The sequence below is a fragment of the Aquimarina sp. AD10 genome, from assembly GCF_003443715.1.
GTDB lineage: Bacteria > Bacteroidota > Bacteroidia > Flavobacteriales > Flavobacteriaceae > Aquimarina > Aquimarina aggregata.
The window spans coordinates 173,014-230,684 of the sequence record NZ_CP031965.1; the positions used below are offsets into that span (position 1 = coordinate 173,014).

The following is a 57,671-nucleotide window of genomic DNA, read 5'->3' on the forward strand; positions in this document are numbered from 1 at the left end:
TTTTTTTTCATCTCTTTATGGAGAACCTGGATTAACAGAAGTGGGTACAGAAACATATCAGTATGCACAGGACTTTATGACAAAATATGGAGATAATTATAGAACTTTTAAACATGGGGCCTTGCATGGTACGTTAGCAGGGATATTTTTTGTGCTTCCTGTATTAGGAACAAATGCAATGTTTGAAAGAAAAGGATTTAAGTATATAGCAGTAAATGTTGGGTATTGGACTGTTTGTCTTGCTTTGATGGGAGGTGTTATTTGTCAATTTGCTTAAATCATTATCAGATATAACATAAAAGAATGCCTGAGTATATTTAGGCATTCTTTTACGATTTGTTACCCAACATGCGAGCAAACAGTTTTTTTAATAGTGGGGAAGCCTCATCTGTATTTCGACCTCTTTCTTTTGCCTGTAAAATTCCCTCTTGGTCATAAAACAATTCATAGCTAAATACAAAACGTTTGGCAGTATCACCCATCCCCAATTGTCCAAATCGAAGATCATTAAAATATACCTTATTATCTTTTTTTTCTATAGTATACCAACCCTCAGATAAGTTAATCAATCTTGGTAGTAATGGGTCATTTTTCATTTTACCCAACAAGTGGTGGTTTTTAGGGAACTCAGAAAAAGTGATATTGTCATCTTTATCTAGTAATGAATAATAACCAATTAGAAATGAATCTTTAGTCTCTATATTCGCTGTCCATAAAATACTATTTAGCGGTGTTGGTTTAGTCTGAATCTCTTTGTATTCAATATTTTGATTCTTCAGACTAGCCTGGAACTTATAATAAGTATTCCATTTTAAACCTAAAGTAACCAGCATATAGATAGAGCTCATATATAATCCTATTACATTAAATTTTCTTCTTTTAGGGTCTGAACGTTTGTAACGCATTGCTAATATTAGAAAAACTAAGAAAGGAATTGTATACAAAGGGTCGACAACAAAAATATTTTTAAAAGAAACTTTATATGCAAATGGCCAAAATAGTTGGGTTCCCCATGTAGTAAATGCATCCAGTAGTGGATGCGTAAATAGACCAAGAAACATTAATTTGGTCCAATCTTTCCAATTTGCTTCTTTATTCTTATATATTTTACTTATTAACCAACCAAATAATGGAGCGGCAAGTAAACTAAACACTATAGAGTGTGAAAAACCTCGGTGAACCTCATTTGCAGTAACATTATCTACAAAAAACTTTGATAAAACGTCTAAATCCGGTATTGTTCCGGCAATAGCTCCCCAAAGTATCGCTTTATTGCCTACTTTTTTTCCAAGAGTAGCTTCAGCAATAGCAGCGCCTAATACGATCTGGGTTAATGAATCCATATAAAATTAGTCTATCTGAAGTTTGAAAGGGTTTCTTATTTCATATTCACTAGGAGAAATAAGTTCTACAAGAGGTTTTAAAATGGTATTTGAAATAGAATTTCCGTGTCTCACATACAATTTCATTTCTACAGGTTTGGCACCAACACAACTCTTTATAATCTCGGCAGTTCTGCCTAATCTAAGCTCATTAGTGTTTTCTTTTATAGCCAAATCGACATAATCATATAACATTCTTTGATAAATATCATATTTCTTATTGTACGTGTAGTCGATACCGATATGATTAGCTTCGATAGCATCACCAAGAATAAAGCTTGTAGTAAAACCGACTAATTTATGGTTTAAAAAATATCCTTTAAAAATAAACGAATTACCTAAATTTTGTTTTAGATTTTTAAAAGTAGTAGCCTTTAATTTTCCTATTTTAAAATCTGCTTTTTCAATTACAGATAAATATAATTTATCAATGTCTTGGCTATAGTTATCTATATCTTCAAAAGAAAAATCTTGAACAACAATTTCTTCAGAATTCTTAAACACTTTTTTTACACGAGTTCTAAACTTAGTACGCATACTAGCAAGGTAATTCTCGAAAGTTTTCCAGTTTTGATCTATTGGTAAAACCATGTTAACATCAATATTAAATTCTCTAAAGTCATGCTCTTTGATATAATCACTAGAGTTAAAGGATTTCGGCCAAAACTCTTTTAAAAGAATAAAAGATGGTTTATCAGAATTTTCAGATTTACGTATATCTCGTAAAGCTATAGATAAACTCTCAAAAGCTTCATTCGCTTTTACATAACTCGGATTGTACATAAAACCATGTTCACCACAAGAAAATAAATTACCACAGATCAATACTCCTACATCAAGGTTTTTAAACAATGTATTTTTTATAGTATCGCTAATATTACAAGGAAATTCGTTAAAATTTAGTTGGGCAGAATTAAATTTAATAAGTTGTGTTACAGCCAGAGCAACAGGAACTTTGTTTTGATAAAATAATATATATTTAAACTTAATAGTCTCGGCAAGAGTTTCCTCTAAGGTCTTTAAGTAAATTAACGAAAAGAAAATAGTGTTTTTAGAGTTGACCAAATTCCATTTGCCAGTTGGCACATCAGTAGTATGATTATGGATATCATACGTTAAAGATGTGGTCTTACATATATTTTTTATTTTTCCAAGCATAAATCCCTTACGATTCTAATATCAGAGCGATAATCAAATCAAACTCAAAATTACATCTATTTTTTAGAGTCTTCATTAAAAGTTTGTGAAAACTACATATTCGTTAGACGATAAAAGTGTTTTTTTGTTTCATAAGTATTTGATTTTAAAGTTATTTATTTTTCCTCTTTACCGTTAATTTTGTGATTTTAGACGAAAACTTTTTAATTATACATAATTTAACACATAAATATCACTCAAATTTATTTTCTTTATAGTGTAATTGGAAAAACTTATGGGAGTAGTAGTTAATTGTGTCTTATTGATAGATGATGATAAGGCCACAAATTTCTTTAATGAAAGAGTTGTAACAAAACATGATGGTTTTCAGCAGGTTAATACTGTTCAAAGCGGTATTGCAGCTTTAGAATATCTCAATGATGTAGAAAAAAACAAAAAAACAAAGCCCGATCTTATTTTTTTAGACATTAATATGCCCGCTATGAATGGTTGGGAATTTTTGATTGAATTTTCTAAGTTGAAAAAAGAACTTACAGAAGGAATCAAAGTAATTTTATTATCAACTTCATCCAATCCTGATGATGTTCGAGAATCTTCAAAAAATCATACAGTAAATGATTTTATAAATAAACCACTATCTCTAAATATACTAGATAGTGTATTGCAGAATCATTTTTCACAATAAGACAATATCTAATATGAATTTCTTTAAAAATAAATGTTGTTTTTAATTATATGTTTATTCAATAGTTAAATTGTTTTATATAATTGATTTGAGGTATTCAAATAATTGTTTTTTAATTATTTTTTGATGAATGTTTTCCAAGGAAAACAGAATCTTTTAAACTGATTTTTGTGCAAATAGTCGAATAGTTACTATAAAAAACAGTATTTTTAACAAATGATTATTAATTGTTTATCTTATTTCGTAAGTGAGAATTAACGTACTTAAAATGTACATTATTCTTTAGGTAGAGATTGGCTTTTTCAGATAAACAATTTGTTATAAAATTGGTAAACACAAATCGATGAAAAATAAACTAAAAAAAGTTTTGTTAGTTGATGATAGTCAGTCAACAAATTTTTTCAATAAGGTGATCATTGAAAAATCAGATGTTGCTGAGGAAATTAGTATTGCCAAAAATGGAATTGAAGCATTAGAATATCTACACTCAGGAAATATTCCAGAAATTATTTTTTTAGACCTTAATATGCCCGTAATGAATGGGTGGGAGTTTCTTATCGAGTATCAGAAACTTGATAAAGGGATGAAGGGTTCAATAATTATAGTAATGCTAGGAGCTTCTTTGAATAAAAAAGAAGAAAACTTTATCAAAAGCATCCCAGAGGTAAAAGAGTCTAGAGAAAAAATGCTTAATAAAGAAATCGTAAATGATATCATGAATACTTATTTTATAGAATCTATATCAGTTACCCCTTCTAATTAATTTTAAACAGAATGTATTAGTACTTTGAAATAGTTAAAAATAATATATTTTCCCCCTAGAGATTTTTTTTAAAAGCTAAATATATAAACACATCAAAACACTGATAGAAAACACACGAAGTATTTTTATAATTCAAGACAAATTATTTTTTACGATTATATTTTTTTCTTGTTTTATAACTGGGATTTATTCACAATCCAGAGCTGTTATTTTAGGTAATGTTTCTGATCAATTTGGAAATCTTCCTGGAGCGCGAATTGCGATAGAAGGAACAGATTATAAAACCACTACAGATGTAAATGGAAATTACACCTTTAATGTTAATGAAGGAGAATATATAGTTAATGCAGCCTTTGTAATGTATACTACAATTTCTAAAACTGTAGAGGTTAAAGTAGGCGATACGATCAAAGTAGATTTTATATTACAAGCTGGTTTTTCTATGGATCAACCAGTTTCTTTAGGATCTAGGGCTAAACCAAAATCATTACTTAAAAATACAGCTGCCGTTGATATTGTGTCTCCACAACAAATTACCAGTTCATCTCAGGTAGAGCTAAGCCAGATTTTACATTATTTAATACCTTCTTTTCATTCTACACATCAAACTATTGCAGATGGTACCGATCATATAGATCCAGCTACACTTCGAGGGTTAGGTCCTGATCAGGTATTAGTATTAATTAACGGTAAAAGAAGACATAATAGCTCTTTATTAAATGTTAATGGTACTGTTGGTAGAGGATCTGTTGGAACAGATTTTAACGCAATACCGGTTGCTTCTATAGAACGAATAGAAGTGCTAAGGGATGGAGCAACCTCTCAATACGGTTCTGATGCGATTGCAGGTGTTATCAATATTATTTTGAAAAAACAGACAGAAATTATTCAAATTGATAATCGAGTGGGTATAACAACTCAAGGAGATGGTTTTACGTTATATTCAGCAGCAAATTTTGGACTAAAAATTGGAAATGAAGGATTTGTAAATATTACAACAGAGTATAGAGAAAGAGAAGCGGTTAATAGAGCGGGAGATTATACAGGAACAGTTTATTCTGATGATCCTATAGAAGAGGAAAGGTTATTACAGGAAAACAATTTTTTTGGACAAACCGGATATTCTGGTCGACAAGTCATGGAAATTGGTAGTGCCGAAACTCAAAATCTTGGACTTTCATTTAATGCGGAAATGCCAATTTCTGACCACGCAACATTTTACTTAAGAGGAGGACGAAATTATAGAGAAGGTAAAGCAAAAGGTTTTTATAGATTTCCTAAAGATCAAGATAGAGTAGTATTAGAATTATATCCAAATGGTTTTTCTCCAGAGATATTAACGGGAATACAAGATGATGGTATTTCTGGTGGAGTAAGAGGAGTTAAGAATGAATGGAATATTGATTTTAGTCATACGATAGGAATAAATCAATTAAATTATACGGTTAATAATTCTAATAATGCATCTCTCGGAGTGGCGTCACCTAGAACCTTTTATGCTGGTGGTTTTTTGTACAATCAAAATACAACTAATCTTGATATTTCAAGAAGTTTTGATTGGGCTAGTGGTTTAAATATCGCATTTGGAACAGAGTTACGAGTAGAAAATTATCAAATCATAGCCGGAGAAGAAGCCTCATATGTTAACGGCGGATCAACATTTATAAATGAATTAGGAGATGAACTGCCAAGATCTGTAGGAGCTCAAGTATTTCCTGGGATTCGACCAGAGAACGAATTGGATCGATTTAGAACAAATAGTTCGGGTTATCTTGATATTGAAGCAAACATAACCGAAAAACTATTAGTAAGAGGAGCAGCTAGATATGAAGCATATAATGATTTTAAAGGTCAAGCTATATGGAAATTATCTGGACGGTATAGAATTCAAGATGAATTAAGTGTGAGAGCCGGTTTTACTACTGGTTTTAGGGCGCCTTCTTTACATCAAGTGTTTTTCCAAAATATTAGTACTCAATTTATCAATGGAGAAAGTATTCAAGTAGGTACCTTTAATAACGAAAGTGCTGTTGCTGCAGAAGCTTTTAAAATAGGAAAGTTAAAGCCAGAATTATCTAAACACTTTAGTGCTGGTTTTAGTGGAAAGTTTAATGAAAATATTACTTTTTCTTTAGATTATTATCTAATAAATATAGATGATAGAATAGTGCTTTCTGGACAATTTGCAGAAGGATATGAAGCTATTTTAGAACCATTTGGAGTAGGAGCTGCACAGTTTTTTACAAATGCTATCGATTCTAAAACAACAGGTTTAGATGCTGTTTTGTTTTTTAAAACTCCTTTAGCCCAAGGTGAATTTAGTGCATCTTTAGGGGCAAACATTACAAAAACTAGAGTAAAGAATGGTATTAAAGTATCCGAAGCCTTAATAGGGCAGGAAAATATTTTATTCAATAGAGAAGAAATAGCGAGAGTAGAATCGTCGCAACCAAACTTTAAAGTGAATTCTTTCTTTTCATATGATATAGATAAATTTAATTTTCAGATGACAAATACTGTTTTTGGAGAAGTTAAATTTATGCATCCTAACGATGGCAATCCTGACAATTGGGTATTAAATGAATTTAGTGGCGCTATAGAATCAAGAGATCAGCTTTTTTCTCCTAAATTAGTTACAGATATGGGTGTTTCTTACCAAGTTAATGATTATATTAAATGTACTATAGGTGGAAACAATGTCTTCAATGTTTTTCCTGATAAACATACGCACTCTGCTAATACAGATGAAGGTAATTTTACGTACAGTAGGAGAGTACAACAATTTGGCGTATATGGAAGCAATTATTTTGTAAGGCTATTACTTAGATTATGATTTTTAATTTTAAAATTATATCATTTATTAGGATTCATTTATCTTTTATGTGTTTGTGTTTTTTGACTGTGTTGTTTTGTTATAACAGTCAAGCTCAAGAAACTAATGAAGAGGTAAAAAGGCTGCAAAGAGGAATTTTTATCTTCAATTTTGCACAACAAGTTAGTTGGCCAAATTTAGATGAAGAATCTTCTTTTAAAATAGGAGTATTAGGCCCTGATCATACAGTTATTGATCTTCAGGCTATGGCGCAGAAAAGAAAAATTCATAACAAACCAGTTCAGGTAGTACGATTTAATTCTATTCGACAAATTAAAGATGTCCAACTACTATATGTAAATAACAAGTACAATTACACTATTGGTTATATACTTAACAAAATCTCAAAAAAGAACGTTTTATTAGTTACAGAAGATTATAATTACAATGCTTCTATGATTAATATGGTTGCAGTAGGAAACTCTTTTGAATATGAAATTAGTTTAGATCGTATTCAAGGAGAAGGGTTTGCGGTAGCTCCTTCCTTAAAAAGATATGCCATTAGTTCTTCACAAAAATGGAAGCGATTATATAAAAAGACCGAAAAATCGCTAAATGAAGTCCAAGAAAAAACAGAAGAACAAGAAAATATTATTAAAAATAAGGAAGAGGTAATTGAATATCAAAATAGAAAGATTACAAATCAAGAAAAGGAAATAGGAACAAAGGATCAAGAAATTACTGAACGTAAGAACAAAATAATTAATCTATATACAGAAAGTCAAATACAGCAAAAAAAATATAAAGAGAAAGAACAGATAGAACTAGAACTAGAGAAAAGCATTAAAGAGCAGATTACATTTATTAAAAATCAAGAAGCAAAAATTGAAAAAAGTAATCAAGAGATACAGAAACAACAGGACTTTCTTAAAGAGCAAAGTAAGCAGATTAAGCAACAAGACGAAATTTTAACACGACAGAATGTAAGGCTTAGCACACAAAAAAAGATTAACTCATTACTCATTGCCCTTATTAGTCTTATTCTTTTAGGAAGCTTTTTTATTTATAAAGGATATTTAGCAAAAAAGAAGTTTAATATCGAATTAGAAAAAAAGAATCAGGCTATTTATGAGCAATCGTTAGCATTAGAAGCTAAAAATAAAGAGTTAGAACAATTTGCATATATAGCTAGTCATGATTTGCAAGAACCACTTAACACAATTTCTAGTTTTATTGGTTTAATAGTCGAGGATTACGGAGATCGTATTGATAGCGTTGGGAAAGAAAGTTTAAACTTTATACAAGATGCTAGTTTACGAATGAAGAATTTGATAGACGCTCTGCTGGAATATTCTAGATTAGGAAGAGGAAAAGAATACGCAAAAGTAGATACAAACAATGTTCTTGCAGATTTAAAGGCAGATTTAAAAAGTGTTATCGATAAAGAAGAAGCAAAGATTACAATAGGAAAACTACCTACTGTAACCGGTTCTGAAATAGAACTTAGATTACTATTTCAAAACCTTATTAGTAATGCCATTAAGTTTAGAGCAGATGGTGTTGTACCTGAAATCAAAATTTCTTGTAGCAAGAAAAACAAATCTAAGAATCAACAAAATGACTTTTGGCAATTTGCTATAAAAGATAACGGTATCGGAATACCAGAAGAGCATAAAGAACGGATATTTGCTATTTTCCAACGATTACATTCTCGAGAACAATATCAAGGAACGGGTATAGGGTTGGCACATTGTAAAAAAATAGTAGAATCTCATGGCGGAGAAATTTGGTTGACCTCCAAAGTAGGAGAGGGAAGTACTTTTTATTTTACGATACCCCTTTCATCATCACAATAAATTCGTTATTTATTTATGTGTTTATATTTATAAATTTAAAGTAGAGATTTATAAATTTCAAGAATGAACTATTCAAGATTAGATTAATTCTGATTAATTTCCTTTTCAGTTAAATACATAAATTAAATTTCAAGTAATGAAAAAAAGAAAAGAAATTAAGACATTAAAACTTCAAAAAGAGGTTATTTCAAAACTAAAATTACAAACCATAAAAGGAGCAGGAGGAGGATTAAGTCGTATTGAAGTTTGTAACTCTGCGCAGGGAGAATGCCCTCATATACATTAAAGTATTATTAAGATAATAAACTTTTTGAGTAAAAAATGGGAGAAGTCATGACTTCTCCCATTTTTTTGTAGGATTAAATCTATCTTAAATAAAAAAGATATAGGTAGCTTTAATACTATAATTCTCGCACCCAAATATTTCGATATTGTACTAGATTACTATGATCTTGTAATTTAATAGGGCCCTTATTATGAGCTTCGTTTTTTGGAGGGCCGATATATTCTGTAGAACCTAAAATTTCAACATGATCTTGTACCAAAACACCATTATGAATTACAGTAAAAGTACCAGATTTGATCTTTTTTCCTGAACTATCAAATTCAGGTTCATGAAAGATAATATCATAAGTTTGCCATTGATCGGGAGCTTTGGTAGCATTTACTAAAGGAATGTGTTGTTTATATATAGAAGTGGCCTGACCATTCGAATATGTGCGATTTTGATAACTATCTAGTATCTGAACTTCATATTTATTCTGAAAAAAAACACCGCTATTACCACGTCCTTGTCCTTCGCTTTCAACACTATCGGGAGCGCTCCATTCTAGGTGTAACTGAATACTACCAAAGTCTTGTTTCGTTTGTATATCACCAGCTCCAGGTTTTACGGTCATAGTTTGATCAGCATTAATTGTCCAGCTAGCAGGAGTAGCATCTTTTGAAGATATCCAAGCCTCTAGATTTGTACCATCAAATAACACTAGTGCATCAGAAGGAACGTTATTTTGGTTGAAAGAAACAGTTTTTGGTTCTGGATCCCAGACTTCGGTTTCTTTAGGATCAGTAATTTCCTTTTCTTGTATTACTGGTTTTGATTCTTCTTTAGGATTCTCAATCACCGCTGTTTCTGTTTTTTCTTTACAAGAACAAATAACAATTGTAATGAGTAGGTAGTATGTTAATTTTTTCATGATATTTTTTTCGCTTTTTATAAACGTTCTAGATTCCCAATATTTTTTTTAGCATATCTTTATTGGTACTTGCTCCCGCAAAATCATCAAAAGTCTTTTCGGTAGCTTCAATAATATGATCTTGTATGAATTTAGCTCCTTCTCGTGCTCCCTGTTCAGGAGATTTTATACAACATTCCCATTCCATAACTGCCCATACATCGCAACCGTATTGTGTTAGTTTAGAGAAAATAGTTTTAAAGTCTATTTGTCCATCTCCTAAAGAGCGATATCTGCCAGCTCTATCAATCCATTCGCTATAACCTCCAAAAGCCCCTTTTTTTCCTGTAGGATTAAACTCAGAGTCTTTTACATGAAATGCTTTGATAAATTCATGATAGTGATCTATATATTCAAGATAGTCTAATTGTTGTAATACGAAATGACTTGGATCATAAAGGATATTTACACGTTTATGATTTCCGGTAGCTTCAAGAAATCGTTCAAATGTAACACCATCATGTAGATCTTCACCAGGATGAATTTCATAACATACATCTACACCATTTTCATCAAAATGGTTTAATATAGGAAGCCAACGTTTTGCTAATTCTTCAAATCCCATTTCTACTAATCCAGCAGGACGTTGTGGCCATGGGTGCATGGTATGCCATAATAATGCACCAGAAAAAGTAGCGTGTGCTTTAATTCCTAGGCGATTACTTGCTATAGCTGCATTTTTAACTTGTTGCACCGCCCATTCAGTACGTTTTTTAGGATTGTTTTTACAATCATCCGGAGCGAAGTTATCAAACATAAGATCATATGCTGGGTGCACAGCGACTAATTGCCCTTGTAGATGTGTTGATAATTCTGTTATTTCTAAGCCATAATCTGCGATCTTTCCTTTTAATTCGTCACAATAGGTTTGACTATTTGCAGCTGTGTCCAGATCAATCAATCTAGTTTCCCAGGTAGGTATTTGAATTCCTTTGTAACCTAAATCGGATGCCCATTTACAGAGTCCATCTAGAGAATTGAATGGAGGATTATCATCCATAAATTGTGCTAAAAAAACAGCAGGCCCTTTAATGGTTTTCATTGCTCAGTATTTTTTATGATTTTTTATTTCAACAGTATGTTCTAACTTTTTAATGTTACCCAACTGGCATTATTCGAACTACTTTCTACAGCTTTATAAATGAAATTCATACCTCGTACTCCATCTTGAACTGTTGGAAAATCAGGAAGAGAAGAAGGGGAGTTTCCTTGTTTTACATGGTTTAGCTCCTTAGCAAAACTTCGGTAAACAGTGGCAAAACCTTCTAAATACCCTTCAGGATGTCCGGCAGGAATACGCACATATTCAGACGCCTCTGGATACCCGCCATTACCTCCTGGTGTATACGTTTGTTTAGGTTGGTCTAACCATTTTACAACCAGTTCATTTGGGTTTTCTTGATGCCAGTCAACACTTCCTTTTGTCCCATAAATTTTAATGGCTAATCCATTTTCCTCACCAGTGGCAATCTGAGAAAATGTCATAGTACCTTTAGCACCATTTTCAAATCGTAGTAAAATATTACCGTCATCATCAAGTGTTCTTCCTTCTCCAAAAGCAGTAAGATCAGCTGCAAGTTCTTTAATATGAATCCCTGACATATATTCAACTAGGTTTTCAGCATGAGTGCCTATATCTCCAAGGGCACCGCCGATTCCTGATCGTTTCGGGTCTACACGCCATGCTGCTTGTTTGTGATCTGTTTTTTCTACAGCAGAAGAAAGCCAACCTTGTAAATATTGAACATTAATTTTTCTTATAGTACCTAAATCTCCTTTGGCAATCATGGCTTTAGCTTGTTTCACCATAGGATATCCTGTATAATTATGAGTTAAAGCAAAAACTTTACCGGTAAACTGTACTATTTTTTCCAGTTCGATAGCTTCTTCCATGTTTAAAGACAATGGTTTATCACAGATCACATGAAAACCATGTTCTAATGCCATCTTTGCAGGGGGGAAATGCATGTGATTTGGAGTTACAATAGCTACAAAATCCATTCGTTCATCTTCAGGAAGTTTAGCCTCTGCTTTAATCATTTGCTCATAACTACCATATGCTCTGCTTTTTGGTATACCAATAGCTTTTGCAGAAGCAATACTTTTTTCTTCGGTACTTGAAAAAGCACCACAAACTAACGAAATCATTCCATCTAAACCAGCTGCTTTTCTATGTACATCTCCTATGAAAGAACCTAATCCTCCACCTATCATTCCCATTTTTAATCGGGTCATATCTTTTATTCTTTATATTCTATTTTTTCATTTTTGAAGAAAACGGCGAAGAGTATCATCACCGCTGCTGCAAATATAGCTGGGAAAGTCCAGATACTTATCCAATCATGACCTTCTCCTACAATATTTGCATCTGTTATTTTTCCTGCTACGTAAAAACCGATAAGCATTCCTAATCCATAAGTGGCTAGGGTGATTAAACCTTGAGCGGCACTTTTAAATTTCTCACCAGCCTTACTGTCTGTATATATTTGGCCCGAAACAAAGAAAAAATCATAGCATATGCCATGCAATGCAATTCCTGTAATAAGCATAAACACTAGTTCTCCCGAATTACCATAAGCAAATAGCAAATAGCGTAATGCCCAGGCTAACATACCTACTAGTATGGTTTTTTTGAAACCAAACTTTTTAAAGAAAAAGGGTAGTAGTAGCATGAAAACGACTTCTGAGGCTTGACCAATGGTCATTTTTGCTGCTGGGTTTGGAACTCCTACTTCACCCAAAAATTGGCCAGCATGCTGATAATAAAATGCTAAAGGAATACAAATAAGAATAGAGGCAAGAAAAAAGAACAAAAAATTTCTGTCCTTTAAAAGTTTTATGGCATCTAACCCTAGAATATCAGAAACACTAATACTTTGATTTTTATCAACTTTAGGAGGTGTTTTAGGCAATGTAAAACTAAATATACCAAGAACAGCAGAAGCTATTGCTGTCATTAAAAATGTATTTTTTAGCATTCCATTAGCTACTGCATTTTCAGAATCCCAATGAAAAACGTAACTAATCACCAAACCAGCGACGATCCATCCTATAGTGCCAAATACTCTTACAAAAGAAAATTCTTTGGCTGGATCTGTCATTTGATTAAAAGATACAGAATTAACTAGCGCTAATGTAGGCATGTATGCAATCATATATCCTAGTACATAAGGATAAAATGCGCTAAAATCTGAGGCATTAGCCATTTGATACATTAAAAAGGCACCTATAATATGTAAAATACCAAGTATTCTTTCTGCATTAAAAAAACGATCTGCCACTAATCCAATAATAAATGGTGCAATAATAGCTCCCCAAGATTGGGTAGAGTATGCCATTGCTGTTTCGGCACCACTTGTATTAAGTGTGTTGGGTAAATATATCCCCATGGTTACAAACCATCCTCCCCAAATAAAAAATTCTAAAAACATCATCAACGATAGTTGAAACTGGGCTATCTTATTCATAAATGGTTAGTTAAGTTGTTTAGCGGCATTGATTAATAAATCTCGAGTAGCTATTATTCCTTTGATTTCTTCAAGTTGCTCTCCTTCATATTCGACACCAATAAAACCCTTATATCCTGCTTTTTTAACAATGTCGAGCATTTTTTTATAGTCTATTTTTGTTTCATTACCTTGGGCATCAAAATCATGAGATTTAGCACTTACGGCTTTTGCATAAGGCATCATTTCTGCTACTCCTTTATATTTAGGGTATTCCTCGATACAACTAGCTCCCCATCGCACTCCGTCTTTACGTTTTAGACAAAAGTTTCCAAAATCGGGTAAAGTACCACAATTGGGTTTGTTTACTTTTTTCATGACTTCAATTAATAAGGATGCATTGGAAGAAAGGTACCCATGGTTTTCTACAATTACGTTAACATCTTTTGATGCTGCATAATCTGATAGTTTGCTTAGACCGTCCGTAGCAACATCTACCCATTTGTTCGGATCATTTGTACCAAATAAATTTACTCTAATAGAATGGCAACCTAAAAACTTTGCGGCATCTACCCATTTTTTATGTTTTTCGACAGCTTCATTTCGTTCATTCTCATCTAGTACAGCAAGATCTCCTTCGCCATCTACCATGATAATTAGATTTTGCATTTTGTACTGTTTACTTTTTGCAAGTAAGACCTCTAGTAATTGTTGCATTGCCTTTTTAGGGTCAGCATCTTTTTTGAGATCCTCTGCATATAACTGACTTACATATTCAACTCCTTCAAAACCTAATTCACTAGCTTTTTGTGCAAAATCTTTAGGATCAATTTCTCCAGACTGCATAGCTTTATGCAGTGACCATTGTGCTAAGGATAGTTTAAAAAAAGGTTTAGCTATTGTTTTCGAAACTTCTGTTACAGGTTCTTTATCGGTATTTTCAACTTCGATTATTTCTTTGGTTTTTTGTTTACAAGAGCCTAAAATCATTAGTAATATAAGCCCATTAATGATGGTTTTGTGCATGGTTATTGTTTTGTTATTCCTATGTTTATAGTGACCAGGCTTTACCCTGTGTTAATTCTTCTAAGGAGTCGCATCCTACTTGTCCTCCTGGTACAGGAGCATACGCTAATACATTTTCACCAATTTCTTGACTTGCTTTAAATCCCCAGATAGACATGTCTCTTACTGAAGATAAATAAGAAAAAATACGAGCATCTTTAGAGACTTTTTCTAAGTCTTCTGGTGTTTTTATTTCCCATATTTCTTTTTGATAAGCTTCTTGTTGTTCTTTAGAAGATCTAAGGTATTTGTTTAAAATAGCATCATATTCTTCGATTTTCACTTTTTTAACAGGCTTATCTTCATTAATACCTAAAGCTTCTGTTAGTAATGTTGCATTTTTTTTGAATCGTTCACTATCTTTTTGTTTAGGGACATTATTAATAAACTTGTCTATAAACATAGGAACATTAAGAGATTTAGCTCCTGGAATATCTGTTTCGGGAATGATTAGATCAACAATTTGATCTAATATTTTGGCTTCGTTTTCTGAAAGTAATTCAGGTGTCCAATTTAACTTAATTTCACTGGTACAACTTTGTAAAATACTTAACAATGTTGGAGTAGCCGCAATGTATCCTGCAGATAGTCCAATATTTTTTAAGGCTTGTCTTCTATTCATAATCATAAAGAATTAAGCGTTTTTTTTAATTTGTTGTGCTGCATGGTTCGCAGCTCTTGCACTAAAAGCCATATATCCTAATGAAGGATTTACACAGCTTGCAGAGGTCATAAAAGCGCCATCGGTAACATAAATATTTGGGACAGCATGGATTTGATTATGTTTATTAAGTACAGAAGTTTTAGGATCTCTACCCATTCTGGCCGTACCCATTTCGTGGATTCCTAATCCTGGTGCACCGATAACATCCCAAGGTTCTACATCAGTAAAACCAGCTTTTGTTAGCATTTCCATTGCTTGCGATACCATATCTTTGCGCATTTCGAGTTCATTTTCTTTAAACTCAGCATCAAATGTAATGGTTGGCAGCCCCCATTCATCTAATTTGTCATAATCCAAAGTCATTTTATTTTCATGATAGGGTAGGCATTCTCCAAAGCCCATTAATCCAATTCTCCATTTACCGGGTTTTAGTATATTTTCTTTAAGCTCCGTACCATAACCTAATTCGGCAATTGTTTCTCTCCAATCACTTCTACTGGCACCTCCTTGATATCCATAACCACGTTTAAATGTTTTTTGATCAGTATCTCCGCCAAGGTTTCTGAAACGAGGAATATAGATTCCGTTGGGTCTTCGACCTTTGTAGTATTTATCTTCAAAACCATTGTAAGTGCCAAAAGCACCGGCAGTAAAGTGATGATCCATGATATTGTGGCCTAGTTCTCCAGAATCATTTCCTAATCCATTAGGAAACCTTTCTGATTTTGATTGCATTAGAATACTAGCCGAAGCAATTGCTGAAGCGCATAAAAAAATCACTTTAGCAGTATATTCCATAGTTTCTTTAGTCTCAGCATCTATAACTTTAACGCCAGTAGCTTTACCAGTCTTGTCATCATACATAACTTGATGTACAATCGAGTTTGGACGCAATGTCATATTACCAGTTCTTTCTGCGGCAGGTAGCGTCGAAGAGTTACTACTAAAATACGCACCAAAGGGACAACCACGCATACAACGATTTCGATATTGGCAATTCATACGCCCCTCAAAAGTTTTAGTACCTGTAATATGAGCCGTTCTTCCAATAGTTAATAATCTATCGTCGTAATTTTCTGAAATATTAGATTTTAAATGATCTTCAACACAATTTAACTCCATAGGAGGAAGAAATTTACCATCTGGTAACTGATCTAGTCCTAGTTTCTCGCCACTTACTCCAATAAATTCTTCAACTTTATCATACCAGGGAGCAATGTCTTTGTAGCGTACAGGCCAATCTACAGCAATTCCTTCTTTTTTATTGGCTTCAAAATCAAAATCACATAAGCGATAACTTTGTCGCCCCCACATTAATGATCTTCCACCTACATGATATCCGCGAATCCAGTCAAAACGTTTTGTTTCATTGTATGGGTGTTTAAGATCATTTACAAAAAAATGGCGATGTTCTTTTGCAGTAACATAACCGGTTCGATGTTGTTTTTCTTGCTGGGCAACATCCTCTCTAGTGGGTCTACCTTTAAAATCTGAATCCCATGGGTCATCATTCATAGTAGTATAATCATCGATATGGCGTACCATACGCCCTCGTTCCAAGACTAATGTTTTTAGTCCTTGTTCACAGAGTTCTTTGGCGGCCCAGCCACCACTAATTCCCGTTCCTACAACTATTGCATCATATTGTGGTTCATTTTTCATATAAAACTGACTATTTTTAAGCGATTATTCTAAAGTTCTAAACCATTCTGCCATAGCTCGAGCTTCATTTTCGGGGATATTTTGATTGATCATGATCGTTTTATTGTATTCTTCGAACAAAGCTTTGGCTACTGGATCTTTTTTTAACATTTCATCAGGATTCATTATCATATTCATAACCCACTCTGGACTACGTTTCTTATAAATTCCAATCATAGGTGGACCAATGAATTTTTTATCAACTTTATGACAAGCAACACATTTAGATTTAAAAAGTTGTTCTCCTGTGTTGGCGAGAGCTTGATCTATTTGATTCGAAAAAGTTATTGATTTTATAGGTCCAATCCCTTTATTATCTAACATAACTGGTACTTCAGAATTTTCTGTAGTTTGGACACTCTTTTTATCTTTTTTTGTGCCAATGGTAATAGATTCTTTATTGGCTTTTTTTTCTTTTGAACAGCTTGCAAGTATGAAGCAAGCAAAACAACTAATAATTAGTATTGATGATTTGATGTGTTTATTCATTTTTATGATGGTGTAAATCGTGACGATGATCAAATAACTATTCTATAAAATTATAGAAATTCAGTATTAAATATAGTGATATCACTTACGTTTTAACATTATAATTAACGATTTTATGACGTTGTACATATTTTGTTATGTTTTGATTTTTGTAAGAACCTACTTTAATTTCAGTATTAAAAGGTTATACATGTGAAAATAGAGTAATTTGTATTTCTCAAATCTATTGTTAAGATTTTATATTCTTTTTAACTTATTATGCTATTTTTTGCATTAAATTGTCATTAAGTTGTTTTTAGACAGATAATTTAAAGTATGCAAAAAGCTTCATTTGAAAAAGTAATATCTCAATCTGGTTCATCTTTTAAAGCGTTTTATTTTAAACCTCCTTATATGCCTTACGGGGGGAGATGGCATTTTCATCCAGAGTTTGAAATTGTATATGTACCAACTGGTAAAGGAAAACGATTTATTGGTACTAGAATCAGTCAATTTAATGATGGAGATTTAGTTTTGTTAGGTCCTAACATACCACATAATTGTTTTAATGTAGGTTTTGAATCTGAGAATTATGAGGAGTACGTAATTCAGTTTAAGGGTGAAGATATTATTGAGGCTAGTAAATATTTTGTAGAATTTGAAGGAGTGGATAGACTTTTAACTATGGCAAGTGCAGGTTTAAGTGTTAAAGGAGTTGATAAACACTTAGTGGGAGAAGAAATAAAACAAATGATAGGATTACCCCCTCTAGAAAGACTATTTAAACTTTTTAAAGTTTTACAATTATTTACTAAGGTTTCTTGTCAAAGTTTAGACGCCCGACAATATCTATCACTATCTGTTGTAAATATTGGTAGAATAAGAGAAGTTTATGAAATTATTCAAGACAGATATCATGCTAGTATATCGACAAGAGAAGTAGCTCAAAAAATTGGTATGACAGAAAGTTCTTTTTGCCGTTTTTTTGTAAAAAGCACGGGGAAAACATTCAAGCAAGTACTAACAGAAATTAGAATACAAAATGCATGTAACCTATTAGTCAATACTGATGCTACAATAACAACAATAGCTTTTGATTGTGGTTTTAATAGTGTTTCACTTTTTAATCGACTTTTTAAAAGAAATATTGACGAAACTCCTAATCGATATCGTCAAAAATATATGGATCATGTTCAGGTTTCTTTACCTGCGAAAATTGCTTAGGATTTAATTCAGAAAACAAGGTTTATTCGATAATCGAGATTTAAATGCTCCGAGGCTTGCCCCGAAATCAAAATTATTTTCAAACCGATGCCCCGCGGTAGTTTACTAAATTCCAAATTTCTCTTTTTGAGAACTGTGTAATGGTTCAATTTTACTGCTTTTTAAAAAACTAGATATCGATATAGGTGCAGACCATATATGAATATTACCATTCCAAGAACCTGTTATGATAGTATTTCCATCTGGAGAGAAATTTACAGCATCAATACCATAGATAGAGTCTTTAAAAATGTGTATAATATTACCAGATAAATCCCAAAGACGTACAGTTTTGTCTAATGATCCGGTAAGTATCATAGTGCCATCTGGAGAAAATGCTATAGAAGTAATTCCTTCAGAATGACCTTTAAATTCCTGAATAAGTTGTCCTTTTAGATTCCATAAACGAGCAGTATTATCTAAAGAACCCGTTACAATTGTTTTTCCATTAGGAGAAAACGCACCAGAATAGATACTTTTTGAGTGTCCTTTAAATTTTTGGATGATATTTCCTTGTACATCCCATAATATAGCTGTCTTGTCATCTGATCCTGTAAGTATTGTATTTCCATTTGGAGAAAAAATAGCATATGAGACTCCTTTAATATGTCCTTTAAATTCTTGAATAAGGTTTCCTTTTAAATCCCATAGTCGTGCGGTTTTGTCCTGAGAACTTGTAAGTGTTTTTTGACCATCTGGAGAAAATGAAGTACTAAATATATTACCGTTATGTCCTATGAATTTTTGTAAAATAGTTCCTCTTAGATCAATCAAAAAGGCAGTGTCATCTGCAGATCCGGTTAGTATAGTTTTTCCATTTGGAGAGAAAGAAACTGTAAAAACAGCTTCATCATGCGCTTTAAATTCTTGTATAAAACTTCCTTCTTTGTCCCATAGGCGTATTTTTTTATCTGCAGAACCTGTAACTATTTTACTTCCGTCAGTAGAAAACGAAACGGATTGCACGACATAATTGTGCGCTTTGAATTTTTTAATTAATTTTCCTTTTAACTCCCATAACCGAACAGTTTTATCAAGAGAACTTGTTACTACAGTTTTATCATCAGGTGAAAAGTTTGCCGAAAAAATAAGATCAGAATGTCCTTTAAGGTGATAAAGAGATTTTCCTTTTAGATTCCAGATACGAGCAGTTGAATCCATAGAAGTGGTCAGGATAATGTTTCCATCATTAGAAAAGGAAACAGAAGTAATGGTTTTAGAATGCCCCTTAAACTGCTGAATAAGTTTCCCATTTAAACTCCATAAACGTGCTGTATTATCTCCTGATCCAGTAAGAATCGTTTGGCCATCGGGAGAAAAGACAACCGAAGTTACATCACTAGTATGCCCTATAAATTCTTTAATAAGATTTCCTTTTAAATCCCATAGCCGGGCTACTTTATCACCACAACCCGTAAGTATCGTATTTCCTTCTGGAGAGAAAACCGCAGAAGAAAGATATTGGGGATGGTCTTCGAATTCTTTTAGGAGATTACCTTTGATATCCCATAACCGAACAGTTTTATCCCAAGAACCAGTAATTACTTTATTTCCATCTGGCGAAAAAGAAATTGAGATTATTCTTGCTGTATGCCCTATAAATTTTTGAATGATATTTCCTTTGAGATCCCATAAAATAGCTGTTTCATCTTCTGATCCAGTCATAAAAGTTTTTCCATCGGGGGAAAATTTGATAGCAGAAACAACATCAGAGTGTCCTTTGAATTCTTTAATAAGATTTCCTTTTAAATCCCACAGTTTTATGATACTATTTTCAGAACCTGTAATAATAGTTTTTCCATCTGGTGAAAATACAGCACTGTAGATCCCTTTTTCAAATTTTCCAATGTTCTTATAAAAGACATTTTCCTTATAAATCTTGATCCTATCGGTATTAATTTCTTGGTTAAAAGGTAATTTATCTAGGGCCGCATCTGCCAATTGTAAACCTAATGTAGGGTTATAGAGGCTTTGTTTATTTGCTTCCATGATAAGATAATTACCTAATGCACGATTGCGTTCTGTTATTGCAATACTTTTTTGTTTTAAAGCATTATCTCTTTCTATCTGGGCAGTATCTTTTTGTAGTTTTGCAAGAGTAGCGTTATACTCGGCTTCTTTTCTAGCTTTTATAGCATTATCTCTTTGTTTTGAAGCTTCAAGAGCAGTACTATCGGCTTTTAATCTATTTATTTCTGCTTTTTTAGCGTTGTTAATGGCTGCTTCTGCATTTTTTGTTGCACGTAATCCTAGTGAAATCGATAAAATTGCAAGTATTAATAATACACTTATAGCACCATTTCTAATCCAGATCATTTTACGATGTGCTAACACAGCAGCACTTGCCATATCTTTAGGTTCTTTTTTGTGCAAGTGTGCAGCAATTTTAAGAACTTCTTTTTTGAAAATAGGATTGTTCAAAGATAAATCTTCATGTGTCTTAGATGTTCGTAAATCTATAAAAAATGGTTCTTGAGAAAATGCTCTATCTAGAGCATCAGGAAGTGAGTTGTTTTTTGGATCTGAAAAAGTATGGTTCTCATCGTCCCAAAAAATATCTCCCTCTGTTAAAACAATTAATAAGGTGTCTAGTGATTTATGAGCTAACCAATAGTCTACCTCTTTGTTAACCCATTTTGAGTTCTCAGATAGAGGAGAAGCCATATATATAAGAAACTCAGATTTATCTAATGCTTTTTGAATATTTGACCACAAATGGGGAGAAACTGATAAACTAGTCGTATCTCTAAATATATTTAGGTTTCTAACTTTATACCATGGCTTTGCAAATTTTTCTAGAGCAGTTTGAAGAGCAGGAGCCAACATGCCATCAGCAGCATGAGAGTACGAAATAAAAGCGTTATACATTGATAAGGTTTTAAGCTTGCTATCTTTTCAGCAACGATATATAAAAACAATTTAGATGAGTAACATTACCCATAAAAATTTGTTTTTTTAACATTGCAATTTAACTATTTCATATTTTTTTAAGAATATGCCGGAGCAAAGAAAAAAATAAATACTAATTTGTTTATTTTGAAGTTGTTAGATGGTGTTGTAATTAAAATTAATATTATACGACTATTAAAAGAGGTACGAGTTTTTATACCGATTTAATGGTTTTTTATGATTTAAAATTATAGAAATCATAATTAAGAACACTAAATTTGTAGGCTTTTAAGAAAAATTGTTTGTGATACAGGATATTATAATTGCTATTTTATGGAGTTTATCTCCTTTTGGAGAGGCTAAAGTTGGAATACCATATGGAATGTTTAATGGAGTAAACATCTATTTGGTATTTGCGGTATGTTTTTTAGCCAACGTTCTTGTTTTTCCTATCATGATATTTTTCTTAGAAAGAGTGAATAATTATTTACTAAGATGGAATTTTTACAAAAAAGCGGCAATTTTTGTGGCTAGACGAGCAAAAGGAGGATCCGGAGAGAAAATTCAAAAATATGGTTTTTGGGGTCTTTTATTGTTTGTAATGATTCCCCTTCCTGGAACTGGAGTTTATGCAGGTAGTATAGCAACGTACTTATTTAAAATAAAAAAGAGAAAAGCCTTTGTAGCAAATAGCGTAGGCATATTTTTCTCATCAGTAATTGTTTGGGTTACTACTTTAATAACGATGCAAGGTATTTCTTAAATAGCCTTTTGATAACGTATTGTTTTCTTCAAAATTGATGGTATGATCTTATACCAACTTAATAGAGCGAAATTGTTTTTTTACTTCTTGACTGCATTCTACATATATTAGAATAATTAAAAGTTTGTTAAGAACAGGATATACATAGATTGATTTAGTACTTTAGGTTAAATCATAAATGCTAATATTGTGAGATTCTGTATTTTTTTAGTCATTATAACTTCAACTTTTTTTGTTTCTGTTGCACAGGAAAAGCCTACAGATTTTTTATCTAAAGAGTTTCATAAAGGTAGAAGAGATGCAGTCAGAAAACTAATGCCAGCAAATAGTATTGCAGTTTTCTTTACAAATCCAGTAAGAAATAGAGCTAATGATGTAGATTATGTGTATCATCAAGATCCTGATTTTTATTACCTGACTGGTTACCAAGAACCTAATGCTGTTCTTTTGATTTTTTCTGAAAATCGAACAGATAGTGATAATGAAACTTACAACGAAATAATTTTTGTTAGAGAAAAGAATGCCCGTGAAGAAATGTGGAATGGGAAAAGACTTGGTATCTCAGGAGTAAAAAATAAACTAGGCTTTAAGCAAGTTTTTAGTACTGCTGATTTCTTTAATTTCGAAATTAATTTTGACGTTTTTGAGTATGTAATGGTATATGATTTTAAGAATGATTATAGAGACTCAAGAAGTAATAAAGAGGATTTGTTTAATCTAGTAAAGTTCTTTAAAACAAAAGTAAATTATCCCGCCGATTATGACCCTGTAAAGCAACAAGTTTATACAAGAATAATGGCAACCGAAATTGAAAATAGTGCTAATGTTGCCCAAAGTTTAGGTAGAGTACTTAATTTTTATGAAGATTTAAAATCGGATGAATTGATTAGTGGATTTATTAATGCTAAAGATGATGCTATTCGAAAGGAATTAAAGGAGAAAATGATATTAAAAGTTGCTGAAAACAAATTGAATTCTAGTCTGTTGGAAGAGATTATGAATACATTAAGAGAAACAAAAACTAAAGAAGAATTAGTATTGTTAAAAAAGGCTGTAGAAATCTCTGCAGTAGGACAACTTGAAGTCATGAAAGCAATGAAACCAGATATTTCTGAAACCGAGATACAGGGCATACATGAGTTTGTGTATAAAAAGTATGGAGCAGAATATGAAGGATATCCGTCTATAGTAGGAGCAGGAAATAATGGTTGTATCTTACATTATATAGAAAATAATAAACCAAAAGTCGGAGAGAGGGAGCTAGTTTTGATGGATTTAGGGGCAGAATATCACGGTTATACTGCAGATGTAACAAGAACAATACCCGTTAGCGGAAAGTTTACTAGAGAACAGAAACTTATATATGATTTGGTATATGAAGCCCAAGAAGCAGGTATAAAAGCGGCAGTAGTTGGAGCTCCTTATAGCGCTTCAGAAAAAGCGGCTAGAAAGGTCATTAATAAGGGTTTAATTACATTAGGTATTGTAAAAGAAGAAGAAGAAGAGGCTAGAATGTATTTTCCGCATGGTACTTCTCATTATTTAGGCTTGGATGTTCATGATAAGGGTACATATGGCAACTTTAAAGAGAACACTGTAATTACTGTCGAACCGGGGATTTACATTCCCGAAGGAAGTAATTGTGATAAAAAATGGTGGACTATAGGTGTACGAATCGAAGACGATATTTTAATAACGAAAAATGGCCCGATAAATCTATCCGAAATGGCACCAAGAAAATCTGAAGATGTTGAAGCAGCTATGAAACAAAAAAGTGTATTAGATGATTTTAAGCTGCCAGTATTGGATTAGTTTTATTTTAAAAAGTTAATGATTTATAGTTGATTAAGCCGCATTGTCTTTTTTGTTGGATAAACTTTTTGCCCAAGATATGGCCTCAGACAAAGAACTAAAACTTTGTAGTTTATTACGCATAAAAAGCTTTTCAAGTAATGAGTTTAACATCCCTTTCTGATTATAACTTACAATGCCATATCCCTTTAGCAAATACCTATTTTTGTAGAATTTTAGCCAATCACTAGGCACCACAGAATAAGGATTAATACGATTCGTAATATATACTAAACCTTGCCCATTTTGATCATAAAGTTCACTTAATTCTTCAACTAGTATCTTTGCATGATCTTCCCAAGTAAAAACAACATCTTTATTTACTTCTCCGATTACATAGGTATCAAATAAATAAAAGTCACCAAAGGAGTAATTAATCTCCTGTATTGCATCCTGATAAAAAGAAGAATTTTTCACACTTTCCATGCTCAAAAATAACATAATTATGATTTTATTGAGTGAAAAGTGCTTTAATTTTAGTTAAAGTGTCGATGAAAAGTTATAAAATAGGGGTAAGGTGTTTTTTGAAATATTTAAAATATGAATTCACAATCATAAAAATTTACAAGGGCAGATTGATTAATTCAAACCAACCTGCCCTTGTAATTTATTTCCTTTTACTACAATGGTGTTTTCTATTTCTTAACAAAAATCATAGATTCATTTAATTTATAACCTCGAATAATCAAAATATACACCCCAGATGGTATATCATTAATATTCATGGTTTGTATAGTAGTATTTTTAGAAATAAAAGATTTAACTTTTTTTCCCTGTAAATCTTTTATTTCTAAAGTATGGGTTGAAATTGGCAAACCTGTTATGTTTAGTATATCATTTACGGGGTTTGGAAACAAATTAATATTACTAGAAGCATCAATATCATCTTTATTGGTTATGTACGTAATAGCCAAATGTGGTTTTGATATAGTTCCATTTTCTTTAGAAGCAAAAGCGAAATCATTGCCAGACAAGGTCTCTAAAATAATGGATATTTTATTTCCTGATATATGAGCACTATTTAAAGGTATTTTTTTAGTATCCCCTATAGAGAAACTATCATTAAGACTTCCTAACTGAATTCCTTTGACTGGCTTATTGGTGTTGGACAAGTTATTTTCTGTCCAATTTATTGTATTTCCTTTATTGATTGTAAGATTTCCGTTTCCTGAATCACCATACACATTGAATATAAGATCGGCCTTAGTGATAGTCCCATTAATAGAGGATAGATCAAACATCAAATATCCGATACGTCTTCCGTTTTCTAAACGTATCATAGTGTTATTAAATCGTGCATTATTATCCAGATAAGCATCATGTACAGGAGAAAGGGTTATTGTTTTTTCGATGTGCACAGGTTGAGCTATTTGTACTCTATCGATATTAAAAAGGTAACCTGTTCCTCCTGTGTATACTAATCGTAATGTCTGAACACCTTTGGCAAGTGATATAGAAGTTGTATAGGATTGATAAGAGTGCCAATTGTCATTGTTGGGAATTTCTAAAGATCCTTTTAACGAATCGTTAGAATAGATTTTTATACTACCGCCATTACTGAAACTTGAAGCAAATACTGTAAGATCATAAGTTCCTGACTCCACAACATTAACCTGATAGTTGGTATAGTCGCTGTTACGAATAAATCCAAGATTTTGCCCACCACCAGGTGTGTTTTCTATTTGTAAGTTTCCGGAGATATTAGTAAAAGCTTCGGCTTCAAAATTTCCTGGTATTGTGACTACATTTGCAAGATCATTTACCGTAATCGTTTTTGTTTTGGTAATAGTTTTATTATTGGGTGTCGTTGCTACAGCTTTTAGTTCATATGTTCCAGCTGCAAGATCTAATAACATATGATCTTGTTGTGTCACATTTGCTATACCCCACTCATAAGGAGCGGCTCCTTCTTGTCTAACTAACACATTGTTTATATACAGTTTAATATTAGAAACACGTCCGCTGTTCACAGAAATTACCACACCTAAATCATCACCTTCGTCTAATTGGCTATTAGTTGGACTGGTGAATACAATTTCTGGGGTAAGATCACAAGGAGTATCTGAGGCATTAGGACCTTGAATATAATCAATAAATGTATGTCTGGATGCTGATGTATCTGGTGGAAAATCTAATCGAATTTTAGTAATTGTTTTTCCCATCCAAGTATCAAGATTACTCATATCAAAAACAAGTTCTTCAAATATATTCGTGGTTTTAGGAGTTACGGTTACAGAGCGAGTTGCTGTAAATCCTGTTTGATCCGTAGTTGCCCAGAATAACTGGAAAGCACCAGCAGCTTCGGATTTTGCCCTAATCTTTATTTTTGGTACTTGACTACCGCTAAATTTTAATCCACTTTTTACGATATAAGGATCATTAGAGTTATCCACTCTGACTAACCAATACACATTACTGCTTACATTACTAGCAGAAAAATTAACTTTTTGAAACCCTTCATCCGTTTGATTAAATGCAAAGTTTAAATCAGAGGCATTATTTGGATTTCCGCAAGTTTCTGTTTCGACGATGTCAGGTCTTCCATCACCATCACTATCAGTAGCGGTAATCCCATCAAGATCATTTTTTGTACATGGAAGAGTGGCCGGCTGAAAATTTCCATTATGATCCCAATTTAAAGTAACATTAACTCTGGTGTCACCTCCAACAGCCCTGAACTTAACATAAACATCCCCATTGTTGGCTATAAAATATCCATTATTTGTTGCGTTTTCAACTGCTGCAATAGAATTTAATCGCGGAGATCCATTGACTCTAAAATTTCCTAATTTTCCTAAACCTTTGAAGCATGCCAATCCTAAATCTCCGGCATCCCCTCTATTCCAGATAAGCAATATGCTTTTATTCGCAGGAGCACTATCAAAATAATAGGTATACATAAAATTCTTATTTACAATTTGCGGAAATTTATAAGTGCCAGATGATTTATCTCCTGACTCATAAAAACAAACATCATCTGTACCTGATTTTGAACGAACTACTGATATTCGGCTCCCACTTGCATTTATTCTAGCCATCCATAAGGATGCAAAGTAATAATCTGATCGAGCTGCATTTCTCCAAGAGGGATGTCTATACTCATGTCCATCTCTAAGAAAGGCTACATCTCTAATAAGTGTACCTGGTTTCCCTAAAAAAGTTCCATCATAATCTTTGAAAAATTGACCTATTTTTCTCGTTCGCGTAGCATCTGTGTTAGGCAAAGGGAAAAATCTAAATGGGAAAGGTTCAGAAAATCCTTTGGTAGTTCCACGAAATGTAGGATTGAAATTCTCTGTGGCACCTCCGCCAGTAAGTTGTTTAATCATTTCTGCATTAGAACGATTCCATCCTTCAAAATGGCAATCGATATGTCTACCTGGACCGTCGTAAAACCTAAAGAATTCACGTACACCATTAAAAACACCTAAGTCTGTATCCACATTAAAAAGACTATTTTCTATGGTGAGATCACCAGCTAGCATAGAGATAGTTTTATTATCACTAAAGGCACAATTATAGAAAACTGTATTTTTATTCTGCCCATTTACTCCGAGTCCAGAATAAATTGCCTGATCGTTTCCATAAAATAATCCGTTTTCAATTAATTGTCGAGCGCTTATGTCCCAACCAAAATTAGCCTTTATCGAGTGATCATCATTTAATTGATCAAATACATCAAAACCAGTCATGCATGTATGCGCAACAAATCCTTTGAACTTTCCTAACTTTTCTTTCCAAGGAAGTGGATTGCCTTTATAATAATCAAGTTTTCCAGTGTCGAATAAAGCTCCGTTTGCAGGAAATGCAAACCAAAATCCAGTTCCTTCTGTACCTGCTGCGATATTATTCTCAAAGTAGTTATTAGGATTGGTGATCCAGTACGACGAAGGTGTTCTATTTTGTGGAGCGTTAAATTGATTATCAGAAGGGGTTAACTCTTCTCCTGATTTTGGTCGCCTTGTTACAAATACCACATTATTTCTGAGAGTATTAAATCGTTCACCCCCATCTTCAAAAAAGATCCCATGCCCGATATGGTCATAAGCAAATACCCCATCTACTGTTACATAATCTGTACCATGAATCGTTACGGCACGGTTAAAGGATTTATGTACACTACTGTTTCTTAAGTAACTTCCTTTTGCTTTATCTTCGTTTAGATGCCAATGAAACGGATACCTGCCTAAAATTCCTTTCTGTCCCATTTTGTAGAGTTCTACGTGTTCTACATGAGCAGCAGAATTCTTCATGAGCATAATGTGACCTCCAAATCCAGTTTGTTCATTGTTTCCATCCATTTTACCTTGAATCTTGATATAATGTGATAACAAACCTACTTCTCCATAAATATCTACATTCCAGGTCTTTCCATCTTGAACTCTTGTATATGTTTTAGATCCACCGATATGCTTAAATTTTAGCGGAGATTTTAATGTAAGAGTTCTTCTGTCATCACTAACGGCAGTAACCTCAGCTTCGTCCACATTGTTCCAAGTTTTGGTTGATGAGCTAGCCAAACCCGTAGCGGTAAGCGCAATTTTATCTCCTACTTCCCAATCAATAGCTTCTTTTAAGGTAATTTTAGTAGCTCCTGGATTGGCAGTAGTACTAAGATTGGTCCAACTCTTTCTTTTTTTTCCGTGTAGTTCCAAACGGCCTCCACCCATAACCATGATAGCTTTATAAGATGCAGGGGAATTGTTTATTTTATTACCTGTAAGTGTTATTTGACATCTAACACCATTCGCACTTTTATCTGCGTAATAAGGCTGGTTTTCGGTTCCTATTTCTAGTAAACCTCCATTGGCTACCATAATACTTTGAGCTTGTAATTCGATCCAGGCACCTTGAGATTGATAATTAACAGCACTTAGTGTTCCTTGTACGGTGATGTTCTTTGCTCTACAGGCACCTACCATCTTTAGATCAATTCCTGATGGAATAATGATATCATCATTTGTAGTTGGTTTTATACCATTAGGCCAGATAGATGCGTCTGTCCACAAACCAGAAGTAACTGGTCTAATCGTAGCCATGTTAGCTGAAGACGCACAATCGTATGAGGAAGAGACTATAGTGGTTGATGTTGTTAGATTAATAGCAAAAAGCTTACTGATAAAGAGCATTAAAAACAATATTAATGTTGCCGTAACAAGACTGTTGTGTTTTGTTAGTTGTTTAAACTTTTTTATAGTTATAGGTATTTCTTTCATAATTGAATTCGTTTGGGTTTACAATTAAGATTTAAATTATATTGCTTAGAATGGTATTTAGATATTTTTGATGTATTATTTTCCATTTCTAAACATACTTTGTCAAATCATGCATTTAATACTATTGTTTAACAAACAATATTGATTTTTGAAACCTAGTTGCTTTTATCAATAAAAAATAAGACCCAGATGGTAATTCTGAAATCTCTAGGATCTCGGTTGTATTTTCTGTATCGGCTTCCTTTAAAACTCGTCCATCTAGACTTACTATTTGTAGCTTTTTTAGGCCGGGTAACATTCCAGTAATTGTATATAAAGATGCAACAACAGGGTTAGGATATCCTTTAATTTGTAATATGTCTTCTATGAGTTTTGAACTATTACAATTAGGCTCAGATGAAGAATTACTAAAGTAGATTGTGAAATTTCGGTTTTTCGAAACCAGTACGAAATTGTTTCCATCTCTTGCAACCCAATATGCCCCATCTAAACCATTAAAACCGGTATTATTTAATGTAACTTCTGGTTTTGTGTTTTTTAATTGAAAAGACATCGTATTTTTAAAATCCACATACCAATCTGGTGATCCATTATTAGTATTAATTGCGAATTGATACAACCCATTATTTTGTGGTACCCAATTGATTGTGAATTTTCTGAAATTAGAAAGATCGGGCCCATTATCTCCAAGAATATGAACATTAGAGTATGCTACTTTATCCATAGCGGGTATTCCATTATTTGATGGAGTATCAAAATTACAATCAGTCCCATCACCATCTGTGGCTTTTCTTACGGTTAAAATAAAAGACGCTTCTGCAGTACTGGCATCATTATCTGTTGCAACTACTTTAAATATATGATCTCCTGCAGAAAGGTTAGTTACTTCTCCTGGATATGGAGACCCATCATGTCCCCATTCATAAGGGGCTATATTCTCTTGTCGTATAAAATTGTTATCGATATATAATTTGACATTACTAATAGAACCATCGCTATCTGACGCATTCGCGACTACTTTAAAATCAGAATAGCCTTCTTGAACCGAAATATTTCCTGTAGGAGAAGAAAAGGATACAGCAGGAGGGATGTTTTCATTTGGATTAGTATTGTTTTTAGTGATTAGTATTACCCAATCTTTAGTACCATTATTTGGAGCATTCCCTAAAGATCTGTTACCTCCTCCGCTAATATTTGTTATGGAACCATTTTTCAAACTACCACCATTTCTAGGATCATACCATTGTACTGTAAATTGACCATTTTGTCCATTTAGATTTAAATTAGTAGAACCTCCATTTTTTAGATATACCACATAGGCTTGACCTTGTTTTGCGTAGCAGTAATCACTGGTATTTGAAGACAACGAATTATTATTTCGCATTTGAGTTAATGGAAGATTGGCGATCTCAAAAAACCGAATTGCGTGTCGGCCATAATCCCACCATTTATCTCTACTTCTAAAATCCTGAAGTGACAAGTCTGAATGTGCATTTTGATATCCAAAATACCATTCGTTACCCCATCCACCAGCGAGTAAGGTTGCCCACATGGCATTTTTTCGGCCATCTGTATGAGAATTTGCGGCGTTATTATCTGGTCGAATTGCATGTTGTGCATCTCCAGGTTCGTCGCATGCAATAGCCCATTTTTTTCCGGCATTTCTAGAATCATCGATACCTTCTTTTACTTTACTAAAGACATTACTAAAATCAGATTTATTAGTTTGTAATGAAAAACCGGTTAGTTTTGATTGATTACCTGTGAGGTAATCAGGAAAATCATTTGGGTGTTTATGAATAACAACATGATGACGATAAGGATCATTTTTGAAAAAATATTCTGCCATTGAACGTTCTTGTGTTGGTGATTGGTCTACCGGTTGAGGGCCACCTCCATTCTCTTCTCCTAAGTTCCAGTTAAGTGCTAAATTATGACCAAATCTTGCAATTAGTTCGCGATAATATAATTTACGCTGTGTTCCCGTATTTCCATTGTCAAGTAATATTTCATTTTCGGTCTCCTGAGTTTTAAAATGTGCAAAGATTCCGTTTTGTTGCATATGTTCAATAACAATAGCCCATTGCGCCAGTTTAGAAACATCTATACGCGTGCGTTGATTATTGTTAACGTATGGGTATACATTTTCATCATCTCCATTAATATTCATTGTTAAAAAAGACATTGAATTTAATCCTTCACTAGCGATATAATTTACAGCTCCTATTAACCCTTTTCCCTTACCATTTTTCCAAGTAGGATCGCCATTATTCCAATCCCCGACATGTGGCGCATAATTCTTCCTTCTATTTCCTGCATTGGGGGTATTGTCAAAATCGGTATACGCCAATAAATTCTCAGGAGAATCTGGCCCTTGCTTAATCATATATTCTCCTGTTTCAGCAAATTTCAGGTAATGTTCTCCTACATATTGTAAACGTCCTTTTGCTCTAAAATCTCTACCTGTTTTGTCTGAAGTACTAATCGTAAAAGATCCTGTTTCTCCTTCCATAAAGCCTGCAACAGTTCCTCCAGTATTGCTATCGTTTACTGCCACGTTATTTCCTTTTCTAAAGGAGACTTTGTAGTTCCATTTACCAGTTTTATCTGGTGCAAAATGTACTCTCCATTTATTACCATTGGTAGCTGAAGTTTGTGCTGCTTTGCCATCGGTAGCATAATAACCTGGAACTATGTATGAAGGAGAACCACTTTGGTGGGTAAAAGTTACATTTAATCTATAATTTAAAAACGGATTGTTACTAGCAGTTTCAGAGGTATTAGGACCATTAAACGTTAAAGTTACTTTATGCCATTTTTTTAACTCACCTGTTATAGAGGCATTGGTGTTATTTCCACCATTGTCACATTTAGTTTCTTTGGCAGCAGCAAAAGCAGTTGTATTGTTAACAGAGCTATGTCTTAGCAATATTCTATCGACATTCCATTTTATAGATCGTCCGGATAAAGTTAAAGTATAGGTTTTTCCTGCTTTAAATTTGTAAACAGCATTACGTTTATTAGTTTCTCCACCGGCATCTAATTGTTCTGCCCATCCCCAACCTGTTGCAGGACCACCAAAAAATTTGGTATCTTTTCTTAATAAAGATTCTGGTGCGTCATCATTATGATTATTACCAGAGTTGGGACCTGGATCAAAATCTCCACTCATTTTTACATATCCATCATTATTTTTATCTTGAGGTTGTCCGTCTAACCGTTTTCTAGCTCTAATATATAAACGATAAAATCCTGCCTTATTAATTTTAAAAGTATATGTTAAAGGAGAGCTTGGAGGTCCACCGTTAGAACCATTTCCTGTGAATTCCAGGTGACCAGATCCAGAAAACCCTGGGTTATTCGTTTTTTTCTTCCATAGGCCTAAAGTAGAATTGGTATTTTCGGCTTCCATTACAACAAGACCATCTTTTTCTTCGTAGGTATCACAACTATTATTATCTCCTCCATCAGAAGAATCTGAAACAGAAAAACTTTTTGTAGCTTCATTTTTGGCTCCGTCATTATCGGTAACGATAACTTTTATGGTATAATTACCCTCTTGAACATTTGATATAGTATAAGGTGTAAAGTTTTCTCCATCAGTATCGACTAGTGTACCGTTTACAAAAACTTCGTGTTTTACAATAGTTCCATCTGGATCATTAGCATTGATATCCACAGAAATATTAGCGCCTTTAGGGTAGTTGTTATTACTTGGACTTGTAATAGCGATTGAAGGAGGTTGGTTATTTGTATTACCTGTGTCAGAACAGTTTCTCCATACTTTAATATTATCAAAATATACATAATCGGTAGTAGGGGACCACCAAACTTGATCATTTGCTGCCCCTCCTCGATACGTATTCATAATCAACGCATTAATTTTGACGTCTTTTTTTCCAGGAAGTCTATATGTAATATTGGTTTCATTTAATAATAATTTACCGTCAACATACATTTTTAATACTCCATTTTTCTTTCCTAATGTATTAAGTTTAACATATTGTTTTATGGTATACCATTTATCTTTTTTGATATTTCTAATAATGTCGTAATCAACACCACAACGCGTATTTTTTTCTGGAAAATAGGTGTATACTACAAGTTTTGGAGCAGCAGTACCTGCTCTATTTGTTCGCCACATTAAACGACAAGAAAAGCCATTATCAATATTACCTTGATTTGTAGTACATCCTGACGGAATTGCACCAGGGTTATTTTTAGAAGATCCTCCTAGACCAGGAAGTTTACCGCCAGCAGCCCATTTGAAATTTTTATCAAACTTGACTCTGTATTCTAAAATTGCTTCATCTGCATTATCAAAAGAACTATCAAAAAGAAAACCGCCTTTTCTACCACTTGCTGCATTCTTGATATATTCTGCACGTAATTCTCCATTAATTACACGAGTTTTTTGTGGCCAATTGCCACCTATACCTCTAATTTCACTAGAGGTTCTACCAGAAACCCTAGGAAAGTCACTTTTGAGCATTGATAAAGTATATTCTTTATTTTGATTTGCGTATTTGCTAAAGTTTTGATTAATAACCAGTTCATTACTATTACAATTTTGTGCACGGACACTCGAAACTATAATTAATAAAATGATTAATATCTTTATTTGATTTGAGTTTGTTTTCATGATGAGTTTGTGTTTATACTATTTAGTTTGTGGAGTAGCTATAAATTTTAAAAGCCTGTTGTTTAAGTATATTGCATTATTTTACTCACTATACAAATGATTCAAAGTGTTGCTCTTTGCGTTTAAAGTTTATTCTGAATCAATATTTTAAGTTTAAACAGTTTAGTCTTTGATAAACTTTACCTGTTTTACTTCTTGATGAAGAGACCATATTTTTATGAAGTAAATACCCTTATGTAGTGTATTGACAATCATTTTAAGGTTTTCTTGTTTTGATGAAATTGGATTGGAAATAACTCTTTGGCCATGTAATGTATAGATATCTACACGGTATGCCGAAGAAGGCAAATCTTGAATAAACAATTGATTTTTAACTGGATTGGGATATAATCTAAGATTTTTAGCATTGTTAATCGAGGTTATGCTTTGATGCTTAGCTATCATGCATAAAGGAGGTTGCGATGAATTACTGAAACAAACTAAAGTTTCTTTATTTTGTGATTTCATGATTAGTTCACCGTTTTGCAATGTAACCCAATAAGTATCATCAAGACCATCAAAACCTGTATTGTTGAGAGTTATTTCTGGTTGAGGATTTCTAAGTTGATAATGGGCTGTTTTAGAAAAATCAACATACCAATCGGGATAACCGTTATCTGTAATTAAGGCAAACTTGTATAGAGTATTGTATTTTGCGCTCCATTTGATAGATAGATTCACAAAATTACTAAGAAAACTTACATCTTGCACTCCCATAATGTGGACATAATTATAGTATACATTATCCAATCCCTGTATCCCCTTTGTATCAGGTAAAATGAGTGAGCACGTAGTATCACTTTGTACTGTTAAGGTTAAATACGTTTGATTAGTTTGGCCTTTGTCATTTGTAGCTACAGCTTTAATATTATATACGCCTGGTATGAGATTGTTTAGTTCATTTGGATTTGGAGATCCAGAATGACCCCATGTATATGGAAATTTTCTTTCTTTTCGTATAAAATTATCATTAACATATAATTTTACATCAGAAATTTTACCTGTAATTGATTTGGCTATAACTTCTAAATCTAATTCATATCCTTCTTGAACAATTATATTATTTTCGGGGTTTTTAAAAGAAACTGAAATAGGATTGTTGTTATCGTCTCCATTGTCATTAATTCTTGTTTTTGAAACAATAAAATCATCAAAATAAGCATATTGATCTTTGGTAGGTTTATAATCATTACTACTTCCTCCAAAAAAAGTAGATAAGTATATAGTATTAAGTCGAATATCTTCTTCGTTATTTTGACGATAATCTCCATTGTCTGTGATATCTATGGCTAATTCTCCATTAAGCCATCCTCTCATGATTCCGTTGTTTTCACCAGCCGTATTGAGTTTATGATACACTTCAATATGATTCCATTGACCTTTTTTTAATTTCACTTGATCTGGTTGTGGACCTCCGGGTTCGTTATAGGGATCGATTAAACTCCAATTTACAGAGGCTTTCCATTCACTCCAGGTTGGTCTTGTTTGGAAGTGATTATAAAACTCTAAAAGTCCATCCCGCCTCCACATTAATCGTAAAGACATATTTCTATCTCGTGTTTGATATGCCAATCCTGGTAATTTGGCACCTGCTCTAAATTCGAAATCCGCAGGAATATAAACACGGTAACTAAAATAAAGTTCATCAAACGATTCATAATTCTCCCAATAAACTTTGGTATGCATGCCACTATCATTAGTCTTGACTTTTCCTTTGGGGTATTTAATCTTAAGAACATTCCCTTTATCTTGAAATGAAGATATTGATACTCGCCCCTCATCTGCACCTTTACAAAAGTTTACTTCAAAGGCTTCTTTAAACTCTTCAGCATTATATAAACCGGTTCTTAAGTGGTCAAAATTATTTTTGTATATCTCGTTTTGTTGGCTAAGCAACGTAGTCGTATATAAAAACCAAACCATCAGGATAAGGTTTCTTTTAGTAAAGAAAATCATTGATTTTATATTTTGATTAAATTTCCAGGAGAAAATATTTTCTCCTGGATTTTAAAATTAAAAGAGTGTTATTTTTTAGAAAAAAGCATGGATGTAAAGTATCCCGAACCTCTTATGATAACCATATATAGACCGGTTTCAAGAGAAGATACATCTACTAATACTTTATTGTCGTTTAAAGGCTTTTTTATAATAGTTTTACCTTGTATATCTGTTATTTGGATTAAAGTTCCGTTTGGGGAGATATTTGATATGGTTAGCATTTCATTCTCAATTGGATTTGGATATAATACCATTCGTGCACTTTTACCATCTAGTATAGACGGAGTATCACGGTTACCTTCACAATTGGGTACTATGTTAGAATTATTGAAGTAAATACTGAAACTTTTAGTTTTAGAAACCATTACAAAGTTATCTTTGTTTTTTGTAACCCAGTAGTCGCCATCTAAACCTGCAAATCCTGAATTGTTGATCGATATGCTGGGATTGCTAGAGTTAAAATTATGAGTCATAAAATCTCTTAGGTCGGTATAATAATTTGGTATACCATTGCTCGTATTAATCGAAAATTGATATAGTCCGTTTTGGCTAGGGTTCCAGTTAATTCTAAATCTCCTAAAATTGCTTAGATCTGGGCCGTTAGTACCTAGAATATGAACATTAGAATAAGAAGCCTTGTCGAATGCCGGTAAGGAAGAAGAAGTAGGAGTGCCAAAATTACAACTATTAGGGTTTGGGTTATCCGGATTACCAGAATCGTCAATCTTAGTGATTTTAAACCAATTTATGTTCCAACTCTTACCTGTTGCAACTAACTTTAAAGTTTGATTTCCTGCAGATAAATCAACTTTTGTAGTTATAGTTGTCCAATTTTGCCAACCTCCTGTATTTGGGATTGATGTCTTGTCTTTGGAATCATTATTGATCCTAAAATCCACTTCACCACTATCAAATTTACTGGCTACGCGATATTCTATTTTATATTCAGCTGATTCAGGGATTATTATTTTATATTCTAAATAATCACCAACATCTATCCATCCTACATTTAGACCACCTCCTATATCAGTTGTGGATTGGGTTTGTATACCTTGCATATTGCAATACTCTTCAGCTTCAATTTTTGCAGATATAGCAATACCAGGTCCATTACATCCTTTAGGTTGTTCATCTTCAACTTTAAAAGTAACAACATTAGAAGTTTTTGTTGCCCCATCATTATCTGTTGCTTTTGCTGTTAAAGAATAATTGCCTTGGACTGCATTGTTAATGGTATATTCAAAAGGGAATGAGGTATCTTGACCAATCTTTTGATCGCCGTTAAAGAATTCGACTTTTTCTACAGATCCATCAGGATCAGAAGTTGAAGTATTAATTTTGATTGTACTTCCGGTTTCAAAAGAAGCTCCTGTACTTGGTGTGGTGATTTTTATGTTTGGAGATTGATTACCTCCTCCTTGACACGGTATGATGTTCCAAGTTGGACATGATTGTATCACAAAATTTGTTGTGCCATCACTAATTGGAAAATCATTGCTATTTGGATTCCTGGTATTATTCCAGATATGAATTTCTGATGGACTACCACCTTTCTTTCGAGCAGTAGGTATTTGATCGGCTTTGGTACCTAGATTAAATGTATTGTCAAAAACGGCATTTCTAAAACCTGTATTATATCCCGTTTTTCGATCTTGAAAATCAATACCACTGGCAAGAACGTTAGAATTATCTCTATTAAACGTGTTATTGAAGACAAATGTATACGCTCCTTTAAGGTCTATAAATGCATCTGCACTATTTTCTCCTGAAATTCCCTTAGCAGAAAATGTACAATTTTTAATAATAGTATTTTTTGTACCTTCTTTTACATCTACACCTTCAGCAGTTACATTTGGACCAACTATACAATTATCAATAGTATTATTATTACAATCAGGATTATAAGGATTGTTGTGTTGTTTTCTATCGGATCCGATATAAAGCCCTTCACCAATTCCTGGTTTCTTAATTCCTGTGTTGTATACAGAACATCCTTGGACCAAATTATTACTAGACCCATCTCTTAAATGTATACCTTCTTCACCTATATCATGTACAGATACGTTTACTATTTGACTATTACTAGACCTATCTAGGACGAGACCTTTGGACCCTTCTTTGAGTTCTAGATCTTTAATAATCCAATGATCCCCAAGAATTCTCATAATGTAACCATCGTATTTGTTATCGGGACCTTTCAAGACTGGTCTATTTGAAGCATTTTTACCTCTTATTATTATTGGTTTGGAGGCAGTACCATCAGCACTAGAATAAAAACGAGATGCTTTGCCATCATTATCAGGAAGATCTGTTTTTTCTAATGCAGTATAGGTTCCCGGAGCTATTATGATTTCATTTCCTGGTTTTGCATTTTTCATAGCATTAATGATACAATCCACAGTATTACAATTAATAATACCTCCAGAATTAGGTGGATTTCCGTTATCATCAGACCAGCTCTTAATAATATCTTTAATGAAAACTCCAGTGTCTGTTAACTCATTGTTTTTTAATCCATTAATTCCTTTTCCATTTTTAACAATAGAGGCTCCTTCGGGCTTATCACTTACTGCCCAGTTTACGTGACTAATGTTATTTTGTTTAAAAAAAGCCATCCATTTTTGTGTTTCGGCTTGATCTGTAGCTCCATTTCCATCTGCATTAACAGATCCCCATTCTGTTGCAAATAATGCAATCCCATTATTCATTGCTCTTATGGCTTTATCTCTAAGCCCTTGACTATGAGTTCCTGCGTAAAAATGTAATGTATATGCAGTATTTACATCATTAATAGGATCGTTTGATGCAATATCAACGTCTTGAGACCAAGTTGGTGAACCTACTATGATTAGATTATCGGGGTCTTTTGAGCGAATAGCCTTAATTACAGCAGTTGCATACGATTTAACTTCGGACCAAGATTGGCGTATTGGTTCATTATAGATTTCATAGATGATATTATCTTTATCGCCATACGTTTCTGCCATTTCTTTGAAAAAATCAATAGCTTCATTTTCATAGTTTTCGGCTTCGTGTGTATGCCAATCAATAATAACATAGATTCCCTTTGCAATGGCGGCATCTATAACCTTTTTTATTTTTGTTTTTTGAGCAGAGGGGCTGTCGATATATCCGTTTCCATTATCCCAGCTTTCTTTTACGCCCATCGCAACTCTAATGATAGAACTGTTCCAATTATCAGATAAGTGAGTTACAGTTTCGGCTGCGTAAAAGTCGGAAGTATCCCCGGCATTACTCCAAAATAAACTATTACCCGCAAGACTAGTTGGAGTATTAGTTTTGTCAACTATGGTATTTCCTTTTACTTGCAATCTTCCATGTTTTTCTACAATAGATTGAGCAGAAATTTGTAATGTTAATAGGAGAAAGATATAAAGCAAATGTTTAGAAAGATTCTTGATTAAAAAAGAATAATTTGTTTTCATTGTCATGATTTAGTGAGTTTGTGTGTTAATTTTTAAATTAATGCATACCAATACAGTATACATCATCACATAATAGATGTTGTTCTTTAAAAAATGATATTACTTTTAAATAATTACACGATAGATCATGAAAGAGGAAACTGGATCTAATCGGTGTTTTACACAATAGTTTGTGTTATAAACGAAATTTTACATACTTTGGGACTCTAACAATTTTCATAAAATGTGTTTTACGTTATTACTTAATTTCTCCCAACTTGACTTAATTTAATACAATCAATTTTTGACTATTAATTACAGGGGTAGTCGTAATCAATTTTCAAGAACAATTTTAGGTATTAAATAAATTCTAAAAGTCCGATTCTAGGGGGGAATAAGTACAAATACTTGTTAATCAGTTTATTGCACTTGTTGATCTTGCGACTTTTGATCTGCTGTTAAGAACTTTTCTTTACATAAAGTACTAGTGCAACTCATAATATTAATATAATAATTTGATAAAATAACGTTATATTTATAGATAACTAATCATGGTCATACCCCAAATATGAAAAGAGCAATTACATCAATTGTATTTCTTATACATTTCTGTGTTTTTTCTCAAGAACATGATTTTAATAACTTTATTCATTTATCTGTATCCGAAGGTTTATCGCAAAGTACGGTAGTCGCTGTTGAACAAGACCAATTTGATCAAATGTGGATTGGTACGCGTGATGGGCTTAATAAATATGATGGAGAAGAAATAACTATTTATCGAAATAACCCTAAGGATAGTACTTCATTAAGTAATAATGATATCCTATCGATAAAGGAAGATAAAGAAGGTTTTATTTGGATAGGGACCTATAACGGACTTAATAAGTTTGATCCTAGAACTGAAAAATTTACTAGGTTTTTATACTCTTCTAAAAAAAACACAATTTCTCATAGGTCTATTAGAGCTATTAAGGAAATGAAAAATAACACCTTATGGTTTGCGACTTCTGATGGTTTGTTTATTTACAATCGTAAAAATGATGAACTAATACATTATGATAAAGATGAAAATACGCCATCTCAACTTAGAAGCGACTTCATAATTGATATCTACCAAGATAAAACTGGTGATATCTGGATTGCTACTTCTTTAGGGCTCCATAAAGTTGTTAATTCAGAAATAGATCATTTAAAGTTTGAAAGATTTGATAGAGAGCAAGGCACTGATTCAAATATCTTCATACAGACTATCAATGAAGATGCAAACGGTAATTTATGGATAGGCACTAAATTTAATGGACTACTTGTTTTTAATACAACAAATAAGCGTTTTGCGTCCTATAATGAATTAAATGATAAGAAAATAAAAAGCACCGATATTCGAAGTCTTAAATATGATAAGGATTCTAACCTTTGGATAGGCACTTATGATGGGGTATTTATAAAAAAAGCCAATAATGAACTGATCAAAATTATTAATCAACCAGGAAATCCAGATAGTTTAAGTAAAAATAGTATTAAAGAAATTTTCATTGATAAAAACGGATCGGTTTGGATCGGAACTTATTATGGCGGTATCAATTTATGGGATATTCATAACAATAATTTTCATGAACTTTATCTTACAAAAGGAGAACAATCTTATCACTTGGGTGTTGTGAGTTCAATTGTTGAAGACAAAAATGGTTCTTTTTTTATAGGTACAGAAGGCAATGGTGTAACCGTTATTCAAAAAAATGGAAAAACGAATAGTGTGCTGACTAATGCTTTGAATAAAAAAGTAAAAAACTCTAACATTAAATCCCTTCTTTTAGACGATCAAACATTATGGATCGGTACTCTAAAAGGAGGAATAAAAGAATTTAATATTGTGACTCAGGAATTTAATGAATCTAGTCATTTAGAGCTTAAAGATATACTATCGAATCAGGGAGTATATGCGATCCAAAAAATTAGAAATCTACTCGTTTTTGGTACCTTCGGAAGAGGGGCAGTCATATATGACCGCATCACAAAAAAAATTAGTTTTATCCAGCCTCGTGTATCTGATATCAATTCTTTGACAAATAGAAGGATTCGTAGCATGTTTTCTGACCAATCAAATAATCTTTGGATAGGAACTGATAAAGGGCTTAATAAAGTGTCCTATAAAGAACTTATCGCTAACACCCCAGTATTAAAGCGGTTTCTTTTTGAAGATGATATCGTATATGGTCATAATATTTTATGTATTTATCAAGACCATCAAGGAAGTATTTTTGTAGGGACTAAAGAAAAAGGAATTCAAAAACTTGTTAAAGATAAATTTGAACCATTTAAAATAGAGCTAATAAATGCAGATATTACAACAGTATACAGTATTGTTGAAGATGATCAAAAATACCTTTGGATAAGTTCTAACCTTGGATTAGTACGTTATGATCCAGTAACAAAAAATACGATTCTTTACGATCAGGCTCAAGGATTTTGGGGTAACGAGTTCATAAATAATTCATATCTTAAAGGAAGTAATGGTCATTTGTATTTTGGTGGGGTAAAAGGGGTAGCTTTTTTTAATCCCAAAACACTTGGTAAAAGTAATTACAAGTCTAAAGTTGTCCTAACTGGTATCACTGTTAACGGAAAAGACCCCAATAAGAACATAGCCTTTATAAACCAAATTACTCTTGAACATGATGAAAACTCATTTTCATTAAATTTTGCGTTACCAAGTTACATAAATACTACAGATAAAAGGTATGCTTATAGACTTAAGGGGTTAAATGATGAATGGAAATTTACAACCAATAACGAGGCAAGTTATACCATTCAAAAACCTGGAGATTATATTTTTGAAGTAAAAAAAGTAAACAACGAAAATGTATTGAAAGAAGCATTTACTAGTATTAATATTAGGGTAAAGGCCGCATTTTGGAAAACAAAATGGGCGTTTTTGATTTATATGATACTAACTATTCTGATTCTACACCAAATATATATTAATATCACAGCCAGAATAACCCTTGCTCATAAGTTAAAGTCAGAACGATTAGAGAACACAAGACAAGAAGAAATTAATACCTCTAAATTAGAATTTTTTACCAATATCTCTCATGATTTTAGAACACCTTTAACTCTTATACTAGCACCGCTACAACAACTTATAGAGCGATACAACGGAAGCAGTGATATGTATACCAAATTGCTTTTAATAGAGCGCAATGCAAAGCAGCTGTTAAAGTTAACAAATCAATTACTTGATTTTAGAGCATTTGAGAATAAGCACTCTAAATTAGAAGCAAGAGAAGATAATTTAGTGCGTTTTCTTGATGGAATTTATAGATCATTTCAAGAATATGCGAAAATTGGTAATTACAAGTATTCATTTGATTCTAGTTCTGAAAATATTTTAGTTTTTTATGATGAAATTAAATTGGAGAAAGCCTTTTACAATGTACTTTCGAATGCTTTTAAATATACACCTAAAGGGGGAGAAATTGGTGTAAAAATATACGAAACGGACAAAGAAGTGTTTATTGAGATTTCGGATAATGGAGCAGGAGTTGATAATGAGTTTATGAATAAGATTTTTGATAGATATTATGAAATGGCTAGTAAAGTCGAATATCAAAAACATTTTAATCAAGGAAATGGGATAGGTTTACATATCGCCAAAAAAACTTTGGATTTGCATAAAGGTAAAATAGCAGTAAAAAGTGAAAAGAAGAAAGGAACGACATTTATTATTACTCTTAAAAAAGGACGTGATCATTTAACAGAATCCGAAATAATTACTGGAAAGCAGAATAACAAAGATAGTATAGAGTATAAAGATTACAGTAATTTTGTCGAAAACATCGAAAATATTAACCTAAATACATTATCGTTATCTACCAAGAAAACCAAAATTCTTGTTGTAGAAGATAATCATGAATTCAGAAAATTCATAGTAAATCTTTTGGGAGAATTATATAGCGTAGAACAAGCAGAAAATGGATATGCAGGTTTTAAAATGGCATTAAAAGTTTTTCCCGACTTGATAATTAGTGATGTTATAATGCCAAAAATGGAAGGAACAGAGTTTTGTTCCAAAATTAAAAACGACAAAAGAACAAGTCATATTCCTTTTATATTACTCACCTCACGGTCATCTATTGAGCATAAGTTTATTGGCTTAGAATCGGGAGCCGATCGTTATATCGATAAGCCATTTAATATCAAGGAATTTCTTTTAGTCATCAAAAATTTATTAAAGACGACTGAGCACCTAAAAAGTAAATTTATTGAAAATAATGCCAATTTTGAGGATAACAGAATAGATTCTGAAGAAGAGAATATGCAAAGAAAAGCAATAAGAATTGTTGAGCATCATATTGATGATCCATCTTTTGATATACAATATTTTAGTTCAGAATTGGGGCTTAGTAGAACGATGCTGTTCGTTAAAATAAAAGCATGGACTAATCTAACACCAAAAGAATTTATTAATTCTATACGAATGAAAAAAGCTGCCGAATTTTTAGAAATAGGAGGCTTTAGTATTTCTGAGATTGGTTATAAAGTAGGTTTCAAAGACCCAAAATACTTTTCGAAAAGCTTTAAAAAGTATTATAAGAAGACACCATCAGAATATGCAGAGACGTTTTACTCTTAATATCTTTAGTTCTTTCAAGAGAAAAATAGACTTTTATAGATTAGTTTAATGTTGTTTAAATACAAATGTTAATGAAGAGTTGTCTGTGAAAATTGGACTCTTAATTAAACTATTTTGATTGCCATAAAAAATCTCTATGATCTTAGCTTTGAAAACATCTATCGATGTTATAATTTTGTGGTATAAAACCCTAAAATATGAACAAAGTAAACCTACAAAAAAGAATGAAGCTATTCGGCACACTACTAATTTTGATCTTTTGCATACAAATACAAGCGCAAAACGATCAAGTTACTATTGAACCTATGGGAAAAGAGGAGTTTTCAGTTAGAAGCCTTAATGGAATCCCGTATACATTAGTTGTAGAAGAAAGTAACACCGACGGACAGTATCATCTTGGCAGTACGGGCTATCTTACATTTAAACTAGACGATATGATCCAAAAACGAAGTACAGTTAGGATTGTATTAGAAGAAGAAATTCATGCATCTCTAGAAGAAAAACTTGTTAAACAATATAGATCAGATGTAGATTGGATTAAGTCTTTACTCGATATTAAAGAAGATAGTGAATTTAAAGTCTTTCCTTCTCGTCCTATATTTTCTGATGCAGATTTAGAAAAATTAAAAGGACAAGTATTTGAATATGCTGATACAGATAATAAAGAAAAACGCTTTTATGAGTGGATTGAAAAAATAAATTATTCTGTTGGTGCGGTTCGTTATTTTAGAGAGCTGTATGCAGCCTCTAATGGAAAAAATAATGAACAAAGACGTAATTTTTTACCCATAAATATATACGAAGCACTTAATAGATAAAGATAAAATTTACAACAGGTCATACTCAGAACTGTGAGTATGACCTGTTGAATTTAGGTAATTTGTTGAAAATCAAATTATAGTTTTTCTTGTGGTTTGATTTTAAAAACCCAAGTGTGTTCTAAATTAGTTCCTTTAGGAAATTGAATTTCTAAGTGTTTACTAGTTTGTGTAAATGCTATTTTTCCCTTATACCCTAAAAGTTGTATTGATTCAATATTAATGTTAGAAGTATTTAACGTTCTGATTTTAATGTTTTCAGTAGGAGGGATTAGTATAAAGGCATAAAGATTTCCTTTATTGGTCGTAAAACGAATATCTTCCTGAGTAAAATTTTTATTCTTACTTTCAGAAAGGTGCCCCAATTCTGTTTTAGTAGGACCTTCTCCGTAAGTCTTCCAATGTTTAGAACCATAGATTGCTTCACCATTTAGATCTAACCATTTCCCAATTTCTAATAATGTTTTTTGTTGATCGCCAGGAATAATACCGTCTTTTCGTGGACCTATATTTAGTAGTAAACATCCATTTTTACTTACAATATCTACTAAGTCTGCGATTAGCTCTCCGGATGATTTTGGAATCCAGTTTTTGGCGTAGTACCAAGAATTTTTTCCTATAGAAGTATCTGTTTGCCAATATTCTGGACGAATAGAATCTAACTTGCTGCGTTCCAGATCTAGCATATGAGTACCGATAGGGTAAGATTCATATTTATAATTTTTAGTCTGAAGTACTACCTTTTTTCCTCTTTTTAAACCAGAGTTGTAATAGTATGCTGCTAGTTTTTTATGATATGGAGCAAACTCTGGTCGATCTAAGAAAAAATCAAACCAAAGAATATCGGGTTGATATTTATCAATAATTTCTTTAGTTCGAGGCCACCAAAAGTTTGCTAGCCACTCTGCACTAGCCGGCTCATCAGGTTTATGAGGAGGGGCATAAATATCTGAAAATTCAGGATTACCTGTGTCAAAATATTCTTGTTGATTGTAAAAGTTCCAATTAAAAGCCAAATGAGAACTTGCTCCAGAAATCAAACCTTGCCTTTTAATCTCATCTGTTAATTCTTTAAAAACATCTTTTTTAGGCCCCATATTAACTGAGTTGTATTTGGTTATACTGGACTCATATAAAGCATAACCGTCGTGATGTTCTGCTACGGGAACTACATATTGAGCCCCTGATTTTTTAAATAAATTAACCCAATCTTCTGCATTAAAATTTTCCATGGTCCACATTGGAATAATGTCTTTATATCCAAATGTTTTTTGATCTCCGAAGTTTTCTTTGTGATAGGCTACTGCCGGGTGTGGTTTGTTTTTTGTGATTTCACCAGTTTGTGGATTCATAATCCCATTATCCAAATACATCCAACGCGGATACCAATCCGTATGTAATTCGGCAACCGAATTTGGTCCCCAATGAATGAAAATTCCAAATTTAATATCTTTCATCCATTGCGGGATTTCATAATTACTTAAACTTTCCCAATTTTCTTTAAATTCAAATTTTTCCTCTTTAGCAGTTTGATCTTCTGTTTTTGTTTCGACTTTAGCATTATTTTTTGATTGACAAGCTACTAAACCAATAGTAAATAATATGTAAATTAATTTTTTCATTTTTTGAACTTTTATCAAAACCGTGATTATGATTTTCTTTGAATTTTGAAGACACAAGCATGCTTACCTTTAAAGTTAGCGGGCATTTCAATTTTTAAGTTATGTTTGTTTTGTTGGTATTTTAACTTTGCATCACTACCCAATAATTCTATAGAAAGTATATCATTTGCATATAATCTACCGTAAGATCCTAATGAATTAATAGTAACCTCTCCTTTAGGTATCCCTAGGCAAATAGCATATAGTGTATTGTCTTTTTGGGTGAACCGAAAGTCTTTGGATGTATAAGATGCATTAGTTTTCTTTTCTGAATAATGACCTGTATTGGGTAAAAATGAAGGCCCTTCTCCGTATACAGACCAAGGCATGGTTTCATAAATCGCTTCACCATTGATTTGTAACCAATCTCCAATTTCATATAGTTCTTTTTTTATAAAATCTGCAAAAGCACCATCAGGTTTCGGAGGAACGTTTAATAAAAGAATTCCATTTTTTGATGTAACATCTACTAATATGTCAATTATCAGATTAGCATCTTTAATTCCCATTCCTTCCTGATACCACCAACTAACGGGTTGACAGATATCAATATCGGTCATCCAGGTATCATATGTCAATTCATCAATGAGTCCATTTTCAAAATTTCGCATTCCAATACCAGGGGGGACATCATGTTCTTTATAAACAAATGCTACTTCTTGATTGTTTTTAAGTGCTGTGTTAAAATAATGACTGATATATTCTCTTTGTCTACTTTCATTAACACCATTAAAATAGATCTCTTTAGAGACAACTTTTCCGTTTTTAAAGGAGTTTATATTATGTGCTCGAACAGTACCTCCAAAAGAAACATCAACCCAAGAAATATCTGGACTGTATTTTGTAACCGCTTCTTTCATTTTCGATAACCAAAGATCTAAATGTTCTTCTGTATATCTGGATTGTTTTTCAATATGATTTTTCCAGGGTATGGCGTCTGTTACATCCTCATCATGAGGTGGTCCGTACAATTCATAAAAGTTTGGATCTTTTCTACCAGGATTATCTCTGTCGATAGCAGCACGATACCAATATCCGGAATGAAAAGACATGATGAATTTCATATTGCGTTTTATGATTTCTTTTTTTAATAATGCAGATATGTCCTTTTTAGGTCCCATATCCACGACATCTAATTTAGTTAGGTCGCTATCCCAATGTACCATCCCGCTTCCGTGCCATGAAACTGGCCCTGCAAATTTGGCTCCTGATTTCTTAAAAAGTTCGGCCCATTCAACAGCGTCAAAATTTTCAAACTTAAAATCGCTGATCATCTCATGCTGATATTTGTTTTCATTGCCTTTGATGTATCTCATACTTTCTAAAGAAAAATGAGTGTATATTCCAAATTTGGCATCTTTTAACCATTGTGGTATTTCATGTCGTTGCAATGAAGTCCAAGTTGGTTCATAGGTATCCTGTTTTTTTTGACCATATCCAATAAGTGATATGCAAACCAAGGTTATGCTAAATATTTGTTTCATAATATCTTAAAAAAAGCTTTTTATTTTTGCAAAATCATAGTTTGCCACTTTTCGGTAGCTTTGCTTTGTGGGTCTACTTTTTGAAATTTAGCTACGTATTCTTGCCATTCTGATTCTCGAGGTAGTTTGCTCCATTTTTCTCCATCTTTAGCCATGTCAAAATCTTTTCTTGTATCCATAATCAAGTACGCTTGATATCCATCTAAATAAAGCTCCATATCCTTAATCCCCATTTGTTTCATGTTATTCGTGATTTCTGGCCAGGCTTTTCCAATTCCGTGTACTTGGATATATTCGTCTCTTAATTTCTTATCATTAACTATTTCAAGAGTAAGTACATATCTTTTAGTATCTGTTTGAGTATTTATTAGTTGTCCTTCAGTGGAAGTATACTCTTTTTGTTGGTCCATTTTATAAATTCGCTTTAAAGGAGAGGTACTCGTTAGTATATTATCAATGCCTTTACTTTTTAAAAGCGCTAAAGTTTTAGAGTAATCATAATCAGAAGGAGCATCTATAACTAAGAAGGCTTTTTCTTTAATTTTAAAAACTTGTATAGATAACTCGGTGTCTTTTATATTGCTATTATCTGGTACTGTTTCTGATGGGACAGCAAATGCAAATCTTCTTATCTGATTCTCATCTTTTTTATTATTCGAGCATCCAGTTAGTGTTATCAAAAGAAAGGGGGTGAACAGAATTATTTTTATTATGTATTTCATATACTTTTAATTTTATTACGCTAAAAATTCGATGATACTCCATAGTACAACTAAAACAACCATAATTATAATCCCAATGATTCTATAGTCTGTGGCTGATTTGATTTTGTCTAGGTACGCACTAGCAGAAAAAGTTAGCGCCTTTTGTTGTGTGGTAGGTTCTGGAGTTAATAAGCTTACTGAAACAAATAGGATGCAACAGATTACGAAAGCCCACCATGCTTGCATCATAAAAATAACTCCCCAAGTATCGGTAATTAATTTAGTACCATTTTCATCTGGAAAATCTAATGTAAACATTAATATCCCTATAACAAGGCCTATGGCAAAAGTAATTTTAGCAGCTTCTTTTGTTCCTCTTTTCCAAAAATAGCCAAGAATAAATACTGCTGAAATAGATGGAGCAATACTAGAACCAATTGAATTTACAATCGTAATTATGGATCCTCCTTTTGATCCCGCAATAAGAGAAAACAAAATTGCAATAATCATGACTACAAAAGCAGTAATTTTACCTATAGTTACTAATTTTTCATCTGATGTTTCTGGTTTAAGTCTTTTTATAATATCTATAGAAACTAAAGTTGAAGAACTATTAAGTGCTGCTGCAACCGAACTCATTAACGCGGCTAACAATGATGCAATCACTAAACCAACTAATCCTACAGGTAGTAATTTAGATACTAAAATTGAAAATGTTTGTCCTGTACCAGCAGTGTTTATTTCGTCTTTAAAAAGCACAAAAGCTAATAAGCCAGGTAATAACATGAAGAATACAGGAGCAAGCTTAAGTATTGCAGTAAACATTGGACCAATGCGTGAATCATTTTCTGACTTTGATCCAAGAGCTCTTTGTACGATAGTCTGATCGGTAAACCAATACCAGATTCCTAAAACCGGGTATCCCAAAAAGACCGCGTACCAAGGGATTCCTCCAGTTTGTGCCACTGTTGCATCTGATCTTAACATAGATAAACTGCCAGGATTAATTTTTGATTTAAATATTTCAAAATCTGTAATACCAACCTCTGGTAACATCATTAATCCAAATACAGTAATTAAAATACTACCTCCCAATAGCATTACGGACTGAATAGACTCTGTAACCGCTACGGCTTTTAACCCTCCTAAAATTGTATATAATGCAGTTAAAAATGAGATTAATAATACACCCCAAAGTTGATCTAAACCAAAAAACTCTTTCATAATAGTTGCTCCGGCATATAAACTTATCCCTATATGAATTAGTAATGCGGTAAGAATAGCAAAAACCACCATAAAAGTTCTCGAAACTCCATCAAATCTCCTTTCAAAATACTCTGGAATGGTAGCAATTTTATTTCGAAAATAGAAAGGGGCAATAAATGCTCCAAGAAAAACTAAACAAGGAATCGCCATCCATTCAAAAATCCCATCTGATAACCCGGATGTAAATCCAGACTCTGCAAAACCGACGATGTGAACAGTTGATATGTTTGAGGCAAAAAGAGAGGCCCCTACAACACCCCATCCAAGGGATCTACCAGCCAAAAAATAATTATTAGAAGACTGTTTTTTAAAACCTCCTCCGGCCCATATACCTACGATCACGATTCCTATAAGGTAAATCGCAATAATGGATAGATCTATGATAGTAATATTCATGATTATATTGATTTTTAAAACTCTATTATAGCTTTTACTAAATCTCCACCGTATTCATAAAGCTTTTCGAAGGTTTCGGGAACCTCTTCAAATTTGATTCTATGTGTTATGTATGTTTCGGGATTGATTTTTCCGGCTTCAATTAATCGAATGATTCTGCTAAAATCAGAACTTAGAGCCGCTCTGCTGGCCATAAGTGTTAGTTCTTTTTTATGAAAATAAGGATCATTAAAAACAACATCTCCTTGAAAAAGCCCAATAAATACAATAGTTCCTCCTGCTGCCACATACTTAAATGTATTTAACATTGATGTAGGATTTCCCGTTGCATCTAGTACTACTGTAGGCAGGTCACCGTTCAGTATTTGCATTATATCTTTTTCGATATGATCAGATACTAAAATTGTATCATGGATACCTGTAATTTCTTTAGCTTTATTCAGTTTATGGGTATCAATATCCATAACGAGTACTCTTGCTCCTGTAAGCTGCGCAAATTGAATAGTGCCTAATCCAATAGGTCCTGCACCAATTACTAATACTATATCATCGTGTTGTATTCTAGCTCTATCTATTGCATGACATCCAATAGCTAAAGGCTCAATTAGGGCTAATTGGTCATTCGATAACGTAGCAGAGGGATGAAGGAATTTGGCAGGTATTTTTAGGTACTCTTGCATACCACCATCTACATGCACACCCAGTACACGCAGATGTTCTCCGCAATTAGTTTTTCCTCTTCTTACGGCCTGACCAATTTCTTCATTATAATAAGGCTCTACAGAACAATTGTCATTAACTTTTACGTTGCTTACATGTTCTCCTGTAGCTATTACTTTTACAGCTAATTCATGTCCCAGAACTCTTGGATATTCAAAAAAAGGTTGCTTTCCTTTAAACGCATGTAAATCTGTACCACATACACCAATCTTGTTAACCTTAACCAAAACCTCATGTGGCTCTAAAGTCTCAGTTGGCTTTTGTGTTTTATATTTTTCCCAAACACCAGGCGCTTTTAAACGAATTACTTCCATATTATTTTACTGAAATAGTATTAGTAACTTCCTTAAATATATCTATTGGTAATTTACCTAACTTCCAATCTGATATAGTAGATTGAATTTGTTTTAAAGTTCTTGCTCCCATTACCACTCTATCTGCTTCTTTAATAGAAAATAAATAGCGTTGTGCCAGTGTTGCCAGTGGCATATCGTATTTATCTGCAATGGCTTTCACTTTTTTTGCATTCTCCATATCTTTATGAGTAATCCAAACATCATCAACCCCTTCTTTTAAATATTTGTTATACCGATTTCCAAGAAGTGAAAAATGTAGGGCAGAAGCTGCATAATATGCGATTCCTTCATTTTGATAATGTTGAATCTCTTCGTTAAATACAGATAAATTGCAAGCATCCATTTTTAAAAAGCCAGAAACTACATCAAAATATTCTTTCTTAACATACGGCATAAATGTAGCATTAGGGTTTCCTCCAACTCCCAACATTTTAACCAATCCTTGAGATTTAAAACTTAATAAAGCTTGGATTGTTGATTCGATCTCATGTTCAGGAACTAACTGAGGTTCATGAAGAAATAATAAATCTATGGTCTCCAATCCTAATGTTTTAAGACTATTCTCCAGACTTCTTCTCATCCCTTCTTGAGAATAATCCAACTTTACCTCGAATGCATCGGCTCCTTTTAATCTTCCGATTTTTGTACTTACAAATGGCTTCTTCCCTTTCCATTGTTTTAAAGCTTCACCAACATACAATTCTGAATTAGCATATGATGGTGCCGTATCTAATACAGAAATTCCATTTTCAAAGGCATATAAAAGGGCTTCTACAGATTCTGTAGCATCTACTTTCCCCCATACACCTCCTAATCCAGAAGTACCGTATACTAATCTGCTTTCATTATTAAAAGCTTCGCTTAGTTCATGATTATCGATATAGGATGGTTTCTTCATAGATTAAAAATTTACAGTAGCTCCACCATCAACTGGCAGTACGACTCCTGTGATATATCGTGCAGCTTCAGAACTTAAAAAAACAGCAGCATTACCAATATCACTAGTTTGACCAAAGTCATCCATCGCAATACGGTTTACAATTTGCTCTTTTCTCTTTTCGTCTTTATTAATTGCATTTAAGAACATATTAGACTCAATCCAACCTGGTGCAATAGCATTTACACGAACATTATCTTTAGAATATTCTGTAACTAATGCATTTACCATTCCGGTAAGTGCCGTTTTAGAAGTTCCGTATGCGATTACTTTATCTATTCCAAATAAACCAGCCATAGAACCTATCATAATGATAGCTCCTTGTTTTCGAGCTAACATATATTTAGCACATTCACGTGTTAAGGCAAAAACAGACATTACATTTGTTTGTAAAATTCTTTCAAAATCTTCGTCTGTAGTATCTTGTGCCATTGCTTTATGATGTATACCAGCATTGTTTACCAAAATATCTATGGGACCAATTGTAGATTCAATATCAAGTACTAATTCAGGAAGAGCAGCTTTATTCGTGATATCATTTACTCTATAAAAATTACCTTTTCCTAATTCATCAATTGCTTGTTTAAGAATTTGTTCTCTTCGGCCAGTGATAACAACCTTACCTCCGGCTTCTACAATTGCTTTTGCAATACCAAATCCAATGCCTGTGCCACCACCTGTAATAAGTGCTAGTTTGCCTTGTAGCGAAAAAACAGATAATCCCATATTATTTTATTTCCGTTAGTCTATCATCGATAAAGTTAAAACCCCAACCTGGTAAATTATGAGGTTGCGCATACCCGTTTTGTACCTTCATTGGATTGTCTATAAGAGGATCTACCCAATCAAAAGATTCTGCACCAACTCCGTTTGGAATAGTACAGAGCAAGGGTACATCATAATCTTTATAATAGTGAGGTAATACAGGAAGATGAAAACTATCTGCTAATGCAGCACTTTCTCTCCAAGCCTCGACACCTCCGATGCGTAAAATATCTGGCTGCCAAATATCCAACGCATTTCTGGTTACTAATTCTCGAAGTGGTAGGGTATCAAACTCTCTTTCTCCCATAGCTAGTGAAATTCCTGTTTGATTTTTTAAGATTTGATAGGATTGAAAATCCTGATGATTTACAGGTTCTTCAAACCAATTTATATTTAAATCTTTAGCACTATTAGAAAGTTTAATAGCTGAAGGTAAATCCATTCCTTGATTGGCATCCATCATTATATCTACTTTATCGCCAACTGCCTCTCTTACTTTTTTAAGTCTTTCTAAATCTGTTGCTACTTTTGGAGAACCTACTTTAATCTTAACAGCTTTGAAGCCTCGATTAGCATAACCTGTGACCTCTTCAATGAGTTCATCAATAGAGTAGGAGATCCAACCACCACTTCCGTAGATACTTACTTTGTTTTTAGTAACGCCTAATATTTTATGAATAGGCTCACCAAGTGTTTTTCCCCAAGCATCCCACATTGCTATGTTTACAGCTGCTTGAGACCATCTTAGCAATCCTTGATTACCGAAATACTCGAATAAATTCTCTAACTTTTGATGAACTACTCCGGTTTCGTTCGCTTTATAACCTTTTATTACAGAAATTACATCTTTTAACGCTCCAATAATAGCATTAGGAGAATATTGAAATGATAACAAATAGGATTCTCCGATAACTCCATTTTCTAACTGAATTCTCATTACTATAAATGAGATTTCTGTTAATGTATGTGTAGCGTCCGAAATAGGTTTTTTAAGTTCAGAAGATGCTTTAAAAAGTTTTACATCTCTTATTGCCAAATCATCCATATATAGTATTACAAATTTTATTTTATCAAAGATCATTTAATTATTAAGCAAAATGATACAGCATATTGTACTTTTTATGTACTATATTGACTTTTTAAGGTTTTTTAAGTGGGATTATTTAGTATTTAATATATTTATAGGGTAAAAGTAGTAGTATTTATGAAGGCCCAATTAAAAGAAATTACAACCTCGCCGAATAGTTCTTTAAAGATAAAGGTCTTTGAAGACAAAGAATTTAAAGCACAGTGGCATTTTCATCCTCAGTACGAACTTACATATATGATTCAAAGTACAGGTATACGTTATGTTGGAGATTCTATGCATTCTTTTGAAAGGGGAGATTTAGTTTTAGTAGGAAAAAATGTTCCACATTCTTGGAAAACAATAGATTCTAAAAATGAATATGTTAAGTGCGTTATTATACAATGGGATGAAAAACTTCTTCAGGGCTGGCTGGATAAACCTGAATTTACGGAAATAAAATCTATGTTAAAGAAATCCTCTCAAGGACTTTATTTTGACTATCAAACTGCGATTTCTATAGAAAATTTATTCATTTCTATTATCGATGAGTCTCCTTTTAAACAGTTAGTTAGTTTTTTAAATATTCTTCACGTTTTAGCTACGAAATCAACTACCCAATTACTAGCTGGTCCTGGTTTTGGTAAGGATCTTTCTACTAAAGAAAGTTATCGTGTTAACGTAATTAATAATTATATCAAGGATAATATTCATAATAAACATTCTTTAGAAGAACTTTCGAATAAACTAGCATTAAGTAAAGAAGGCATTTGCAGATTCTTTAAAAAAACATTTGATAAGACTTTTTCTAATTATGTAAATGAATACAAAATAACCTTGGCCAGTAAATTATTGATTGAAACGGACCTATCTGTATCTGAGATAGGCTACAATTCTGGATTTAATAACCTTTCTTTTTTTCATCGACAATTCAATAAATTTAAACAAATGTCTCCTAAAAACTATCGAGAACAGTTTCAAGGACTCTAAATTAAGTAGTTACTTCTTTGCTTTAAGAAAAAATAAAGATTGTTGCTGCTATGGATAGGATTAAAAATGTAAACACATGATATGTCAAGGAGACTTTTATAAAGCTTAAATTTGTATTATTAAAAAAGTAGATTTTGACATTAAAACTTAATATAAATAATCGTTTTACAAAAGAATTACCTGCAGACCCTGTTTTAACAAATACACGCAGACAGGTTAGAGAGGCATGCTTTTCTTATGTAACACCAAGAACACCATCTCAACCGTCTTTAGTTCATACTTCTCCAGAAATGTTAGAGGCTATCGGATTAAAAGGAAATGAGCAATCAGATTATTTTTTAGAAGTATTTTCTGGTGCTAAAATATTACCAAATACAAAACCATATTCTATGTGTTATGCTGGTCATCAATTTGGTAATTGGGCCGGACAATTGGGAGATGGTAGAGCAATAAATCTCACAGAGATAGCACATAATAATAAATACTGGACATTACAGTTAAAAGGTGCGGGAGAAACCCCGTATTCTCGAACGGCAGACGGATTAGCTGTATTAAGATCTTCTATTAGAGAATATTTATGTAGTGAAGCAATGTATCATCTGGGAGTACCTACCACAAGAGCTTTATCTTTAGTACTTACAGGTGATATGGTATTAAGAGATGTCTTATATGATGGAAATCCTGAATATGAAAAGGGAGCAATCGTTTGCCGCTTAGCAGCATCTTTTTTACGTTTTGGTAATTACGAAATGTTTGCAGCACATCAAGATATACCTACGCTTAAGACTTTAGTGGATTATACGATTACTCATCATTATAGTTATCTGGGCTCACCCTCTAGAGATGTATATATTGCTTTTTTTAAAGAAGTGGTTGCAAAAAGTATGGATATGGTAATTCATTGGCAACGTGTAGGATTTGTTCATGGGGTGATGAATACAGATAATATGTCAATTTTGGGATTAACAATAGATTATGGTCCATATGGCTGGTTAGAAGGATATGATCATAACTGGACTCCTAATACTACAGATAATGCACATAAACGATATAGATATGGCACACAACCACAAGTTGTACTATGGAACTTAATAAAACTTGCTAATGCGATATATCCATTAATCGAATCTGTTGAAATTCTCGAAACTATTTTGAATGCATATCAAAATGATGTTGAAATAGCCTATTTTGAAATGATGAAGTCAAAACTTGGGCTTATAGAAAATGATGAAAACGATAAACTCTTAATCGAAGCACTAGAAAATGTACTACAACGTTCTGAAACTGATATGACTATTTTCTTTAGGTTACTCTCACAATTTAAGTCCAATCAATCACTAGAAGGTATTGATTGTATAAAAGAAGCCTTTTATAATCCCGATGAAATAAAAGAGAGCATTAAAAAAGAGTGGACCGAATGGTTTTTAAAGTATCAAACTCGTCTTAAAAAGGAAAATTTAAATGATAAAGAGCGAGCTAATCAAATGAATACCGTGAATCCTAAATATGTGCTTCGCAACTATATGTCTCAATTGGCAATCGATGCGGCAGAAAAAGGAGACTACACGGTGATTAATGAATTATTCGATCTCCTTAAAAAACCGTACGATGAGCAGATATCACATCAAAAATGGTTTGCAAAAAGACCCGAATGGGCAAGACATAAAGTTGGGTGTTCTATGCTGTCTTGTAGTTCCTGATATTTTAAAGTTAGATTATAAAAGTTTCTACGACTATATGAAAGTATAAAAGGGTCTAGAATGGCAAGAAAACTTGTTTATAAAATAATTCATTTATTACCAGAAGGGTATTCTGAAGCAATGTTTGATGGTAAAAGATACGGAATTACCAAATCGAGTTTTAACAATAGTAATTCCTTAAAAATATATGGTGAAGAGTTAGGAGGGAACAATTTTATTAGCCTTAACTATTACCGAACAATTTCAAAAGAAATGCTAAAACCCTGTGAGATGCCAGAAGAAAAAGTCATTCATTTTTTAGAAAATATGGAGGTCATTTCACAATTCAATAAGAAGTAAATAACAATATAAATATTTGAAATATGAGCACTAAAAAAGCATATATAGCAGGTGGATGTTTTTGGGGAATGGAAGACCTTTTTAGAGTACGTCCAGGTATAGTAGATACCGAGGTTGGGTATATTGGAGGTGAAAACGAATTTCCTACGTATCGAAATCATCCAGGACATGCCGAAGGTATAGAGTTAACATATAATCCTGATGAAACTTCTTTTAAACAAATATTAGATTACTTTTTTAGGATTCATAATCCGACTACGATCGATCAACAAGGAAATGATAGAGGGTCAAGTTATCGTTCAGCTATTTTTATTCAAAATGAAGAAGAAAAAGAAATAGCAGAAGCAGTAATCAAGATTGTTGATGATTCTAACAAATGGGAAGGAACTATCGTTACTACTTTAGAACCATTTACAGTTTTTTGGCCCGCAGAACCAGAGCACCAAGATTACCTTGTTAGAATCCCTAATGGGTATACATGTCATTTTGAACGATTTAAAGAAAGTTTCGTTTAA

At 32.8% G+C, this 57,671-nt stretch carries 39 protein-coding genes (1 of these 39 running past the window's edge); 15 read left to right on the forward strand and 24 right to left on the reverse strand.

The window, feature by feature from the left end:
- On the forward strand, nt 1-277 hold the 3' portion of the coding sequence (locus D1816_RS00690) for a DUF1761 domain-containing protein (RefSeq protein WP_066311073.1). 224 nt of this gene lie to the left of the window's left edge; the window shows 277 of its 501 coding nt (coding positions 225-501); the start codon falls outside the window, past its left edge; its stop codon occupies nt 275-277.
- Between the two features lie 52 nt (nt 278-329).
- Here D1816_RS00690 and D1816_RS00695 read toward each other — a convergent pair whose 3' ends face one another.
- Together D1816_RS00695 and D1816_RS00700 are read right to left on the reverse strand one after the other, a co-directional pair.
- Nucleotides 330-1,343 (reverse strand): metal-dependent hydrolase, encoded by a 1,014-nt coding sequence (locus tag D1816_RS00695; protein ID WP_118500810.1) that lies wholly within the window; start codon nt 1,341-1,343, stop codon nt 330-332.
- A gap of 6 nt (nt 1,344-1,349) precedes the next feature.
- Complete coding sequence (locus D1816_RS00700; protein WP_118500811.1) at nt 1,350-2,540, reverse strand: hypothetical protein; 1,191 nt, start codon at nt 2,538-2,540, stop codon at nt 1,350-1,352.
- Between the two features lie 274 nt (nt 2,541-2,814).
- On the opposite strand from D1816_RS00700, the gene D1816_RS00705 reads away from it, so the two are divergent.
- The 5 genes from D1816_RS00705 (at nt 2,815) to D1816_RS25490 (ending at nt 8,942) form a co-directional block, all read left to right on the forward strand.
- Nucleotides 2,815-3,225: a response regulator gene (locus D1816_RS00705; RefSeq protein ID WP_066311060.1), complete on the forward strand. Its 411-nt coding sequence runs from the start codon at nt 2,815-2,817 to the stop codon at nt 3,223-3,225.
- 343 nt (nt 3,226-3,568) lie between these two features.
- On the forward strand, nt 3,569-3,988 hold the full coding sequence (locus D1816_RS00710) for a response regulator (protein ID WP_066311058.1): 420 nt from the start codon (nt 3,569-3,571) through the stop codon (nt 3,986-3,988).
- A 184-nt stretch (nt 3,989-4,172) separates the two neighbouring features.
- Nucleotides 4,173-6,821: a TonB-dependent receptor domain-containing protein gene (locus D1816_RS00715; protein WP_240338697.1), complete on the forward strand. Its 2,649-nt coding sequence runs from the start codon at nt 4,173-4,175 to the stop codon at nt 6,819-6,821.
- A gap of 47 nt (nt 6,822-6,868) precedes the next feature.
- Nucleotides 6,869-8,656: a YfiR/HmsC family protein gene (locus tag D1816_RS00720; RefSeq protein WP_158597741.1), complete on the forward strand. Its 1,788-nt coding sequence runs from the start codon at nt 6,869-6,871 to the stop codon at nt 8,654-8,656.
- 136 nt (nt 8,657-8,792) lie between these two features.
- Complete coding sequence (locus tag D1816_RS25490) at nt 8,793-8,942, forward strand: hypothetical protein (RefSeq protein ID WP_157766032.1); 150 nt, start codon at nt 8,793-8,795, stop codon at nt 8,940-8,942.
- Between the two features lie 115 nt (nt 8,943-9,057).
- On the opposite strand, the gene D1816_RS00725 is transcribed toward D1816_RS25490, so the two are convergent.
- From D1816_RS00725 to D1816_RS00760, 8 genes are read right to left on the reverse strand one after another with little or no spacing between them, the layout of a single operon-like run.
- A complete protein-coding gene (locus D1816_RS00725) occupies nt 9,058-9,852 on the reverse strand; it encodes a DUF1080 domain-containing protein (protein ID WP_118500814.1) in 795 nt (264 codons plus the stop codon).
- A 28-nt stretch (nt 9,853-9,880) separates the two neighbouring features.
- Nucleotides 9,881-10,933 carry a sugar phosphate isomerase/epimerase gene (locus D1816_RS00730; RefSeq protein ID WP_066311047.1) on the reverse strand — a complete coding sequence of 351 codons (1,053 nt, stop codon included), beginning with the start codon at nt 10,931-10,933 and terminating at the stop codon, nt 9,881-9,883.
- 41 nt (nt 10,934-10,974) lie between these two features.
- Complete coding sequence (locus D1816_RS00735; RefSeq protein WP_118500815.1) at nt 10,975-12,126, reverse strand: Gfo/Idh/MocA family protein; 1,152 nt, start codon at nt 12,124-12,126, stop codon at nt 10,975-10,977.
- 5 nt (nt 12,127-12,131) lie between these two features.
- Nucleotides 12,132-13,358 (reverse strand): nucleoside permease, encoded by a 1,227-nt coding sequence (locus D1816_RS00740; RefSeq protein WP_118500816.1) that lies wholly within the window; start codon nt 13,356-13,358, stop codon nt 12,132-12,134.
- 6 nt (nt 13,359-13,364) lie between these two features.
- Nucleotides 13,365-14,363, reverse strand: coding sequence for a sugar phosphate isomerase/epimerase (locus D1816_RS00745; protein ID WP_118500817.1), 999 nt, complete (start codon nt 14,361-14,363; stop codon nt 13,365-13,367).
- A 25-nt stretch (nt 14,364-14,388) separates the two neighbouring features.
- Nucleotides 14,389-15,024: a gluconate 2-dehydrogenase subunit 3 family protein gene (locus D1816_RS00750; protein ID WP_158597740.1), complete on the reverse strand. Its 636-nt coding sequence runs from the start codon at nt 15,022-15,024 to the stop codon at nt 14,389-14,391.
- A 12-nt stretch (nt 15,025-15,036) separates the two neighbouring features.
- Complete coding sequence (locus tag D1816_RS00755; RefSeq protein WP_118500819.1) at nt 15,037-16,728, reverse strand: GMC oxidoreductase; 1,692 nt, start codon at nt 16,726-16,728, stop codon at nt 15,037-15,039.
- 24 nt (nt 16,729-16,752) lie between these two features.
- Complete coding sequence (locus D1816_RS00760; protein ID WP_099098770.1) at nt 16,753-17,256, reverse strand: c-type cytochrome; 504 nt, start codon at nt 17,254-17,256, stop codon at nt 16,753-16,755.
- A 315-nt stretch (nt 17,257-17,571) separates the two neighbouring features.
- Between D1816_RS00760 and D1816_RS00765 the strand changes: the two genes are divergently transcribed.
- The gene (locus tag D1816_RS00765) at nt 17,572-18,459 is read left to right on the forward strand and encodes an AraC family transcriptional regulator (RefSeq protein WP_066311033.1); all 888 of its coding nucleotides are present in this window, start codon (nt 17,572-17,574) and stop codon (nt 18,457-18,459) included.
- A gap of 105 nt (nt 18,460-18,564) precedes the next feature.
- Here D1816_RS00765 and D1816_RS00770 read toward each other — a convergent pair whose 3' ends face one another.
- On the reverse strand, nt 18,565-21,366 hold the full coding sequence (locus D1816_RS00770; RefSeq protein WP_118500820.1) for a TIR domain-containing protein: 2,802 nt from the start codon (nt 21,364-21,366) through the stop codon (nt 18,565-18,567).
- A 325-nt stretch (nt 21,367-21,691) separates the two neighbouring features.
- Between D1816_RS00770 and D1816_RS00775 the strand changes: the two genes are divergently transcribed.
- Both D1816_RS00775 and D1816_RS00780 read left to right on the forward strand, forming a co-directional pair.
- On the forward strand, nt 21,692-22,150 hold the full coding sequence (locus D1816_RS00775; RefSeq protein WP_066311027.1) for a small multi-drug export protein: 459 nt from the start codon (nt 21,692-21,694) through the stop codon (nt 22,148-22,150).
- 189 nt (nt 22,151-22,339) lie between these two features.
- Nucleotides 22,340-23,962, forward strand: a complete 1,623-nt coding sequence (locus D1816_RS00780; protein WP_233565258.1) for an aminopeptidase P family protein — start codon at nt 22,340-22,342, stop codon at nt 23,960-23,962.
- 33 nt (nt 23,963-23,995) lie between these two features.
- On the opposite strand, the gene D1816_RS00785 is transcribed toward D1816_RS00780, so the two are convergent.
- The 5 genes from D1816_RS00785 to D1816_RS00805 all read right to left on the reverse strand — a co-directional run bounded on the left by D1816_RS00785 (nt 23,996) and on the right by D1816_RS00805 (nt 39,342).
- Nucleotides 23,996-24,442 carry a hypothetical protein gene (locus tag D1816_RS00785; RefSeq protein WP_232517349.1) on the reverse strand — a complete coding sequence of 149 codons (447 nt, stop codon included), beginning with the start codon at nt 24,440-24,442 and terminating at the stop codon, nt 23,996-23,998.
- A 194-nt stretch (nt 24,443-24,636) separates the two neighbouring features.
- Entirely contained in the window at nt 24,637-29,217 is a 4,581-nt protein-coding gene (locus tag D1816_RS00790) for a carbohydrate-binding protein (protein ID WP_118500822.1), read from the reverse strand.
- A gap of 121 nt (nt 29,218-29,338) precedes the next feature.
- On the reverse strand, nt 29,339-33,859 hold the full coding sequence (locus D1816_RS00795) for a polysaccharide lyase (RefSeq protein WP_118500823.1): 4,521 nt from the start codon (nt 33,857-33,859) through the stop codon (nt 29,339-29,341).
- Nucleotides 33,860-34,021: 162 nt separating this feature from the next.
- On the reverse strand, nt 34,022-35,854 hold the full coding sequence (locus tag D1816_RS00800) for a polysaccharide lyase (RefSeq protein WP_118500824.1): 1,833 nt from the start codon (nt 35,852-35,854) through the stop codon (nt 34,022-34,024).
- 68 nt (nt 35,855-35,922) lie between these two features.
- Nucleotides 35,923-39,342 carry a cellulase family glycosylhydrolase gene (locus tag D1816_RS00805; RefSeq protein ID WP_118500825.1) on the reverse strand — a complete coding sequence of 1,140 codons (3,420 nt, stop codon included), beginning with the start codon at nt 39,340-39,342 and terminating at the stop codon, nt 35,923-35,925.
- 547 nt (nt 39,343-39,889) lie between these two features.
- Here D1816_RS00805 and D1816_RS00810 point away from each other — a divergent pair.
- Entirely contained in the window at nt 39,890-43,954 is a 4,065-nt protein-coding gene (locus D1816_RS00810; RefSeq protein ID WP_118500826.1) for a two-component regulator propeller domain-containing protein, read from the forward strand.
- A 197-nt stretch (nt 43,955-44,151) separates the two neighbouring features.
- Nucleotides 44,152-44,772, forward strand: coding sequence for a hypothetical protein (locus tag D1816_RS00815; RefSeq protein ID WP_066314697.1), 621 nt, complete (start codon nt 44,152-44,154; stop codon nt 44,770-44,772).
- 77 nt (nt 44,773-44,849) lie between these two features.
- Here the strand turns inward: D1816_RS00815 and D1816_RS00820 are convergent, their stop codons facing one another.
- Genes D1816_RS00820 through D1816_RS00855 form a run of 8 tightly spaced genes read right to left on the reverse strand, consistent with a single transcriptional unit; the run spans nt 44,850 to nt 54,142 of the window.
- Complete coding sequence (locus D1816_RS00820) at nt 44,850-46,394, reverse strand: alpha-L-fucosidase (RefSeq protein WP_118500827.1); 1,545 nt, start codon at nt 46,392-46,394, stop codon at nt 44,850-44,852.
- 26 nt (nt 46,395-46,420) lie between these two features.
- Nucleotides 46,421-47,917 carry an alpha-L-fucosidase gene (locus D1816_RS00825; RefSeq protein ID WP_118500828.1) on the reverse strand — a complete coding sequence of 499 codons (1,497 nt, stop codon included), beginning with the start codon at nt 47,915-47,917 and terminating at the stop codon, nt 46,421-46,423.
- Between the two features lie 20 nt (nt 47,918-47,937).
- Complete coding sequence (locus D1816_RS00830) at nt 47,938-48,639, reverse strand: L-rhamnose mutarotase (protein WP_118500829.1); 702 nt, start codon at nt 48,637-48,639, stop codon at nt 47,938-47,940.
- 15 nt (nt 48,640-48,654) lie between these two features.
- Nucleotides 48,655-50,283 (reverse strand): sodium/solute symporter, encoded by a 1,629-nt coding sequence (locus D1816_RS00835; protein ID WP_066314704.1) that lies wholly within the window; start codon nt 50,281-50,283, stop codon nt 48,655-48,657.
- Between the two features lie 14 nt (nt 50,284-50,297).
- Nucleotides 50,298-51,317 carry a zinc-binding alcohol dehydrogenase family protein gene (locus D1816_RS00840; RefSeq protein WP_118500830.1) on the reverse strand — a complete coding sequence of 340 codons (1,020 nt, stop codon included), beginning with the start codon at nt 51,315-51,317 and terminating at the stop codon, nt 50,298-50,300.
- A 1-nt stretch (nt 51,318) separates the two neighbouring features.
- Complete coding sequence (locus D1816_RS00845; protein WP_118500831.1) at nt 51,319-52,257, reverse strand: aldo/keto reductase; 939 nt, start codon at nt 52,255-52,257, stop codon at nt 51,319-51,321.
- A gap of 3 nt (nt 52,258-52,260) precedes the next feature.
- Entirely contained in the window at nt 52,261-53,022 is a 762-nt protein-coding gene (locus D1816_RS00850; protein WP_066314712.1) for an SDR family NAD(P)-dependent oxidoreductase, read from the reverse strand.
- A 1-nt stretch (nt 53,023) separates the two neighbouring features.
- Complete coding sequence (locus tag D1816_RS00855) at nt 53,024-54,142, reverse strand: mandelate racemase/muconate lactonizing enzyme family protein (protein WP_240338678.1); 1,119 nt, start codon at nt 54,140-54,142, stop codon at nt 53,024-53,026.
- 123 nt (nt 54,143-54,265) lie between these two features.
- Between D1816_RS00855 and D1816_RS00860 the strand changes: the two genes are divergently transcribed.
- The 4 genes from D1816_RS00860 to msrA all read left to right on the forward strand — a co-directional run bounded on the left by D1816_RS00860 (nt 54,266) and on the right by msrA (nt 57,671).
- Nucleotides 54,266-55,117, forward strand: a complete 852-nt coding sequence (locus D1816_RS00860) for an AraC family transcriptional regulator (protein ID WP_118500832.1) — start codon at nt 54,266-54,268, stop codon at nt 55,115-55,117.
- 131 nt (nt 55,118-55,248) lie between these two features.
- The gene (locus D1816_RS00865) at nt 55,249-56,817 is read left to right on the forward strand and encodes a YdiU family protein (RefSeq protein WP_118500833.1); all 1,569 of its coding nucleotides are present in this window, start codon (nt 55,249-55,251) and stop codon (nt 56,815-56,817) included.
- Between the two features lie 60 nt (nt 56,818-56,877).
- Entirely contained in the window at nt 56,878-57,156 is a 279-nt protein-coding gene (locus D1816_RS00870; RefSeq protein WP_066314719.1) for a peptide methionine sulfoxide reductase, read from the forward strand.
- A gap of 23 nt (nt 57,157-57,179) precedes the next feature.
- A complete protein-coding gene (gene msrA / locus D1816_RS00875) occupies nt 57,180-57,671 on the forward strand; it encodes a peptide-methionine (S)-S-oxide reductase MsrA (RefSeq protein ID WP_066314721.1) in 492 nt (163 codons plus the stop codon).

Bases quoted from the DNA above. Each gene is read 5' to 3' on its own strand.
- D1816_RS00695 (WP_118500810.1), bottom strand. From the start codon at position 1,343: ATGGATTCATTAACCCAGATCGTATTAGGCGCTGCTATTGCTGAAGCT.
- D1816_RS00700 (WP_118500811.1), bottom strand. From the start codon at position 2,540: ATGCTTGGAAAAATAAAAAATATATGTAAGACCACATCTTTAACGTAT.
- D1816_RS00705 (WP_066311060.1), top strand. From the start codon at position 2,815: ATGGGAGTAGTAGTTAATTGTGTCTTATTGATAGATGATGATAAGGCC.
- D1816_RS00710 (WP_066311058.1), top strand. From the start codon at position 3,569: ATGAAAAATAAACTAAAAAAAGTTTTGTTAGTTGATGATAGTCAGTCA.
- D1816_RS00720 (WP_158597741.1), top strand. From the start codon at position 6,869: ATGTGTTTGTGTTTTTTGACTGTGTTGTTTTGTTATAACAGTCAAGCT.
- D1816_RS25490 (WP_157766032.1), top strand. From the start codon at position 8,793: ATGAAAAAAAGAAAAGAAATTAAGACATTAAAACTTCAAAAAGAGGTT.
- D1816_RS00725 (WP_118500814.1), bottom strand. From the start codon at position 9,852: ATGAAAAAATTAACATACTACCTACTCATTACAATTGTTATTTGTTCT.
- D1816_RS00730 (WP_066311047.1), bottom strand. From the start codon at position 10,933: ATGAAAACCATTAAAGGGCCTGCTGTTTTTTTAGCACAATTTATGGAT.
- D1816_RS00735 (WP_118500815.1), bottom strand. From the start codon at position 12,126: ATGACCCGATTAAAAATGGGAATGATAGGTGGAGGATTAGGTTCTTTC.
- D1816_RS00740 (WP_118500816.1), bottom strand. From the start codon at position 13,358: ATGAATAAGATAGCCCAGTTTCAACTATCGTTGATGATGTTTTTAGAA.
- D1816_RS00745 (WP_118500817.1), bottom strand. From the start codon at position 14,363: ATGCACAAAACCATCATTAATGGGCTTATATTACTAATGATTTTAGGC.
- D1816_RS00750 (WP_158597740.1), bottom strand. From the start codon at position 15,024: ATGAATAGAAGACAAGCCTTAAAAAATATTGGACTATCTGCAGGATAC.
- D1816_RS00755 (WP_118500819.1), bottom strand. From the start codon at position 16,728: ATGAAAAATGAACCACAATATGATGCAATAGTTGTAGGAACGGGAATT.
- D1816_RS00760 (WP_099098770.1), bottom strand. From the start codon at position 17,256: ATGAATAAACACATCAAATCATCAATACTAATTATTAGTTGTTTTGCT.
- D1816_RS00765 (WP_066311033.1), top strand. From the start codon at position 17,572: ATGCAAAAAGCTTCATTTGAAAAAGTAATATCTCAATCTGGTTCATCT.
- D1816_RS00770 (WP_118500820.1), bottom strand. From the start codon at position 21,366: ATGTATAACGCTTTTATTTCGTACTCTCATGCTGCTGATGGCATGTTG.
- D1816_RS00785 (WP_232517349.1), bottom strand. From the start codon at position 24,442: ATGTTATTTTTGAGCATGGAAAGTGTGAAAAATTCTTCTTTTTATCAG.
- D1816_RS00790 (WP_118500822.1), bottom strand. From the start codon at position 29,217: ATGAAAGAAATACCTATAACTATAAAAAAGTTTAAACAACTAACAAAA.
- D1816_RS00795 (WP_118500823.1), bottom strand. From the start codon at position 33,859: ATGAAAACAAACTCAAATCAAATAAAGATATTAATCATTTTATTAATT.
- D1816_RS00800 (WP_118500824.1), bottom strand. From the start codon at position 35,854: ATGATTTTCTTTACTAAAAGAAACCTTATCCTGATGGTTTGGTTTTTA.
- D1816_RS00805 (WP_118500825.1), bottom strand. From the start codon at position 39,342: ATGAAAACAAATTATTCTTTTTTAATCAAGAATCTTTCTAAACATTTG.
- D1816_RS00810 (WP_118500826.1), top strand. From the start codon at position 39,890: ATGAAAAGAGCAATTACATCAATTGTATTTCTTATACATTTCTGTGTT.
- D1816_RS00815 (WP_066314697.1), top strand. From the start codon at position 44,152: ATGAACAAAGTAAACCTACAAAAAAGAATGAAGCTATTCGGCACACTA.
- D1816_RS00820 (WP_118500827.1), bottom strand. From the start codon at position 46,394: ATGAAAAAATTAATTTACATATTATTTACTATTGGTTTAGTAGCTTGT.
- D1816_RS00825 (WP_118500828.1), bottom strand. From the start codon at position 47,917: ATGAAACAAATATTTAGCATAACCTTGGTTTGCATATCACTTATTGGA.
- D1816_RS00830 (WP_118500829.1), bottom strand. From the start codon at position 48,639: ATGAAATACATAATAAAAATAATTCTGTTCACCCCCTTTCTTTTGATA.
- D1816_RS00835 (WP_066314704.1), bottom strand. From the start codon at position 50,283: ATGAATATTACTATCATAGATCTATCCATTATTGCGATTTACCTTATA.
- D1816_RS00840 (WP_118500830.1), bottom strand. From the start codon at position 51,317: ATGGAAGTAATTCGTTTAAAAGCGCCTGGTGTTTGGGAAAAATATAAA.
- D1816_RS00845 (WP_118500831.1), bottom strand. From the start codon at position 52,257: ATGAAGAAACCATCCTATATCGATAATCATGAACTAAGCGAAGCTTTT.
- D1816_RS00850 (WP_066314712.1), bottom strand. From the start codon at position 53,022: ATGGGATTATCTGTTTTTTCGCTACAAGGCAAACTAGCACTTATTACA.
- D1816_RS00855 (WP_240338678.1), bottom strand. From the start codon at position 54,142: ATGATCTTTGATAAAATAAAATTTGTAATACTATATATGGATGATTTG.
- D1816_RS00860 (WP_118500832.1), top strand. From the start codon at position 54,266: ATGAAGGCCCAATTAAAAGAAATTACAACCTCGCCGAATAGTTCTTTA.
- D1816_RS00870 (WP_066314719.1), top strand. From the start codon at position 56,878: ATGGCAAGAAAACTTGTTTATAAAATAATTCATTTATTACCAGAAGGG.
- msrA (WP_066314721.1), top strand. From the start codon at position 57,180: ATGAGCACTAAAAAAGCATATATAGCAGGTGGATGTTTTTGGGGAATG.